Genomic DNA, 54187 nt, shown 5'->3' with positions numbered 1-54187 from the left:
GTCTGTTCTCGACCTGTTCCGACCAGCTCTGATCGAAATCCAGGCGCAGAAAGAATTCGACAGGAACAAGCGTCCGAAGAATTATCGGACTGTCGCGCGAGCCTCATACCAGAGCGGGACGCATTACGGAGGTCTTTGTCAACTGCGCACCGCACATGACGCGTTGGCGACTACTGTGAGTTGCCGTCGGACGACGCTGGGCCGAATTCTTCGACTCTCGCGACCGACATGCGGTGGCGCATGCCCAAGTCGCCCGGACGCGGCACCCCCCACGCCCCAGACGGACCAGTACGAGGACGCTGATGTCTCACCTTCGCGCACCGGCCGCACGCGCAGACCGCCGTGAAGGCGGGCGGCACGGGCGATCGGCCACCCGCACCGTCCCCTCGCTGCCCGAGATCCACATACGGCCACAGCTGGTGCGCCTCGCGGTCCTGCCCCCCACCGCGGTCGCCCTCAGCGCCTGCGCCGCAGTGCTCTTCACCTTCCGCGCCGGCGGCGCCCGCCCCAGCCTCACCCTGTGGGCGGTCCTCGCCGGAGCCGCCGCAGTGGCCCTCGTCGGCATCGCCATCGCCGCCGTGGCCGCCGGCCGCACCGCCAAGTGCGTACACGAACGCCTGGGCGCCCTGCGCCAGGTCAGCACCAAGAGCGAGGACGACCTGCGCGCCCTCGTCGACGCGCTCCGGCGCGGCGACCAGCCGCCCGCGCGCGGGCCCCGCGCCAAGCCCGCCGCGGACGCCGACGACTTCGAACTGCTCACCGACGACCTGGCCCGCGCCCACGACAGCGCCGTCACCGCCGTCGTCCAGGCCTCCCAGCTCTCCAGCCACGCGGGCAGCGAACAGAAGCTCGAAGTCTTCGTGAACCTGGCGCGCCGGCTGCAGTCGCTGGTGCAGCGCGAGATCTCCATCCTGGACGACCTGGAGAACGAGATCGAGGACCCCGACCTCCTCAAGGGCCTCTTCCACGTCGACCACCTCGCCACCCGCATCCGCCGCCACGCCGAGAACCTCGCCGTCCTCGGCGGCGCCGTCTCCCGCCGTCAGTGGAGCAACCCCGTCTCCATGACCGAGGTGTTGCGCTCCGCGATCGCCGAGGTCGAGCAGTACTCCCGGGTCAAGCTGGTCCCCCCGGTCGACGGCACCCTGCGCGGGCACGCCGTCGCCGACGTCATCCACCTCCTCGCCGAACTCGTCGAGAACGCCACGGTGTTCTCCGCCCCGCACACCCAGGTCCTGCTCCGCGCCGACCTCGTCACCTCCGGGCTCGCCGTCGAGGTCGAGGACCGGGGCCTCGGCATGCCCGTCGCCGAGCAGAACAAGATGAACGCCCTGCTCGCCGACCCCGACCAGGTCAACGTCGCCAGCCTCCTCCAGGACGGACGCATCGGCCTCTTCGTCGTCTCCCAACTGGCCCGGCGCCACGGCATCCAGGTCCGCCTCCAGGCCAACATCTACGGCGGCGTCCAGGCCGCGTTCGTCATCCCCCAGGGCCTGCTCGGCAGCGACCCGGGCGACCTGCCGCAGACCCGGCCCCACACCGAGCAGAACACCGGCGTACGCCGCCCCGACGGGCCCCGCCACGCACAGCCCGCCGCTCCTCAGGGAGCGTTCGCACCCGGCCCCGCAGACCGTCCGGCGACCGACAGGCCCGGCCGGCCCGCAACCGGCCGGACCGGCCGCCCGGCACCCGCGCAGCCCGCGCGCCCCGAGCCCGGCCACCGCTCCGCCCCGAGCCCGCCCCGTGCCTCCGTGCCCCGGCAGCAGGGCCCCGGCCGGGGCAGCGGCCGGCAGGGGCCGGGCAGAGGCAGCGGCGGCCCGCCCCCGCTGCCGGTGCGCGGTGCCCGGGACGAGCGGCCCAACCCGGCCGAGGCCGCGCCCGGCGTCCGTCCCGACGACCGGCGGACCGTCGCCGAGAACAGCGGCACACCTCCGACCCCACGCGTCGGCGGCGCCGTACGCGGCACCATGGGCAAGCCGCAACTGCCCCGCCGCCGCGCCCAGCAGCACATCGTGCCCCAGCTCCGCGGCGGCCCCGCACCCGCGCCCCGCCAGGACCCCGGCCACTACATCGGCCACGACCCCGGGCTGATGGCCGCCTTCCAGCGCGGCATCGGACTCGCCGAGGCCCGCCAGATGGAGAGCTCCGACTGGGACACCTCCACGCTGGACACGGCCGCCGCGGACCTGACGCCCCCCGCCCCCGACGCCGCGTCCCGCATCGACACGGGACAGCTGAACACGGGCTACCCGGCCCCGACTTCACACGGCGCCACGGGCCGTACGGACGCACTCCACATGGAGCCGGCCCCCATGGACGCGCCGCACAAGGACGCCACCCAGCCCCTGGGCGGACAGCCCAGGGGCATCGCCCCCACAGCCGTACCGCCGTCGGCCCTCGACGCGGCACACGACCTCACGCCCCGGCAGGACGGGAGCACACCGGCCGGATGACCACGCCCCTCACCACCCCCACCACGGTCCCCACCCCCTGCGCTCCCGCAGACCAACGCACCCCAAGGAGTCGATCCACCATGGCGAGCGATGCGCCGACCGGCCATGTATCCGATCTCGACTGGCTGATGAGCGGCCTCGTCCAGCGCGTACCGCACACCACGAGCGCGGTGCTGCTCTCCTGCGACGGGCTCGTGAAGTCGGTCCACGGCCTCGATCCGGACAGTGCCGACCACATGGCGGCCCTGGCCTCCGGCCTGTACTCCCTCGGACGCAGCGCGGGCGTCCGCTTCGGCGACGGCGGCGACGTCCGCCAGGTCGTCGTCGAACTCGACTCGACCCTGCTGTTCGTCTCCACCGCGGGCTCCGGCACCTGCCTCGCCGTGCTCGCCGGACGCGAGGCCGACGCGGCGGTCCTCGGCTACGAGATGGCGATGCTCGTCAAGAGCGTCCGCCCGTATCTGGTCACCCAGCCCCGTCAAGCCGTCGGACCCTCCGCGATGAGGCCTTGAACGTGCCCGCGGCCGGCGACGGACCTCTGTACGACGACGCCGCCGGGCGTCTGGTACGCCCCTACACCGTCATCAACGGCCGGACCCGGCCGACCACCGCGCTCGATCTCCTCTCACAGGTGATGGCCACCGGGGCGACCCCCCTCGGCTATCTCGGCCCCGAGCACGCAACTGCACTCGACCTGTGCCGGGCACCCGTCTCGGTCGCCGAGGTCGCCGCTCACCTCACGCTGCCGGCGGCGGTCACCAAGGTGCTGCTGTCCGACCTCGTCGACTGCGGGGCCCTCACCACCAAGCCCCCGGTTTTCCACCACAACCCGACAGACCGGTCTCTTCTGGAGGCAGTGCTCGATGGACTACGACGACAGCTCTGACCCCTTCCCCACCGCACTGAAGATCTTGGTGGCGGGAGGGTTCGGGGTCGGCAAGACGACCTTCGTCGGCGCGGTGAGTGAGATCGCGCCGCTGAGCACGGAGGAACTCCTCACCACAGTGAGCGCCGCCACCGACAATCTCGACGGCATCGAGAACAAGGTCGAGACGACCGTCGCGATGGACTTCGGCCGCATCACACTCGATCCGCGACATGTGCTCTATCTGTTCGGCACCCCCGGACAGCAGCGGTTCTGGTTCATGTGGGACGAACTCTCCGAAGGGGCCCTCGGCGCGGTCATCCTCGCCGACACCCGCCGCCTGGAGGACTGCTTCGCCGCCGTCGACTTCTTCGAGCAGCGAGGCCTCGGCTTCATCGTCGCCATCAACGAGTTCGACGGCTCCTTCCGCTACGACGCCGACGAGGTGCGCGCCGCCCTCGACCTCGACCCGGAGATCCCCGTCGTCTGCTGCGACGCCCGCATCTCCAGCTCGGGCGTCCAGACCCTGCTCACCCTCGTACGGCATCTCCTCGCCCACACCCCGGCCCAGCTCCCGAGCCACGGAGCCCACACGTGACGTACGACCCGCCGCGTCCGGTCGGCCGGCTGCTGCTCACCCCCGAGGACCGGGACGCCCCCGAGCGGGTGGAGCGGCTGCGGCTGCTGGGGCTCGGCGAGTACGCCGAACCGGCCTTCGACGCCTTCGCGGACTGCCTCGCCGAGGTCGCCTCGGTGCCGTACGCGATGGTCAACTTCATCGACGAGAACCGGCAGTTCTTCGCCGGTCTGCATGTGTCGGCGGAGCCCACCGCGGACACCACGGTGCTCGGGGTGGATCGTCACCTCGCCCGTGACCACGGCTTCTGCCCCTATGTGGTGGTCCGCCGCAAGGGTCTCGTCCTCGAAGACGTGCGCGAATACCCGAAGTTCGCCGGGAACCCCGTCGTCGACGACCACGGCATCCGCTCCTACCTCGGCGCCCCGCTGCTCGACCGCACGGGCGTCGCCCTCGGCACGGTCTGCGTCCTCGACGTCCAGCCGCGCCCCTGGGGCAGGGCCGGCCTGGAGACCATCAAGTCGATGGCCGCGGAACTGGCCGCCCGGATCGAGGCGCGGGAGGCCTTCCCGTGACACGGGAAGCGGCCGGCACATCATGGCGGATCGTGGCCCGGCGGGGTGTGAAGGAAAGCTGCGGCGGAGGTTAAGAAAACCTCGATGGACCCGGGGCGCCGCCGTACGGCAGATTGATCGGCGATCCCACCCCTCTCCCCGGTACGGGTCTGTTCGCCATGCCCGGCGCCGGGGGCGCACCCACAGGAGCCGTAGCGTTGAAGGCGCTGGTCAAGGAGAAGGCGGAACCCGGGCTGTGGCTCGTCGACGTCCCGGAGCCCGAGTTCGGCCCCGGCGACGTACTGATCAAGGTCCTGCGGACCGGGATCTGCGGCACCGACCTGCACATCCGGTCCTGGGACGGCTGGGCCCAACAGGCCATCCGTACACCGCTCGTGGCCGGCCACGAGTTCGTCGGCGAGGTCGTGGAGACCGGCCGTGACGTCACCGACATCCAGGCCGGCGACCGGGTCAGCGGCGAGGGCCACCTCGTGTGCGGCAAGTGCCGCAACTGTCTCGCCGGCCGCCGTCACCTGTGCCGCGCCACCGTCGGTCTCGGGGTCGGACGCGACGGCGCCTTCGCGGAGTACGTGGCCCTGCCCGCGACCAACGTCTGGGTGCACCGCGTCCCCGTCGATCTGGACGTCGCGGCCATCTTCGACCCGTTCGGCAACGCCGTGCACACCGCATTGTCCTTCCCGCTGATCGGCGAGGACGTCCTGATCACCGGCGCGGGCCCCATCGGCCTGATGGCCGCCGCCGTCGCCAAGCACGCCGGTGCCCGCCACGTCGTGGTCACGGACGTCAGCGAGGACCGACTGGAACTGGCCCGCAAGATCGGGGTCAGCCTCGCGCTCGACGTGGGGGAGTCGGCCATCGCCGACGGGCAGCGGATCCTCGGCCTGCGCGAGGGCTTCGACATCGGCCTGGAGATGTCCGGCAACCCCTTGGCGATGCGGGACATGATCGCCAACATGACACACGGCGGCCGGATCGCCATGCTCGGGCTGCCGTCCGAGGAGTTCGCCGTCGACTGGTCCCGGATCGTCACCTCCATGATCACCATCAAGGGCATCTACGGCCGCGAGATGTACGAGACCTGGTACGCGATGTCGGTCCTCCTGGAAGGCGGCCTCGACCTCGCCCCCGTGATCACCGGCCGCTACGGCTACCGCGACCACGAGGCGGCGTTCGCGGATGCCGCGAGCGGCACGGGCGGCAAGGTCATCCTGGACTGGACCGCGTAACCGGCCGAGCGACCAGCGCAACTCCCCTTCCGCGTATGCCCTTTAGGAGCTTCCTGATGTTCGACTCCGTGCGCGACGACCTCCGCACCACCCTCGACGAGATCCGCGCCGCCGGCCTGCACAAGCCCGAGCGGGTCATCGGCACCCCGCAGTCCGCGACCGTCGCCGTCACCGCCGGCGGCCGCCCCGGCGAGGTCCTCAACTTCTGCGCGAACAACTACCTCGGCCTCGCCGACCACCCCGAGGTGATCGCCGCCGCCCACGAGGCCCTCGACCGCTGGGGCTACGGCATGGCCTCCGTCCGCTTCATCTGCGGCACGCAGGAGGTGCACAAGGAGCTGGAGGCGCGGCTGTCGGCGTTCCTCGGCCAGGAGGACACGATCCTGTACTCCTCCTGCTTCGACGCCAACGGCGGCGTCTTCGAGACCCTGCTCGGCCCCGAGGACGCGGTGATCTCCGACGCCCTCAACCACGCCTCGATCATCGACGGCATCCGCCTGTGCAAGGCCCGCCGCTTCCGGTACGCCAACCGCGATCTGGCCGACCTGGAACGGCAGTTGAAGGAAGCCACGGAGGGCGGCGCCCGCCGGAAGCTGATCGTGACCGACGGCGTCTTCTCCATGGACGGCTATCTGGCCCCGCTCCGTGAGATCTGCGACCTCGCCGACCGCCACGACGCCATGGTCATGGTCGACGACTCCCACGCCGTCGGCTTCACCGGCCCCGGCGGCCGTGGCACCCCCGAGCTGCACGGCGTCATGGACCGCGTCGACATCATCACCGGCACCCTCGGCAAGGCCCTCGGCGGCGCTTCCGGCGGTTACGTGGCCGCCCGCGCCGAGATCGTCGCCCTGCTGCGCCAGCGCTCCCGCCCGTACCTCTTCTCGAACACGCTCGCCCCGGTGATCGCGGCGGCCTCCCTGAAGGTGCTCGACCTCCTGGAGTCGGCCGACGACCTGCGCGTCCGCCTCGCCGAGAACACCGTGCTGTTCCGCAGCCGGATGACCGAGGAGGGCTTCGACATCCTCCCCGGCGACCACCCCATCGCCCCCGTCATGATCGGCGACGCGGCGAAGGCGGGCCGCCTGGCGGAGCTGCTCCTGGAGCGCGGTGTGTACGTGATCGGCTTCTCCTACCCGGTCGTCCCGCAGGGCCAGGCACGCATCCGCGTCCAGCTCTCCGCCGCGCACTCGACGGCGGACGTCAACCGGGCGGTGGACGCGTTCGTGGCGGCGCGGGCCGTGCTGGAGGCCTGAGCGGAGCGGTTCAGGGGGAAAGCGCGCATTTGAGAGAATCGGTCTCATGATCGAAGCGCGGCGGCTCCACATCCTTCGTGCGGTGGCCGACCACCGCACGGTGACGGCGGCTGCCGCCGCGCTGTACCTCACCCCGTCCGCCGTCTCCCAGCAGCTGACCGCACTGGAACAGGAGACGGGCCACCGCCTGGTCGAGCGCGGCGCGAAGGGCGTACGGCTGACCCCGGCCGGCGAGATCCTGCTCGGCCACACCAACGCGGTCCTCGCCCAGCTGGAGCAGGCGGCGGCGGAACTGGCCGCGTACAGCTCGGGCGCGGCCGGCACCGTCACGGTCGCCTCCTTCGCCACCGGCATCGCCCAGGTCGTCGCGCCCGCGCTGGCCCGCCTCGCCGAGTCCGCGCCCGGCATCCGCATCCGCGTCCAGGACGCCGAGGGCGACGCCAGCCTCCCGATGGTCCTGGACCGCCAGGTCGACATCGCCGTCGCCGTCGAGTACCGGGGCGCCCCGGCCGCGGACGACCCCCGCCTCACCCATGTCGCCCTGTACGCCGAGCCCTTCGACGCGGTCGTGCCCGTCAGCCACCGCCTCGCCGGCACGGCCGAGGTGCCGCTCGCCGACCTGGCCAAGGACCCCTGGATCGGCCCCTACCCCGGCAACCCCTGCCACGACGTGGTCGTCCTCGCCTGCGAGAACGCCGGCTTCCAGCCCCGCCTCGAACACTCCTCCGACGACTTCCGCGCTGTCGTCGCCCTCGCCTCCGCCGACGCGGGCGTCGCCCTCGTACCCCGCTCGGCGCTGCGCGGCATGGACCTCACGGGCGTGGTCGTGCGCCCCGTCGACGGAGTGGCCCCCACGCGTCGCGTCTTCGCCGCCGTACGCCGTGGCGCGGAGGGGCATCCGCTGATCCGGCCGGTGCTGGAGGCGCTGGGAGAGGCGGCGGAGTGAGACGGCGCACAGCGTAGGGAGCGTGTGTCGTATGCGGTTGTCTCGCATTCGGGATATTATCCCGAATATGGGAAGCGTCGAGGAAGTGACGGTACTTGACCCCGTAGACCTCCGTCTGGCCGCTCGTCTGGCCGAGCTGCGGGCCGAACACGCTTGGTCCCTGGGGGAGTTGGCGGACCGTAGCGGTGTGAGCCGCTCGACCCTCTCCCGGGCCGAGCGCGCGGAGACCAGCCCCACGGCGGCGCTCCTGAACCGCCTCTGTCATGTGTACGGCCGGACGATGTCCCAGCTGCTCAGTGAGGTCGAGTCCGAGCCCGTCTCCGTCGTGCGCGCGGGGGAGCAGGCCGTATGGAAGGACAGGGCCGCCGGATTCGTACGGCGTTCCGTGTCGCCGTCGGCGGACGGGTTGCGCGGTGAACTCGTCGAGGGACGGCTCGCGGCGGGCGCGGACATCGCCTACGACGGGCCGTCCGTGCCCGGCCTCGAACAGCACATCTGGGTCCTGGACGGCACCCTCCATGTCACCGACCGGGACGTCGAGCACCGGTTGACCGCCGGGGACTGTCTGCGGATGCGGGTGTGGGGGGCGACGCGGTTCCGGTGCCCGGGACCCGAGGGCGTGCGGTACGCGCTGGTGGTGGTGAAGCCGTGAGTGAGCCGGTGACTGATCCCGCGTTCGACTTCGAGTCCGTGACCGGGTCCTCGCCTGCGTCCGGGCCTGTGATCTTCCGGCCCGACGGCCCACAACTCCGTTCCTCAATAGAGGAGTTGGCGGATCTGTTGGTCGACACCGTGAACGGCGGTGCCTCGATCGGATTCCTCGCGCCGCTCGACCGGGCGGCGGCCGTCGCCTGGTGGCAGGAACGCGTCGAGGCGGCGTCGGCCGGCGGGCTGGCCGTGTGGGTCGCCTGTGACGGTGACCGGGTGGTCGGCACGGTCGGTCTCGTCTTCCCGGACAAGCCCAACAGCCGCCACCGGGCGGAGCTCGTCAAGCTGATGGTCCACCGGCAGGGCCGTGGACAGGGCCTGGGCCGGGCGCTCCTCGCGACAGCCGAACGGGCCGCCGTCGACGCGGGCGCCACCCTGCTCCACCTGGACACCGAGACGGACAGCCCGGCCGAGCGCCTCTACGACAGGGCGGGCTGGACCCGGATCGGAACGATCCCGGACTACGCGGCGGACCCGCGCGGGACGCTGCGGCCGACGTCGATCTACTACAAGCAGGTGGGGGCCGGCGCCTCCGCATAGACGTGTCGCTCGGCGTCGTCGGCATGGTTAGGCACCGGCTCCCACCGGGTGATTGTCAGTGGTGACCGCTACGGTGCGTCTCATGCCGGATGCCGAAGACGTACGACGTGCCGCCCTCTCCCTGCCGGACACCACGGAGAAGGTCGCCTGGAACATGCCCACCTTCCGGGTGGCGGGGAAGATGTTCGCGACCTTGCCGGAGGACGAGACGTCCATGGCCGTGCGCTGCCCGAAGGAGGAGCGCGACGAGTTGGTCCTCGCCGAGCCCGACAAGTTCTGGATCGCCGACCACGAGGCAGGGTTCGCGTGGGTGAGGGTGCGGCTCTCCGCCCTGGAGGACGAGCCCGAGCTGCGCGACATCCTCGCCGACTCCTGGCGCCAGGCGGCCCCGACCGGACTCCTCGGCGCCCACCCGGAGTTGGGGCTCCCAGCGGCCGACTGACGCGCCGGTCGGCCGCCTTGGGGGCACGGTCGGCTACCACAGGAACCCGGCGATCCGCTCCTGCAGCGAGGCCGCATCCAACCCGTGCGCGGCCACATGCTCCTCGATCTGCCCGTACCGCCGCAGCTCCCCCCGTCCCACCCCCAGTCCGAGCACCCGGTGCGGCACATGGGCGAGGGCGTCGCTCGCGGCGGCCGTCGAGGTACCCGCCAGGTACGGCTCGACGAGAACGACATCCGTGCCCGCCGATTCGGTGGCCCGGCGCAGCGCGGCCGAGTCGAAGGGGCGGACGGTGGTCGCGTACAGCACGGTCACGTCGAGCCCGTCCGTGGCCGCGAGGACGGAGTCGAGCATCGGCCCGACGGCGACGACGACCCCGCGGTGCCCCTCGCGCACGGTGCTGAACCGCTGCCCGTCCACGGCCAGCGCCCGCCCGTTGGACTGCGCGGACAGCCGTACGTAGACCTTGTCGTCCTTGCCCTCGCCGACGCCGACCGCGTGCCGGAGCAGGGTCTCGGCCTCGTCGGGATGCCCCGGCACGTGCACCGTCCAGCCGTCGAGCGTGTCGAGCAGGGCCACGTCACCGGGTGCCATGTGGGTGTAGCCGCCTGCGGGCCAGTCGAAGGAGGCGGCGGCGCTGACCAGCACCGCGCCCACGTCCTGGTGCCCCAGATCCAGCTTCACCTGCTCGAAGGGCCGCTCCACCAGGAAGCTTGCGAAGGTGTGCAGCACGGGCCGCATTCCGGCCAGCGCCAGGCCCGCACCCGCGCCGACCAGCAACTGCTCCCGGATGCCGACGTTGATCACCCGGTCCGGATGCCTGCGCATCGCTTCCGCGAAGCCGTCCTTGCCGATCTCGGCGAGGACCACCGCGACCCGGGGATCCTCGTCGAGCAGCCGGGAGACGACGGGGGCGAGACGGTCACGCATGGTGTCCATGAAGTCTCTGTCCTTTCAGCGGGGTTGAGGGAACTCGGGGCTCAGGCGTTCTTCGGCTCGACACGGGCCACCACGACACGCGGCCGGCCCGGATGCGGCGCGGTGAAGGCGGCGTACAGCGCCTCGTGATTCCGCCCGTCCACGGTCTCGGCGGACCAGCCCGCCGCCTCGAACCGCGTGGCGATCCCGCCCGGCAGGGCATGGCTGGCGGAGGAGTTGTCGATCACGACGGTGTGCAGCCGGTCGAGCCCGGCCGGTCCGGCGTACGCGATCGCCTCGTGGTTGCTGCCCTCGTCCAGCTCCGCGTCCCCGATCAGCACCCACACCGCCGGGTCGAAGCGCCGCCGGGCCCGCAGCCCGAGCGCCGTCCCGACCGCGATCGGCAGCCCGTGCCCGAGCGACCCGCTGCCGATCTCCGCGCCCGGCACCAGCACCCGGTCCGGGTGGTGGCCGAGCGGCGAGTCGTACGAGCCGAAGCCGGGCAGCCAGTCGGCCGGCACGAACCCCTTCGCCGCGAGGACCGCGTAGTACGCCATGGGTCCGTGCCCTTTCGACAACAGGAACCGGTCCCGCTCCAGGTCGTCCATCCGTCCCGGCGCCACCCGCAGCACCCGGTCGTAGAGCACCCACAACACGTCCAGCGTGGACGTGGCCGCCGGCCCGTGCTTCTCGGCCCCCGTCATCAGCCCCATCAGGCCGGGCAGATCCTCGAACCCGTATGTACGTTCCGCTGTCGCCGTCACACCGACGAGCCTGCAACCTCAACCAGACTTCAGGTCAAGCGGCAGCGGCGGAGACCCTCCCCCCTCGATAAACGAGTGCGCGACCACCGGCCCGAGTGCGGTATTGTTTCCGTGCACGTTCAGCCAGGGGAAACCCCAGGTCAGACGGGCAACGGGACGTGGCGCAGCTTGGTAGCGCACTTGACTGGGGGTCAAGGGGTCGCAGGTTCAAATCCTGTCGTCCCGACTTGCGAAGTAGCAGGTCGGAGGTCATTTCCGGTTGATCGGAAGTGGCCTCTTGGTCGTTCTGGGGGACCAGATGGAGACCGAGCGCCATGGCGCGGTTGTGTAACGCACCTTGACTCGGTCGGGTGCGTTACCGGGGCGATGGTCAAGCGTTCTGACTTGCGCGAACGTTTCCCTTGATGCCGCGTCTGGGCCGACATGCATGGCAGCGCCCAACTGGCGCCCCCATCGGGGTCGGTGGACTCTTCCATCCGTTCCACCAGCGGCGCGGGCCGGGCCACCGCCGGTCACCTGAGTGACACCCCGCGACCCACCGCCGGCCGCAGAGCAGTAGGGAGCAGCCGAAGACAACCGTCCCCCCTTCCGGGCCCACAGGTTCGCCCGGTCGATCCTTTATCGGGCTTTAAGGGGATATGTGCTTGATCTTGCTTTATGCGGTCTTTAGTGTTCGTCGGGAGGGAAACGCTGCGAGGTCCGAGTCCCGTGCCACCGTCCGGAAGCGAGGTGTGGAGCGCGTGCACGCGAGGTGCGGCTGCCGGCCCGTTTCGGGTCAGAAGGGACGTCCCGGAGGGACGCGATGGCTGCGGGCGTTCGCCGTACTGCCGTTGCTGGCGTCGGTGCTCGCCGCTTGTGGCAGTGACGAGGGTTCCGGTAGGCCCACCCTCAACTGGTACAACTTCCCGGACGACTCCGGTGCGCTCCAGAAGGCGGCCGACCGGTGCAGCCAGGCGTCGGGCGGCCGCTACAGGATCAGCTACAACAAGCTCCCGCGTGCCGCGGACGGCCAGCGCCAGCAGCTCGTCCGCAGGCTCGCCGCCGAGGACGACTCGCTCGACATCCTGGGCCTGGACGTCACCTGGGCGGCGGAGTTCGCCGAGGCACGCTGGATCCGGGAATGGACGGGGACGGCGAAGCGGCAGGCCGTCGAGGGGACCCTGCGCGTACCGCTGCAGACCTCGACCTGGAAAGGCAAGCTGTACGCCGTCCCGTACAACACCAACACCCAGCTCCTGTGGTACCGCAAGGACCTGGTGCCCACCCCACCCAGGACCTGGGCCGAGATGCTGGACATGGCCGAAGCCCTCGCCCGGCAGGGCAAACCGCACTTCGTGGAGATCCAGGGAGCCCAGTACGAGGGCCTGACCGTCTGGTTCAACACGCTGATCAACAGTGCGGGCGGCTCCATCCTCAACGCGAGCGCGACCGAGCCCTCCCTCGGTCCTCCTGCCGTGCGGGCCGCCGAAATCATGCGCGATCTGGCGAAGTCCCCGGCCGCGGACCCCTCCCTGCCCAACCAGATGGAGGACCAGAACCGCCTCTCCATGGAGTCGGGGGTGGCCGCGTTCGAGCTCAACTACCCGTTCGTCTATCCGTCGATGAAGGCGAACAACCCCGAGCTGTTCAAGGACTTCCGCTGGGCGCCGTACCCTCGCGTCGACGCGAACCGCCCCGCACGGCCCACCATCGGCGGCATCGATCTGGCGGTGAGCGCCTACTCGCGCCACCCCGACCTGGCCTTCGAGGCGGCGCTGTGCCTGCGCAACCGGGACAACCAGCTCACCGCCGCGCTCGAGGGCGGTCTGCCCCCCACCCTGCGCGCCCTGTACGACGAGCCCGCGTTCATGAAGGAGTACCCCTTTTCCAAGGAGGTGCTGGCGGCCCTGGAATCGGCGAGCGTGCGCCCGCTCACTCCGGCCTACCAGAACGTGTCGATCGCGGTCTCCCACACGCTGTCTCCACCGTCCGGGATCGAACCGGAAAGCTCCGTCGACACCATCAGGGAGCAGATCGACGATGCCCTGCGATCCGAGGGTGTGATCCCGTGAACCACCTCCTCCCGCACCACTTGGTCAGCCGACGCCGCAGCGCGCGGGCCTCGTCCTCGGACGGCCCCAGATGAGCACGCGGGCGCAACCGGCCGGAACCCCGCCGCCCCCCGAGGCGGAGACGGAGCAGGCGGGGCCGGACCGGGCGGCGCTCTCGGCGGGCGCCAGGCAGGAGCGGCGGCTCGGCTGGCTGCTCTGCGCGCCCGCGGTCGTCGTCATGATCGCCGTGACGGCCTACCCCATCGGGTACGCCGTCTATCTGTCCCTCCAGCGGTACGACCTGCGTTTTCCCGGACGGGCGGAGTTCGTGGGCCTGAGCAACTACGGGGCGGTGCTGTCCTCCCCGTTCTGGTGGGACGCCTTCTGGGTCACGCTGTTCATCACCGCCGTGTCCGTGGCGATCGAACTGGTCCTCGGAATGGGGCTCGCCCTGGTGATGCACCGCACGATCTTCTGGCGCGGCGTCGTCCGCACGTCGGTCCTCGTTCCGTACGGGATCGTCACCGTGGTCGCCGCCTTCTCCTGGCAGTACGCCTGGACCCCGGACCTCGGATACCTCGCCGAGTTGTTGCCCAGCGGAGAGGCCCCGCTGACCGAACAGTGGCCCGCCCTCTGGCTGATCATCCTCGCCGAGGTGTGGAAGACGACGCCGTTCATGGCCCTGCTGCTGCTCGCGGGCCTCGCGCTGGTCCCCGAGGAGACCCTGAAGGCGGCCATGGTGGACGGTGCCACCGGCTGGCAGCGTTTCACCAAGATCATGGTGCCGCTGATGAAGCCGGCGATCCTGGTGGCACTGCTCTTCCGCACGCTGGACGCGTTCCGGATCTTCGACAACATCTACGTCCTGACCGCGGGCGCCCAGGGGACCGGCTCTCTGTCGATCCTCGGGTACGACAACCTGTTCACCGCGCTGAACCTGGGCATCGGGTCGGCGATCTCGGTCCTGATCTTCATCTGCGTCGGGATCATCGCCTTCACCTTCGTCAAACTGTTCGGCACCGCCGCACCCGGCGCGGAGGTGAAGCGCTGATGGCCGAGGTAGGAAAGACGCACGCCGCCCGATGGGGCGTCATCAACGTGGTGGTGGTGCTGTATGCCCTGTTCCCCGTGTGGTGGATCGCCGCGCTGTCGTTCAAGGACCCCACCACCCTGACGGACGGCAACTACATCCCCACGGACTGGACCTGGGAGAACTACCGGGGCATCTTCGAGACCGCCGAGTTCACCCGTGCGCTGATCAACTCGATCGGTATCGCCCTGATCGCCACGGTGATCGCGGTGGCGCTGGGCACCATGGCCGCCTACGCGGTGGCCAGGCTGCGCTTCCCCGGCAAGCGGGTGCTCATCGGCATGTCACTGCTGATCGCCATGTTCCCCCCGATCTCCCTGGTGTCACCGCTGTTCAACATCGAGCGGATCATCGGGATCTTCGACACCTGGGTCGGGCTGATCATCCCGTACATGACCTTCTCCCTGCCGCTCGCGATCTACACCCTGTCGGCCTTCTTCCGGGAGATCCCCTGGGATCTGGAGAAGGCCGCCAAGGTCGACGGGGCGACGCCCGCGCAGGCCTTCCGGATGGTCATCGTGCCGCTGGCCGCGCCGGGCGTGTTCACCACGGCCATTCTCGTGTTCATCTTCTGCTGGAACGACTTCCTGTTCGCGATCTCGCTGACGTCCACCGAGTCCGCGCGCACAGTGCCGGCCGCGATCGCGTTCTTCACCGGGAGCTCCCAGTTCCAGCAGCCCACAGGGTCGATCGCCGCCGCCGCTGTGGTCATCACCATCCCGATCATCGTTTTCGTCCTGTTCTTCCAGCGGCGGATCGTCGCCGGACTGACCTCCGGGGCGGTCAAGGGGTGAACGGGCCGACCGCGCCGGACAGGCCACCGGTCCGTGACACCGACCGCGGTACCCGGACCCGGAAGGCATGAAGGCATGAAGGCATGAAGGCAAGGAGGCACCATCCATGGCCGAGATCATCCTCGAGGGAGTCACCAAGCGCTTTCCCGACGGGGCCCTCGCCGTGAAGGACGTGGACCTCGAGATCGCCGACGGCGAGTTCGTGATCCTTGTCGGTCCGTCGGGATGCGGCAAGTCCACCACCCTGAACATGATCGCCGGACTCGAGGACATCACCGAGGGCACCCTCCGCATCGGAGACCGAGTCGTCAACGACCTCGCTCCCAAGGAACGCGACGTCGCCATGGTGTTCCAGAGCTATGCCCTGTACCCGCACATGAACGTCCGGGAGAACATGGGCTTCCCGCTGCGCCTGGCCAAGGTGGACAAGGACACCATCGACGCCAAGGTGACGGAAGCCGCCCGGATCCTCGACCTCACCGAGCACCTGGACCGCAAGCCCGCCAACCTCTCGGGCGGTCAGCGCCAGCGGGTGGCCATGGGGCGGGCGATCGTCCGTGATCCCAAGGCGTTCCTGATGGACGAGCCGTTGTCCAACCTGGACGCCAAGCTCCGGGTACAGATGCGCACTCAGATCTCCCGGCTGCAGCGGCGTCTCGGCACGACCACCGTGTACGTCACCCACGACCAGACCGAGGCGATGACGCTCGGCGACCGGGTCGTCGTCATGAGACAGGGCCTGGTCCAGCAGATCGGCACACCTGCCGAGCTGTACGACCTGCCGCGCAACATCTTCGTCGCGGGCTTCATCGGCTCCCCGGCGATGAACTTCCTGAACGCCACTCTGGAGGACGGTGCCCTGCGCTCGCCCCTGGGCGACCTGACCCTGGACGACCGTACGAGGCAGGCGCTGGAAAGGCAGAACGCGCCTCGCGAGGTCATCGTCGGGCTGCGACCGGAGGCGTTCGAGGACGTGGCCCTGTCACACGACCGGGACCGGACGGGCCCGGTCTTCACCGCCACCGTGGAGGTACTGGAGTCACTGGGCTCCGATGTGTATGTCTACTTCACCGCGGAGGGCGGGCCCGCGACGACCGCCGAACTGGAGGAGCTCGCCAAGGACTCGGGTTTGCGCGACACCGGCGCCGACACCCATCACATCGTGGCCCGTCTGGACGCCGCCACGCGTGCCCGCGAGGGCGAACCGGTAGAGCTGCAGGTCGACATGGCCAAGGCTCACGTGTTCGACCCGGCGACCGGAGCGAACCTTACGCATCCAGTGAGGGCGGAATGACGTGCACCACACCGGCCACGATCCGCATCCATGTACCCGGCGACTCAAGAGACGGCTGGTGTGGGCGGCCTCCTGCCGTCATGTCGTCGGTGCATGGCGGATGCCTGCTGTGGGAGTGCGCCGGGTGGCGCTGTACCTTCGTCCAGATGGAAGGGCGGGCGGCTGTCGGGCCCTGCCCGTACGAGAGGGGATCGTGGAGACGAGCACGCAGGCGGGCTCCGCCGCGCAGCCGCGCGCGCCCTTGAGCAGGGGGGCCGGGTTCTGGGCGCTGCCGTCGCCCTGGCCGACGAAGGTGGAGTCGAGGCGTTGAGCATGCGCAAGATCGCGCAGGCGCTCGGCGTCGTGCCCATGGCCCTGTACAAGCACGTGGCCAACAAGAACGAGTTGCTGGACGGCATGATCGACGTCCTCGTCGGTGAGATCGACCCGCCGGCCGGCGACACCGACTGGAAGGCCGCCATTGGCAGGCGGGTGCTGTCGGCCCGCCGCATGCTGCTGCGCCACCCGTGGGCGCCCGAGGTCATCGAGTCGCGGATCAAGGCGCGGGCCACCCCGACGCCTGCGGTCATGGGGTACCTGGACTCGATGATCGGGATCTTCCGGGCCGGGGGGAGGGAGGGGCGCTTTCCGGCGGTGTCGGGGTGCTCGGTGGACTGGGCGGAGTGTCGTCGCTTTGATGGGGACGGTGCGGTGATCCGTGCCGTCACGGGTCGGCGCACACGGGCCGACGCCACTCGCTACGCGCCGGAGATGAACTGCCATGGTGACCGACCGGTACGGCAACCGCCTGTACGAGTGCACCGCCGAAGGGGCGGAGCACCTGGACCGGGCGGTGGAGGGGCTGTTGTTCTTCCGGCCCGAGTTCCCGACCGCCGTCGCCGACGCGGTGGCCGCGTGCCCGGGGGCGCCGCTGGCCCAGGCGTTCGCGGCGTATCTGGGAGTGCTGGGGACCGAGTCGCGGGACGCCGCCGAGGCGGGCCGTCGGTTCGCGGATTTCAGCGCCGGGCTGGACCATGCGGCGCTGCCCCGGCGGGAGCGTATGCACATGGTGGCGGCGGAGGCCTGGCTCGGGGGTGATCTGGGGCGGGCCGGGCAGGTCCTGGAAGAGCTGGTCGTGGAGTGCCCGCGTGATCCGCTCGCCCTGGCGGTCGGCCATCAGCTCGACTTCTTCACGGGGGACGCGACGCGGCTGCGCGACCGGATCGGCGGGGCCCTGCCCGCGTGGGACGCGGACGACCCCCACCGCGGGCCGCTGCTGGGCATGTACGCGTTCGGTCTGGAGGAGTCGGGGCACTACGGCCGGGCCCAGGAGGTGGCCCGGGCCGCCGTGGAGCGGAACTCCCGTGACATCTGGGCCATCCACGCGGTCGTCCACGTGCATGAGATGCAGGGGCGGTTCGTCGAGGGGCTCGACTTTCTCGACGCGCGCCTCGACGACTGGGCGAGCGGCAGTCTGCTGACGGTGCACAGCTGGTGGCACTACGCCCTGTACGCGCTGGAGGCGGGCGACACCGGGACCGCTCTGCGGATCTACGACGCCGTACTGCACCACAAGGACTCGACCGGGTTCGTCATGGAACTCCTCGACGCCGCCTCGCTGTTGTGGCGGTTCCTCCTGGCCGACCTGGACGAGGGCCCCCGTTGGGGGACTCTGGCCGACGCGTGGGCCGCGCGCGAGGACCCGCCGTTCTACGCCTTCAACGACGTGCACGCCGTCATGGCCTTCGCGGGAGCGGGCCGGCTGGAGACGGCGGACGAGTTCGTCGCCGACCGGCGGCGCTGGCTGCGGGCGGCCCGGCAGGGCGGGCGGCCCGACACCAACCGTGTGATGACCGGCGAGATCGGCCTGCCCGTGTGCGAGGCGCTGGTGGCGTACGCCCGTGAGGACTACCGGGCGGTGGTGGAGCTGCTCTGGCCCATCCGCCGCCGACTGCAGACCTTCGGTGGCAGCCACGCCCAGCGGGACGCGATCCAGCGGACCCTTCTGGAGGCGGCCATCCGCGCGCGACGGGACGACCTGGCCCGGCTCCTGCTCGGCGAACGAACCGGCCTCAGCCCGCACAGCCCCTACAACTGGCTCGGCCAGGCCCGTCTCGCCGACGCCCTCGGCGAAGCGGGCCGCGCCGCCGTCGCCCGCGACACGGCGACCGAACTGGCGGCGCCCGCCGCACAGAGGCTGAGCCGGATCGCGCACGACACGTATCTCGAACCAAGGCCCTGAGCCCCGGCCGGCACGACCCGTTCTCGGCTAGGACAGGCAGCCCACGTGTGCCAGGGCCTGCTTCAGCAGGACTCCCTGGCCGCCCGGCATCTCGCTCTGGACGGAGGCCGACGCCGCCTCCTGGGGGCTGAACCACACCAGGTCGAGCGCGTCCTGCCGGGGGCGGCAGTCACCGGACACCGGGACGATGTAGGCGAGGGAGACCGCGTGCTGGCGCGGGTCGTGGAACGGGGTGATGCCCTGCGTCGGGAAGTACTCGGCGACGGTGAAGGGCTGCAGGGCGGACGGGACGCGGGGCAGTGCCACGGGCCCGAGGTCCTTTTCCAGGTGACGCAGGAGCGCGTCACGCACCCGCTCGTGGTGCATCACGCGGCCGGAGACCAGATTGCGGCTGACCGTCCCGTCCGGGCCGATGCGCAGCAGCAGCCCGATGCTGGTGACTTCGCCGCTGTCGTCGACGCGCACGGGCACGGCCTCGACGTACAGGATCGGCATCCGGGCGCGCGCCGATTCGAGCTCGTCGGACGGCAGCCAGCCGGGCGTGGTTTCGGTCATGTCAGACATTGGCTGATCATACTTTCAACGTCAGCCGGAGCGCGCGTCGCTCCGATCACACCTGTCAGAGATGCCCCCGTCGTCCCGCTCGCATGCGCGGCGTGGGTGATCAGTCGTCTCGCTCGCTCGCACGCGGCGCCGGTGATCAGCCGTCCCGCTCCTGTGGCCGTGTTGTCGGATCAGTCGTGCGCGGCCCACATTCCCCGCACATGACCGAGGTGGCGGGTCATCACCGCGCTTACGGCGGCCTCGTCGCGGTCGAGGAGGGCGTCCAGGAGTTCCAGGTGCTCCTGCGCCGAGGACAGCAGCCGGCCCGACTCGGCGAGCGCGGTCAGGCCGTAGAGCCGGGCGCGTTTGCGCAGGTCGCCGACCACCTCGACGAGGTGGGCGTTGCCCGCGAGGGCGAGCAGACCGAGATGGAAGCGGGTGTCGGCCTCGACGTACGCGATGAGATCCCCGGCGGCCGCCGCGGCGACGATCTCCCGGGCGGCGGGCCTCAGCGCCTCCAGGGAGACCGGGTCGGCGGTCCGGGCCAGGCCGACAGTGGTCGGGATCTCGATGAGCGAGCGGACGTGGGTGTACTCGTCGAGCTGCTTCTCGGTGACGGCGGTGACCCGGAACCCCTTGTTGGGCACGGTGTCGACCAGGCCCTCCTTGGCCAGATCCAGCATGGCCTCGCGCACCGGCGTCGCTGAGACACCGAAGCGGGCGGCGAGCGCGGGCGCGGAGTACACCTCGCCCGGCCGCAGCTCACCGGCGATCAGCGCGGCCCGCAACGCGTCGGCGACCCGCTCGCGGTAGCTGCTCTTCTTGCCGCCGAGCACCGGCAGGGCGGGGGCCGGGGGAGCGGTGGCGGCAGTGGCGGAGGCGGACGGGGCGCCGGTGCGCTGCGAGGCCATGGGAGGCATGCGGTCTCTCCTGGAGTCCTGAAGTCCCGGAATCCTAGAGGACGAATCCGGACGGGAACGGGTCGGACGGGTCGAGCAGATACTGGGCGGTGCCGGTGATCCAGGCGCGGCCGGTGAAGCTGGGCAGCACGGCCGGGACACCGGCCACCTCGGTCTCGCCGAGCAGCCGCCCCGTGAACCGGGTGCCGATGAAGGACTCGTTCACGAACTCGGTGTGCAGCGGGAGTTCGCCCCGCGCGTGCAGCTGCGCCATGCGCGCGCTGGTGCCCGTTCCGCAGGGCGAGCGGTCGAACCAGCCGGGGTGGATGGCCATCGCGTGGCGTGAGTGCCGGGCGGTGGCGCCGGGGGCGTACAGGTGGACGTGGTGCAGGCCGTGGATCGACGGGTCCTCCGGGTGGACCGGCTCCCCCTCGGTGTTGACGGCCTCCATCAGGGCGAGGCCCGCCCGCAGGATGTCGTCCTTGCGGTCGCGGTCGAAGGGCAGTCCGAACTGCTCCAGCGGCACGATGGCGTAGAAGTTGCCGCCGTACGCGAGGTCATATGTCACCGTCCGCCCGTCGGCGAGTGCGATTTTACGGTCGAGGCCGACGGAGAACGACGGCACGTTCTGCAGGGTGACCGCCTTGGCCGCGCCGTCCTCCACCGCCACCTCGGCCACGACGAGGCCCGCCGGGGTGTCGAGTCGGATGGTGGTGACCGGCTCGACGACCTCGACCATGCCGGTCTCGACGAGCACGGTCGCGACCCCGATCGTGCCGTGGCCGCACATGGGCAGATAGCCGGAGACCTCGATGTAGACGACGCCGTAGTCGCAGTCGGGGCGGGTCGGCGGCTGGAGGATCGCGCCGCTCATCGCCGCGTGGCCGCGCGGCTCGTTCATCAGCAACTGCTTGACGTCGTCGCGGTGTTCACGGAACCACAGTCGGCGTTCGTTCATGGTCGCGCCGGGGATCGTGCCGATCCCGCCGGTGATCACCCGGGTGGGCATGCCCTCGGTGTGCGAGTCGACGGCGTGCAGGACGAGTTTGCTGCGCATGATCCGGTCTCCTTCCGTCTCCTTTTCGCGCGGGTTACGCGAGCCCCGCCGCGACGGCCTTCTCGGTGGCCGCCCGGATCACGGCCTCCTGCTCCGGCAGCAGCTCCACCCGAGGCGGACGGCAGCGTCCCCCGTGCCGGCCCACGATGTCCATCGACAACTTGATGGCCTGCACGAACTCGACCTTCGAGTCCCAGCGCAGCAGCGGGTGCAACTGCGCGTACAACCCCTTCGCCGTCGCGAGGTCGCCGTCCACCGCCGCGTGGTACAGCTCGACCGTCGCGGCGGGCAGCGCGTTCGGATAGCCGGCCACCCAGCCCTTCGCGCCCGCCAGCGCCAGCTCCAGCAGCACGTCGTCCGCGCCGATCAACAGATCGAGTTCCGGGGCGAGTTCGGCGAGCCGGTACGCCCGGCGGACATCGCCGGAGAACTCCTTCACGGCCCGGATGCATCCCTCGCCGTGCAGCTTGGCGAGCAGTTCGGGGACGAGGTCGACCTTGGTGTCGATCGGGTTGTTGTACGCCACGACCGGGACGCCCGCCTTCGCGACCTCCGCGTAGTGCGCGAGCACCGACCGCTCGTCGGCGCGGTACGCGTTCGGCGGCAGCAGCATCACCGAGGCGCAGCCCGCGTCCCGCGCCTGCTCGGCCCAGCGCCGGGACTCGGCGGACCCGTACGCGGCGACCCCGGGCATCACCCGTGCGCCGCCGATCGCGGCGACGGCCGTCTCGACGACCTTGGCGCGCTCCTCGGGCGTCAGCACCTGGTACTCGCCGAGGGAGCCGTTCGGCACGACACCGTCACAGCCGTTCTCGACCAGCCAGGCGCAGTGCTCGGCGTACTTGTCGTGGTCTACGGAGAGATCGTCGCGGAGGGGGAGCGCGGTGGCGACGAGGACGCCGCGCCAGGGACGGTTCTCGGTGGTGGTCATCTCGGATTCCCTCTCAATGGGGTGTGACATATTACTGGCGGCGAAGGGTCTTTCGAGTGCGGGTTGGTGCCTTGCGAGTGCCGTGCATGGGTCTACGAGTGCCGTGCATGGGTCTTATGGGGCTTACGGCGTGGCGTCATCGTCGTCCTCGGTCCTTCCTGCCTCTCCCGCCCGGGCCAGCACGCCCAGCGGCACCGGTCGCGCGAACGGCCGCCGGGCCACGGTCTCCGCGCAACCGGCGATCCCAGCGACCGCCGGCCCGCACATCCGACCCTGACACCAGCCCATCCCGGCACGGGTGAGCAGCTTCACCGTCCGGACGTCCCCGGCGCCCAGTTCCCCGACGGCCTGGCGGACGGCTCCGGCGGTGACCTCCTCGCACCGGCAGACGACGGTGTCATCGGTGACCTGCTCGGTCCAGTGCGTCGGCGGAACGTACACGGCGTCGAGTACGGCGAAGAACCCCCGTAGTTCTTCACGGGACTTGGCGGCCTCCGCCCACTCGCCCGGGTCCGGAACCCGGCCCTGGAGGCAGGCGGCCGCCGACCGGCCGGCGATGTGCCCCTCGGCGAGGGAGAGGGACGCGCCGCCGATCCCGGTGGTCTCGCCCGCCGCCCAGACACCCGGCACATCGGTGCGCTGCTCGTCGTCGACCCACACGCGCATCCCGGCGGACTCGACGCGGCAGCCGAGTGCCTCGGCGAGGTCGGTGTGCGGAAGCATGCCGTGCCCGACGGCGAGCGTGTCGCAGGGGATACGCCGCTCGGTGCCGGGCCGGACGCGCCCCTCGGCGTCGAGCGCGGCGACGGTCACGGCCACCAACCGGTCGCTACCGTGCGCCTCGACGACGGTATGGCGCATGAGGGTGCGCACCCTGCGGCGCAGCAACTCCACCGCGTATCCGGCTCCTTCGGCGAGCTTGTCCGCCCGGCCCACCAGCGCTCCGGCCCGCCGAGTCAAGGCCTTGGGGTCCGCGGACTCGACCAGTGCGGCCACCGTGACGCCCGCCGCCGCGAGCCCGGTCGCCACCGGCAGCAGCAGCGGACCGGTCCCGGAGACGACCGCCGTACCGCCGGACACCACGAGCCCGCCCTTCAGCATGGCCTGCGCGCCCCCGGCGGTGACCACACCCGGCAGGGTCCAGCCGGGGAAGGGCAGTACCTTCTCGTAGCCGCCGGTCGCGAGGAGGACGGCGTCCGCGCGCACCTCGACGGGTGCCTCCTGGTCGGGGCCGAGCAGGGCGTGGACGGTGAAGCGCCGGGGGTCGTCGGACCGCCGCTCCACGCACCACACATGGTGGTCCGGGAGGTGGGTGACGCGCCCGGCGGAGACATGCCGTTCCAGGCCGTCGCGCAGCCGCTGCCAGGTACGCCACTGGTGGTGCAGGGACTGCGGGCGTCGCGCGCCGAGCCCGGCCGCGGGCTGCCGGTAGAACTGGCCGCCGGGTTCCTGCGCGGCATCGATCACAGTGACCCGTACGCCCTGTTCGGCCGCCACCAGTGCCGCGGCGAGGCCGGCCGGGCCCGCGCCGACGACCGCGAGGTGGGGGAGGCCGGAGCGTGGGGCGTCGGTGCCCTCCGCAACGTGCGGGCTCGCCGCCCGTGTCGGGCGGTCAGTGCTCATGGCCCGTCCCCTCCTGGGTGCGGATCGCGTCGCCCGGTCGGACCGGAACCAGACAAGCCCGCTGGTTGGGGCGGTCGTTGACGGTGACCAGGCAGTCGAAGCACACGCCGATGCCGCAGAAGATCCCGCGTGGCCGGCCCTCGCCCCGGGTGGTGCGCCAGGACGTGACCCCGACGGCCCAGAGGGCGGCCGCGACCGTCTGGCCGGGCAGTGCCTCCATTTCACGGCCGTCGAGGGTGACGGTGAAGGCGGGCCCCGGTTCTGCCCGCGCCAGCTCCAGCGGGTTCACGTCGCGTCCCCCTCGTACTCTTCGAACCGGTCCGGGCGGAACGGCGTGAGGTCCAGATCGGGCGTCCTGCCGCCGAGTGCCTGGGCGATCAGCTGCCCGGTGCCGGTGGCGAGCCCGATCCCGGCGCCCTCGTGGCCGCAGGCGTGGAACAGGCCCGGGACCCGCGGGTCCGGACCGATCGCCGGCAGATGGTCGGGCATGTACGGCCGGAAGCCGACGTACGTCCGCATCGCGCGCACTCCCTCCAGGAACGGGAACAGCCGGGTCGCGCCCGCCGCCAGCGCCCGTACGACCGGCAGCGAGAACGACCGGTCGAAGCCGACCCGTTCGCGGCTCGCGCCGATCAGCACGGGCCCGGCGGCCGTGCCCTCGACGACCGGGGAGGTCTGGAGCACCGCCGAGTCGCTGGCCACGTCGGCCACGTAGTCGGCGGCGTACACCTTGTGCCGCACCATCGGCGGCAGCGGTTCGGTGACGAGGACGAAGCCGCGCCGGGGGAGGACGGGGAGGGTGACTCCGGCGAGCGCGGCCAGATCGCCGCCCCAGGTCCCGGCGGCGTTCACGACAGCCGGGGTGTGGATGTCGCCCCGGTCGGTCCGTACGCCGCGTACGGCACCGTCCGGTGTGCGCAGCACCTCGATCACGGTCCGGCCGGTGAGCAGTCGGGCGCCGGAGGCCCGTACGAGATGGGCGGCGGCCAGGGTGGGCATGACCTGGGCGTCCTGCGGGTAGTGCACGCCGCCCACGAGATGGGGCGCCAAGTGTGGTTCGAGGTCCGGGAGTCGGTGTGCGGGGACGGTCACCGCCTCGACCCCGGCGGCGCGTTGCCCTGCCGCGAACCGTTCGAGCGCGGCGAGTCCTTCCGGCGCGGAGGCGACGACGACCCCGCCCTTCTGCTCGTACTCGAACGCAGCGCCCAGGCCCGGCTCTGCCGCCAGCTCCGCCCACAAGCGGTTGGACAGCAGGGCGAGTTCGAGCTCGGGGCCAGGCTCCTTGTCGGAGACCAGGAGGTTGCCCTCACCGGCGCCGGTCGTGCCGCCGGCCACCGGGCCACGGTCCACCACGGCGACGCTCAGACCCGCCCGGGCCGCGTACAGGGCGCACGCCGCGCCCACCATTCCCGCTCCGACAACCACGACGTCGCAGGTCAGTCGCTCGGTCACGCCAGTACTATGTCACATGGTGCTGGTATCTGGAATGCCTCGGCCGGGCGTTGGGGGCGAGCCTCGGGCTACTCTGCAGGCCGCGCCCCAAACCAACGACGCCACCACACCAGCGACACCACCACACCACCCTTCCTTCCTGAGGACAGCGCGATGTCACACGACAGGCCTTGCTGCGCTCCCGGCCGCGAGCCGGTGGCCGGGCCGCTCGGTGGCCCGGCCGATGTTCCGGTCGATGTTCCGTCGGGCGTGGCTCCGGCGGCGCCGACGCAGGGCGGCGAGCGGTTGCTGTCGCTGCCCGGCGGGGCGTTCCTGATGGGCACCGAGGACGAGGTCGGTTACCCGGCGGACGGTGAGGGCCGGGTCCGTGAGGTCGAGTTGCGCCCGTTCCGTATCGCTGCGAAGACCGTCACCAACGAACAGTTCGCGACCTTCGTGGACGCGACCGGGTACGTGACCGAGTCCGAACACTTCGACTTCTCCTTCGTCTTCGAGGGGTTCCTCCCCGCCGACCTGCGCGCAGTCTCCCCGCGCGTCCCCGGAACCCCGTGGTGGCGCGGCGTCCGGGGCGCCACCTGGCGGCAGCCGGAGGGGCCCGGTTCCTCCGTCGACGCGATCCTCGACCACCCGGTGGTGCACGTCTCCTGGAACGACGCGCAGGCCTACTGCGCCTGGTCGGGCACCCGGCTGCCCACCGAGGCCGAGTGGGAGTACGCGGCCCGCGGTGGCCTGCGGCAAAAGCGCTACCCGTGGGGCGACGAACTCGCCCCCGACGGCCGCCATGCCTGCAACATCTGGCGCGGCACCTTCCCGACCGACAACACCGCCGCCGACGGCTACCGTTCCACGGCCCCGGTCGACGCTTTCGAGCCCAACGGCTTCGGCCTGTACAACACCGTCGGCAATGTGTGGGAGTGGTGCGCCGATCGGTTCAGCCCGGCCTTCCACCTCACCGGCCCGCGCACGGACCCGACGGGGCCTCCCGACGGCCCGGCCCGGGTGATGCGCGGCGGCTCCCACATGTGCCACGCCTCCTACTGCAACCGCTACCGCGTGGCCGCCCGCTCCTCCAACACACCCGACAGCGCCGCCGGGAACATCGGCTTCCGGGTGGCGGCGGCCTGACCTTCGGCGCCGATCAGGTACCCGTCGTCGACCGCTGAACCGCCCTGACCCGGCGGTCGAACTCACGGTTGAGCAGCGGCATGAGCACACTGCCGAAGCGTGCCAGCGCCCGGGTGCCCGTGTCCGGGCAGATCGTGAAGCGCCGCCGATCGATGCCCTTCACGATCGCCGCGGCGACCTTCTCCGCCGTGAGGGGCTTGATCGTGCCGCCGACCACACGGGTCTCCTGCGGCTTCCACCGGTTCTCCTCGGCGAGCTGCGGGGTGTCCACGTCCGGCGGGAACACGACCCCGACATGCACCCCGCGCGGGGTCAGCTCGGCCCGTACCGACTCCATGAGCCCGCGTACGGCGAACTTGGCCGGCCCGTACGCGCTGTAGCCGAAGATGCCGAGCAGCCCGGCGGCGGACGACACCGCGACCACGCTGCCGTGCCCGCGCTCCACCATGCCGGGGGCGACCGCACGTATGGCGTGGAGCGTGCCGAAGTAGTCGACCTCGATCATCTGCCGGAAGACGTCGTCGGGCAGTTCGAGGAAGTGTCCTGGGCGGGCGAGCCCCGCCGAGGTGATCAGGATGTCGCAGGGCTGCGCCTGTTCGCCCTCCAACTCGGCGATGGCGCGGGTGAGGGCCGTCCGATCGGCCACGTCGGCGGCCCGCGCGGCGACCGGCGCGGCGACCGGCGCCTGCTGTCCGGTATCCGACATCCGTTGTGCGGCGGCCGACGTCCCCTTCGGCGAGGCCGGCACGTCCGTCGCAGCGGCCGACACCTCCTTCGCCGCCGTCTCCAGGCGGTCCGCGCCCCGCGCGATGAGCGAGAGCTTCGCGCCGCGTGCCGCCAGCAGCCGGGCCGTGGCCAGGCCGATGCCGCTCGACCCGCCGGTGACGACGACGTGGGCCGAACTGATGTCCATGGGGCGGGTGTTCCGCAGTTTCATGGCGGGGAGGGTAGCGGTCGTCATCGCAGGAGAAGAGGCCTTGGGCCCGGTCAATCAGAGCCCGAGCCCCTGCACCATCTCGTCGACGACCACCCGGCACCGGGGCAACGGGCGCCGGTCCGCCCGCGGAGGAGCCGTGTCGTCGGCCGCGCGGGCCGCCCGGTCCGTCGGCGCGGCCACCGGGATCTCCCGCAGCCACTGCTGGACGACCCGCACCGGGAGGTCGTGGCGGCGCGCGGCGTCCCTCGCCGTGAGCCTGCCGGAGAGGATGTCCGCGAGGATGCGGATCCGCTCGGTCGGGGAAATCTCCGAGGCTTTCAAGGGCCGGTCCTTTCCGTGGGCGTTCACCGTTGTCGCAGTTGAGCCGTCGGAACTCGGAACTTGGATCTTGGAACTCGGAACTCGGAACAAGGCCGTCGTCCCGCTCCCGGATGACCGTGCGCCGTGAGCAGCTTCGGACCGTGCGAGAGAGCGGCCCTTACCGTGGCGTTGCCCGCGACCGTCGGGAAGATGAAGAACCGCGGCCTCCGCCTTCCCCGACCACCCGGTCACCCTCTCGGCCGAGTAGCCGGGGTGGCCCCTGGGTAGTCCTCCCGCGCACGGGTGTGATGGGCCCATGACCGGCTCCGCCGCCCATCACCCCGAGCTGCCGCAGGCCCTCGACCCACCCTCGCCACGGAGAACACAGCCGACGGCCGCACAGCCCTGACCTGCCTCGTCCCCCGCCACCCGTAGCGCACCGCCCTCGGCCGCCTCCTGCACAGGGGCAGCATTGAACACCTGGTCCGCGCCCTGGAGGCTCTCCCTTCGGAGCCCGTGGCCGACAGACGACTGACGCTCCCACGGCGGCAACTCGAACGACCCACCCCACATGCCCCCAACCCGCAACCCCCCGAAACTGACCCCATGCCAGGACCCGCCCCCGACCCCCGCACCAAACCCAGCCGCGCCAAACCCAGCCGCATCGAGGACTACGCCCTCATCGGCGACCTCCTCTCCGCCGCCCTCGTCGGCAAGGACGGCAGCGTCGACTGGCTCTGCCTCCCCCGCTTCGACTCACCCGCCTGCTTCGCCGCCCTCCTCGGCGACGAGGACAACGGCCGCTGGCGCATCGCCCCGGCGGACGAGGACGGCCCGTACGCCCGCCGCCGCTACCGGGACGACACGCTGATCCTGGAGACGGAGTGGGAGACGGCCGGCGGCCAGGTCCTGGTCACCGACTTCATGCCGTGCCGGAAGACCGGTGCCCCCAGCGTCGTACGCATCGTCGAAGGCCTCTCCGGCACGGTCGACATGCGCATGGACCTGCGGCTCCGCTTCGACTACGGCCGGGTCCTGCCCTGGATGCGCCGCCGGAACGGACACCTGACGGGAACCGCGGGGCCCGAGTCGGTGTGGCTGCGCACCCCCGTGCGGCCGGTCGCCCACGGCACCGTCCACACCGCCGTCTTCCCGGTCACGGCAGGCGAACGGATCCCCTTCGTGCTGACCTGGCACCCCTCCCATCTGCCCGCACCGGAAGCGGTGGACGCGTTCGAGGCGCTGCGCACCACGGAGGCGTACTGGCGTCGCTGGCTGCGCAGACTGACGTACAACGGGCCGTACCGCGACGCCGTCGCCCGCTCCCTGATCACCCTCAAGGCCCTGACGTACCAGCCGACCGGCGGCATCGTCGCCGCCCCGACCACCTCCCTGCCCGAGGAGATCGGGGGCGTCCGGAACTGGGACTACCGCTTCTGCTGGCTGCGGGACGCGGGAATGACGCTGGAGGCGTTGCTGCGCAGCGGCTTCAAGGCCGAGGCGGACGCCTGGCGGGGCTGGCTGGAGCGGGCGGTGGCGGGGCGGCCCGAGGACGTGCAGATCATGTACGGCATCGCGGGGGAGCGGCGGCTCACCGAGTGGGAGGCCGACTGGCTGCCGGGCTACGAGGGGTCGCGCCCGGTGAGGATCGGCAACGCGGCCGCCGGGCAGCGGCAGCTCGACGTACCCGGCGAGGTGATGGACGCCGTTCATCTGGCCATCGGCTGCGGACTGCGCCCGCGCCAGCACCTGATCTCCCTGCAGGCGGTCTTCCTGGAACACCTGGAGCAGGTCTGGTCCGAGCCCGACCAGGGGCTGTGGGAGATGCGCGGCGCCCCGCGCCACTACACGCACTCCAAGGTGATGTGCTGGGTCGCCTTCGACCGGGCGGTCCGGCTGGCCGAGGCACATTCCCGCCCCGGTCCGGTGGAGAAATGGCGTGCGGTCCGCGACCGTATCCACCGCGAGGTCTGCGAGAGGGCCTTCGACCCGGAACGGGGTACCTTCACCCAGTCGTACGGCTCCCGCGAACTCGACGCCGCGCTGCTGCAGATCCCGCAGACCGGGTTCCTGCCGCCGGACGACCCGCGGGTGATCGGCACCATCGAGGCCGTACAGGGCGAACTCCTCTCCGACGGGCTCGTGGCACGCTACTCGGCGGGCGTCGCCGACTCGCCGGACGGCCTCGTCGGCGGCGAGGGTGCCTTCCTCGCCTGCTCCTTCTGGCTCGCGGACGCCCTGCGGCTGATCGGCCGCGAGGACGAGGCCCGCGCCCTGTACGAGCGACTGCTGGACCTGCGCAACGACGTCGGGCTGCTCGCCGAGGAGTACGACCCCCGCGCCCGCCGTCAACTGGGCAACTTCCCGCAGGCGTTCACGCACGTCCCGCTGATCCGGGTCGCCTACGAGCTCGACCGGCACGCCCTCCACGCCCGCCGCGAAGACCCGAAGGCGCCGCCCGGGGCGCCCCCCGGCTCGAAGGAGGGGTGAGGCGTGCTGCCCGGATTCCTCAGCAGGGCAGTCGAACTGCTGCTCGGCCGGGAAGGCCGGGGCCGCCCCCTCCATCTGAAGGCGGCGGGCGGCGCAACCACCGTGCTCGTCGTGGTGATGCTCCTCGGCTCCTGGGCTGTGATCGCCGCCGAACACGGCGCGCCGCGCGCCAACCTGACCTCGTACCCGAAGGCCCTGTGGTGGTCCGTCGAGACGGCCACGACCGTCGGCTACGGCGACTTCTACCCGGTGACGTTCTGGGGCCGCGTCGTCGGCGCGGTCGTCATGGTCGTCGGCATCACCACGTACGGCATGGTCACCGCCGCCATCGCCACCTGGTTCGTGGGCCGGGAGCAGAAGCGTCACCAACTCACGCACAAGACCCATGAGTTGTGCGACGAGACCGCGCACGCCCTGCACGAGCGGTTCGACCGGCTGGAGCGGATGCTCGGCGCCAAGGGCGACGGCGACTGACCACCGGCTGCTCGGTGCCTGGGGGACGCCGGCCCGACCGTCGGCCCCCGATGTCCATCCCTCGGACGCCGCTCCCAATCCTCGGACACCCTCTTGACGCGTGGCGTGGTCGGCTCGACACTCCAGGTGGGGTATTTCCTAGTGAACAGGTAGGGAATGATGGGGCGCCTGGAGCCGGTGGTCACTCGTGTGCCGCGCACGCGCCGGCAGTCCCTCCTTCTGACCTCCCGCCGTCACATCGATCTGCTGCGCGTCTGCAGCGCGAGAAGCCCCCTGAGCTGACCCGGCCCGAGCCGCCGACGTGGCACGCGACAGCGCTCGCGCGTCCGTGTACTCGCGTAACCACCGTTCCACCGCGTAACGCGCCACCGCGCGATCGCGCACCAGAACCCCCGGGGAGACACATGTCCGCCATGCCCGTCCACGCGCTGAACGCCGTCCCGTCGCCGCGGCCCCTGCCCTCCTTCCGGGGCCGGATCGGCTGCGACGCGCGCAGCGGCCACTACGCCGTGCCGCGCCGCTACCGGCTCCATCTGTCGCTGTCCTGTCCGGGCGCCCTGCGCATCGCCGTCGTCCACAGCCTCCTCGGCCTGGCGGACGTCTGCCCCGTGACCCTCCTGCCCGCCGTGCCCGACGGCCCGAACGGTGAGCACTCCGCGCTGCGCCCGCTGTACGAGGCGAGCGCGCACCGCTATCCCGGAGCGGCCGTGGCGCCGGTGCTCAGCGACGACTGGTCCGGACGCATCGTCAGCACCCACGCCCCCGACATCATGCGCGACCTCGCCCGGCGCTTCGGCGGCGGCCGCCCCGAGCTGTACCCGGAGGGCGCGGAGGCCGAGATCGAAGGTGTCGCGCGCCTCTGCGAGCAGGGCATAGACGGCACCGCGCAGCGCACCGGACGCGCCGACGCCGACGACCTGGAACGCCGCGACGCGCTCGGCTCTCTGCTGCGCACCCTGCGCTCGCTGGACGCCCGGCTCGCCGGACAGGAGTACGTCCTCGGCGACGAACTCACCGCCGCAGACGTCGAGTTGTGGGTCGCCCTGGTACGGCTCGACACCGTGCACCGCTGGCACCTGGACGCCTCCGCCGTACACCGCGTCGCCGACCACCCGCACCTGTGGGCGTACGCGCGCCGCCTGGCCGCCCACCCCGCCTTCGGCCCCCATCTCGACCTCGACGGCATCGCCCGCCGCCACCACGCGCATTGTCAGGGTCTGGAGGCGGCCGGCGCGGCCGTACAGATCCTGGACTGGGCCTCCCACGTCCCGGACCAGGCCGTATCGACAGACGGACAGGCGTCCCATGTACTGGACTGACGTTGACAGCGGCCCGCCGGGCCTGCGTTACTTACGGCCACCCGAAGAGCACGAGGCCCACCGGGCCGGAAGAACGATGGTGACGGACATGTACGCAACCCCGAGGCCGGCCGCATGGCGCCGCCACGGTTGCGTGCCGCTCTGCGCCGACCGCGCCGTCGATCTGCTCCGGGTCAACAGCGCACTGTGTAGCGCGCGTTAGCGCGCGGCCCGGGCCCGATCCGGCGCCGCGTTCCCGTCGAGGCTGACGGTTCCCTGAACCCCTGAGGCACCGCACCAGCGGTCCGCCCTCTCTCCGCCAGCCCCGGTGTCGTGCGCATCCGTGTGTCTTCCGTGCCCTCTGAACGGCGAGCGGTCCCCGTCCGCCGTACGGCCGAAGTCGCCTGCGTCGCCTGGGGTTTCGACACTCTTCCGGAGCCCTTGATGAGTGAACCCCCAGGCGCCGCCGTGTCCCTGACCGAGGCACCGCCGCCCGCCGACACCCCGTCGAAGCAGCTCACCGCCCAGCGGGTGCTGCCGCTGCGCCGCCCCGGCCGCTGGATCGCCACCGCGGTCGTGCTGGTCCTCGCGGCCCAGTTCGTCCACGGACTGATCACCAACCCCTTCTACCAGTGGGACCGCTTCGCCTACTGGTTCCTGCGGCCGACCATCCTCGACGGACTCCTCATCACCCTCGAAGTCGCCGCATACAGCGCGGTGTTGGGCCTCCTCGGCGGCGTGCTGCTCGCCCTCGCCAGGCTCTCGAAAAGTCCGGTCCTGCGCTCGGTCAGCTGGGTCTACATCTGGGCCCTGCGCTCGATCCCGCTGATCGTCGTCCTGCTGTTCCTCTACAACTTCAGTGCCCTGTACCAGACGCTCAGCCTGGGCGTCCCCTTCGGCCCGGCGTTCTTCACCTTCGACGAGTCGCGCCTCGCCACCGACATGGCCGTCGCCGTCATCGGCCTCAGCCTCAACGAGGCGGCCTACGCGGCGGAGGTCGTCCGCGGCGGCATCCTCTCCGTCGACCAGGGCCAGCACGAGGCGGCCTCCGCACTCGGGCTGCCGAAGAGCTACCAGTTCCGCAAAATCGTTTTCCCGCAGGCGCTGCGCTCGATCACCCCGAACTACGTCAACCAGTTGATCGGCCTGATCAAGAGCACCTCGCTGGTTTTCTACGTGTCGCTGCTCGACCTCTTCGGCACCGCGCAGACCATGGGCGCCACCTACCCCGGTGACATAGTGCCGCTGCTGCTGACCGTCACCGTCTGGTACCTGATCCTCACCAGTGTCGTCTCCGTCATCCAGTTCTACGTCGAGCGGTACTACGCTCGGGGCGCCACCCGCACCCTGCCGCCGACGCCGTTGCAGAAGCTGCGGAGCGGCCTGACCGACCTGCGCGCCCGCATCCGCAGGGAGGCCGCCGTATGACCACCGAGACGTTTCCGGCCACGCCCGCCGCCGTCGAGGTGCACGACGTGCACAAGTGGTACGGCGCCCACCGGGTCCTGGACGGCGTCGACCTGACCGTGCGACCTGGCGAGGTCACCGTGATCCTCGGCCCGTCCGGCTCCGGCAAGTCCACGCTGCTCAGAGTCATCAACCACCTGGAGAAGCCCGAGATCGGGCACGTCAGCGTCAACGGCGAGCTGATCGGCGTACGACGCCATGGCGAGCGCCTGAAGGAGCTGAGCGAGCGGGCCATCCTCACCCAGCGGGGCCGCATCGGCTTCGTCTTCCAGAACTTCAACCTCTTCCCGCACCTGACCGTGCTGGAGAACGTTGCTGCGGCCCCGGTGGCGACCGGCAGGCTCGGCAGGGCTCAGGCCGACGAACTCGCCCGCGAACTCCTGGACCGGGTCGGCCTGGCCGACAAGGCGGCCGCCTATCCACGGCAGTTGTCGGGCGGACAGCAGCAGCGCGTGGCCATCGCCCGTGCTCTCGCCCTGCGCCCCGGCGTCATCCTCTTCGACGAGCCGACCTCCGCCCTCGACCCCGAACTCGTCGGCGAAGTCCTGGCCGTCATCAAGGACTTGGCACGCAGCGGCACCACGCTGGTGATCGTCACCCACGAGATCGGCTTCGCCCGGGAGATCGCCGACCGGGTCGTCTTCATCGACGACGGCCGGATCGTCGAACAGGGCCCGCCCGCGGAGGTCCTGGACAAGCCGCGGCACGAGCGGACCAGGGACTTCCTCAGCAAAGTCCTCTGAACTTCCCCCACGCCCCTCTCCACACCCGATTCGAACGACAAGGACAGCCATGCCCTCCCAGTTCTCCCGCCGCGGTCTGCTGCGCGGCATCACCGCGGCGACCGCCGTCGTCACCCTCGCCACCGGCCTCACCGCCTGCGGGGGCGAGACCGAGGCCGCCACCAAGACCACCGACACCGCAGGAACGGTGACCGTGGGCCGGCTGTCCAACGACGCGGCCAAGGAGACCGAGATCAAGGTCTCAGAGGTGAAGTCCATCAGCGCCGAACTGCCCTCCGACATCAAGAAGAGCGGCAAACTCGTCATCGGAATCGGCTTCCTGCCCTCCGGCAGCCCGCCGCTCGGCTACATCGGCAGCGACCAGAAGACGGCCACCGGCTCCGAGCCCGACTTCGGCCGGCTGATCGCCGCCGTCCTCGGCCTCGAACCCGAGGTGCGCAACTCCACCTGGGAGAACCTGTTCATCGGGCTCGACAGCGGAAAGGTCGACGTGGCCATCTCCAACGTCACCGACACCGAGGAGCGTAAGAAAAAGTACGAGTTCGCCTCCTACCGCAAGGACGATCTCGCCTTCGAGACCAAGAAGGACGACACCTGGACCTTCGACGGGAACTACGAGAGCCTCGCCGGAAAAACGGTCTCCGTCGGCAATGGCACCAACCAGGAGAAGATCCTCCTGGAGTGGAAGGCCAAGCTGGCCAAGGAGGGCAAGAAGCCTCTCACCGTGAAGTACTTCCAGGAGAGCAACAGCCTCTACCTGGCGCTGAACAGCGGCAAGATCGACGCCTACTTCGGCCCCAACCCGAGCCTCGCCTACCACGTGACGAAGACCGCCGACACGCCCCAGGCGACCCGTATCGCGGGCCAGTTCTCCGGCGCCGGCGACTCGCTCCAGGGCCTGATCGCCGCGACCGCCAAGAAGGACAGCGGTCTCGCCAAGCCGCTCGCCGACGCGATCAACCACCTGATCGAGAACGGCCAGTACGCCGAGTGGCTGAAGGCCTGGAACCTCTCCAACGAAGCCGTGGAGAAGTCCGAGGTCAACCCGCCGGGTCTGCCGCTCACCAACTCCTGATGACGAGTCATGTCACCTGCGCCACATGCCCGTTGAACTAGGACCGTTCGCATCAGGAAGGGATTCCGTCTCCGTGGCCCAGCAGACCGACCTCCACGGAGGCGGAGCCCCGCCCGCACCCGCCGCCGTACCCGACATCCCCGTCCTCGACAACGCCGTCTGGACCTCCCTCGACGGCCCGCACGCCCGCTTCGCCGAACGGGTCGGCAGCGCCGCCCGCTATCCGGCCGACGTCTACGCCTTCGCCGCCCTCGCCGACCCTGCGGACCCGGCCGCCTGGGCCGACCTGCGTACGCTCGTCGGCGCGGGGGCCGTCGTACGGATCAAACCGGTCCACAAGGTGCCGGACGGCTGGGAGGTGGTCGGCGGTGGACAGGGCGTCCAGCTGGTGGACACCTCGCTACGGGCCGAGCCCGCACCCGAAGCGGTACGGCTCGGACTGGACGACGTCCCCGAGATCCTGGACCTCGTCGCCCGCACCGGACCGGGTCCCTTCCTGAAGCGGACCGTCGAACTGGGCACGTATCTCGGGATCCGGGACCGGGGGCGGCTGATCGCCATGGCCGGGGAGCGCATCCACCCGCCCGGCTGGACGGAGATCAGCGCGGTCTGCACCGACCCGGCCCATCGCGGCCGGGGCCTCGCCACCCGGCTGGTCCGCGCGGTCGCCGCGGGCATCCGCGCACGCGGCGACACACCCTTCCTGCACGCCGCCGCGGACAACCTCCCCGCCATCCGGCTCTACGAGTCCATCGGCTTCACCCTGCGCCGCCGCTCCACGATCCTGGCCGTCCGAAGCCCGGGAACGCCTCGCGAGACGGTCGTACGAACTTCCTAGGAAGGCACCCCGCCTGTGTCCGCATCCGCGTCTTTCCCCTCTTCTTCGCCCTCTGTCTCCGCTCCTCCTTCCTCCTCGCCCTTCTCCGCCCTGCACCTCGCCGTCGCCCTCGACGGCACCGGGTGGCACCCCGCCTCCTGGCGCGAGCCGGCCGCCCGCCCCCGCGAGGTGTTCACCGCCGGATACTGGGCCGACCTCGTCGCCGAGGCCGAGCGCGGACTGCTCGACTTCGTGACCATCGAGGACGGCCTCGGCCCGCAGTCCTCGCACTTCCTGGACCCGGACGAGCGCACCGACCAGGTCCGCGGCCGACTGGACGCCGTCCTCGTCGCGGCCCGGATCGCCCCTCTCACCCGGCACATCGGAATCGTGCCGACCGTCGTGGCCACCCACACCGAGCCCTTCCACATCTCCAAGGCGATCGCCACCCTCGACTACGTGAGCTCCGGTCGCGCCGGTCTCCGGGTGCAGATCACCGCCCGGCCGAACGAGGCCGCCCACTTCGGCCGCCGTACGATCCCGCGCATCCAGGCCTACGACAGCCCGGACACGGAGGAATTGGTGACCGAACTGTTCGACGAGGCCGCCGACCACGTCGAGGTCGTGCGCCGCCTCTGGGACAGCTGGGAGGACGACGCGGAGATCCGGGACGTGGCCACCGGCCGGTTCATCGACCGCGACAAGCTGCACTACATCGACTTCGAGGGCCGCCACTTCAGCGTCAAGGGCCCCTCCATCACACCCCGCCCGCCGCAGGGCCAGCCCGTCGTGAGCGCCCTCGCCCATGACACCGTCCCGTACCGGCTGGTGGCCCGCCAGGCCGACATCGGCTACGTCACCCCGCACGACACCGACCAGGCACGCCTGATCGTCGCCGAGATCCGCGCGGAGCAACGGGCCGCCGGGCGCGCCGACGAGCCGCTGCACGTCTTCGGCGACCTGGTGGTCTTCCTCGACGACGACCCGGCCGAGGCGGCGGCCCGACGGGAGCGCCTCGACACGCTCGCGGGTGAGCCGTACACGAGTGACGCCCGGATCTTCACCGGTACCCCAACCCAACTGGCCGATCTCCTCCAGGAGTTGGCGCAAGCCGGTCTGACGGGCTTTCGGCTGCGGCCCGCCGTCGTGGGCCACGACCTCCCGGCGATCACCCGCGGCCTCGTGCCCGAACTGCAACGCCGCGACGCCTTCCGCCGCGCCTACGAGGCCGAAACCCTGCGCGGCCTGCTGGGCCTGCCCCGCCCCGCCGACCGCTACGCCGCCGCAGCGACCATGACCGTCTGAGCCGTAGGGAGACCGACCACCATGAGCAAGCCCCTGAAGCAGATTCACCTGGCCGCCCACTTCCCCGGCGTCAACAACACCACCGTATGGAGCGACCCCGAGGCCGGCAGCCACATCGAGTTCAGCTCCTTCGCGCACTTCGCGCGGACCGCCGAGCGCGCCAAGTTCGACTTCCTGTTCCTCGCTGAGGGGCTGCGGCTGCGCGAACAGGGCGGAAAGATATACGACTTGGACGTCGTCGGCCGCCCCGACACCTTCACCGTCCTCGCCGCGCTCGCCGCCGTCACCGAACATCTCGGACTGACCGGCACCATCAACTCCACCTTCAACGAGCCGTACGAGGTGGCCCGCCAGTTCGCGAGCCTCGACCACCTCTCCGGCGGGCGCGCCGCGTGGAACGTCGTCACCTCCTGGGACGCGTTCACCGGCGAGAACTTCCGCCGGAGCGGCTACCTGCCGCAGGAGGAGCGCTACTCCCGCGCCAAGGAGTTCCTGGCCACGGCGAACGAACTCTTCGACTCCTGGAACGGGGACGAGATCGTCGCAGACCAGGAGACGGGCGTCTTCCTGCGGGACGCCAAGGCAGGCGCCTTCGTCCATACCGGGCAGCACTTCGACATCGAGGGTCGGTTCAACGTGCCGCGCTCACCGCAGGGCCGCCCGGTCGTCTTCCAGGCGGGCGACTCCGACGAGGGCCGCGAGTTCGCCGCGTCGAGCGCCGACGCCATCTTCAGCCGGTACGCCGGCCTGGACACGGGCCGCGCCTTCTATACCGACGTCAAGAGCCGACTCGCCAAGTACGGCCGCCGCCACGACCAGTTGCTCATCCTGCCCGCCGCGAGCTTCATTCTCGGCGACACCGACGAGGAGGCGGAGGAGCTCGCCCACGACGTCCGCCGGCAGCAGGTCAGTGGCGCCACAGCCATCAAGCACCTGGAGTTCGTCTGGAACCGGGACCTGTCCTCCTACGACCCGGAAGGCCCGCTCCCCGACATCGACCCGGACATCAGCGACACCCACATTTCCAGGGGCCGCGCCCAAGTGCGCATGTACCGCGACCCGCTGGCCACCGCCCGCGAATGGCGGGAGCTCGCCGCCGCCAACAACTGGTCCATCCGCGACCTCGTCATCGAGACCGGCAACCGCCAGAACTTCATCGGCACCCCGGCCACCGTCGCGCGGACCATCAACGACTACGTCCAGTCCGACGCCGCCGACGGCTTCATCCTCGTCCCCCACATCACCCCCACCGGCCTCGACCCCTTCGCCGACAAGGTCGTACCGCTGCTGCAGGAACAGGGAGTCTTCCGCACGGACTACGAGGGCACGACGCTCCGCGACCACCTGGGGTTGGAAGCACTGTCGTAGCTGCGGGCAGTCGTGCCGCTGGGCGGCTGGGCGGCACGGGTGGGCGCGGTGGTACCCGGCGAGCGCCGGTGAGCGAAACCGACTCCCGCCCAGCGCCAGGTCCGGGTGCCCTACCGTGACGGAGCTGGACACCGGCCGATCCCGACCGCAGAGAGAGCATCCGTGCCCCCAGCCGCCGCGCCGCCCGTCGGAGCACGCATCCGGCAGGCCCGCCTGGCGCGCGGGATGAGTCTGCGGGCACCGACGACCCGGTGGTCTTCTTCGAGCACAAGGGGCTCCTCGCCACGAAGGGCTTGCCCCCGGCGCCGGACCACGTCGTAGAGCTGTGCCGCGCCCGGGTCGTACGCGCGGGCGACGACGTCACCCTCGGCACCGCGCGGGCGGCGACGCGAGGTGGTCCTCACCGGCCGGGACGCGGGCCGCGCCGCCACCGTCGCCAAGGAGGTCGGTGCGGCACGGGGCCTCGCCCTGCCCCGGCCAGGCGAGATCGCCGGAGCCCTGACGGACGTCGGACCTGTCGACCACCTGGTCCTCGTCGACATCTCCCGCGACCACAACCGCGTCGCCGAGTACGACATCGACGCCGCCCTGCACTTCGTGACCCGCGAACTCCTCGGCACACGGAGGTCGGCCACGCCCTGCGGACGCGACTCCACGACGACAGCGCGGTCGTCCTCTTCGGCGGCCAGGCCAAGGAACGGCCCTACCCCGGCGCGACCACGCTCGCCACCGTCAACGCGGGCGTCACCGGCCTGGTCCACACCCGCGCCACCGAACTCGCGCAAACCCGTCGGCGCCCTGATCGACAGGACGCCGACGGGGCGGCTCGCGACCATGCGGGACGTGGTCGACGCAGTGGACTTCCTTTTCGGCAACCGCTCGGTCAACGCGGTGAACCTGAACGTCGACGGGGGTGGCTGCTGCGCTGCAGCACCATGCCTACCGCGCTGACGCAGCGCCTCCTGCGTACCGTCAGTCCTCGCGCGGCCAGTCCTCCGCGTCGAACATCCAGCGCTGCTTCTCCAACTCGTAGGTGATGGAGATCAGCAGGTCCTGCGTGACCTTGTCGGCCTCCTCCGTGGCGTCGATACGCTCGCGCAGCCGCCCGATCGCCGTCTCCAGTGCCTCCACCACCAGCCGTACGACCTCGGTGTCCCGCAGCCAGCCCTCCTTCGGCCCCTGCAGGTCGAACCGCGCCGCCACGGTCTCGGGCCGGCCGTCCGGGGCGACTCCGAGCGCCGCCGCACGTTCGGCGACCTGATCGGCGAACGTCCGTGCCGTGGACACCACCTCGTCGAGCTGGAGGTGGATCGAACGGAACCTCGGTCCCACGATGTTCCAGTGGGCCTGCTTCCCGATCAGCGAAAGTCCCAGCAGATCCACCAGGCTCTCCTGCAGCGCGTCGCCCGCGATCCGGCGGGCGGGCTCGGGAAGGGTGCTCCTCACCATCGTCATTACGTAGTACTCCTCATCGCATCGTGCCGGCGAAGGCTTCGTGCCGGGCGGCGTCGGCGCTCCCGGCCCTGCGGAGCAGGTCGGTGCGCTCCTCCTCGCCCATGCCGCCCCAAACGCCGGCCGTCTGCCCGTTGCCGAGCGCCCAGTTGAGGCACTCGCGGCGCACCGGGCAGCGGGCGCAGACACGCTTGGCGGCGACGACGTCGTCGAGCGCCGGTCCTGTGGTGCCCACGGGGAAGAACAGTTCGGGGTCCTCTCCCACGCAGGCCGCTCTCCGCAACCACTCCATGCGAGACCGGGTGCCCAGGACGGATGGGGGAAAACGCGGCATCCCGAGCCCGTGGAAGCAAACCCTCCGCAGTCTCGGCGAGCGAGGGATCCTGACGAACCAGGGGCTCAGCGCCCCAGCACGTCGTCCACGAACTCCTTGACGTCCGCCAGCACTTCGCCCTTGTTCGTCTCGTTGAACACCTCGTGCCGGGCGCCCGCATAGACGCGCTCGGTCCACACAGCGCCGCGGAACTCCTCGATCCCCGTACGGCTGCCGGGCAGCGGCACGATCCGGTCGTCGTCGCCGTGCAGCCACAGCAACGGGAGCGCACCGACGGACCCGCCCTTCGAGATCGTCTCCAGGGCGCGGTCGAAGGCCTCCAGCGTCGGCCGCTTGAACGGGCCGTGCCACACCAGCGGATCGTTCGCGTACGCGGCACCGACCGCCATGTCCCGCGACAGCAGCTTCGGGTCGAGGGGGACGTCCGGCACCTCCGGCGGCGCGAGCAGCACCCGCAGCGGCTCCCATATACCGATCACGGGCCCGGACAGCACGACCGCCGTGAGCCCGACGCCGTACCGCTGGGCGTACCGCGCGGCGATCAGACCGCCCATGGAGTGGCCGATCAGCACCACCGGCAGACCCGGATACGCGGCCCGGGCCAGCACCTCAACGGCGTGCACATCGGTGACCACGTCCTCGAAGTCCTCGATCAGCACCCGCTCGCCCGCAGACCTGCCGTGCCCCATGTGATCGGGACCGAACACCGCCGCGCCGTGCCGCACCAGGGCGTCGGCCACGTGTTCGTACCGGCCGATGTGCTCCCCGTAGCCGTGCACCAGGAGCACGACACAGCGCGCCCCCTCGCACGGCCATTCCCGCGCGGTGACACCGCCCCGCGTACCGGCGAAGTTGTGCTCGCGCGAGTCGGCCATGACTCCTCCAACTACGTCGGGGACGGTACCCCGGGGATCTTGCCAGCCCGTCGGACGATGGTCCATGGGCCGTTCGGGGCGAAAGCCGAACCGGGCAGTGGCGAGGGCGAGGAGGATCGAACCGGGCACAGTCGGGGCCACCGGAGTCAGGACCGGACGGTGGCAGGTCATCTGGCGAGACGGTCCTGTCGCGCGCCGATAGGTGCGCATAGCATCGGACCCCGCATGAACACGATGACTCTCTGGCACCTGTCCACGGCCGAGTTCGCGGCCCTCGCCTTCGCCGCCCTGCTCGTCGGCTTCTCGAAGACCGCCGTGAGCGGTGCCAACACGGTCAGCCTCGCGATCTTCGCGGCCGTCCTGCCCGCCCGCGCCTCGACCGGCGTCCTGCTCCCCATCCTCATCGTCGGGGACGTCCTCGCCGTCCTGACCTATCGCAGGCACGCCCACTGGCCCACCCTGTGGAAACTCTTTCCGGCGGTCGGCGCCGGCGTCGTCTTCGGCACGTTGTTCCTGATCTGGGCCGACGACCAGATCGTCCGTACGTCGATCGGCGCGATCCTGCTGCTGATGACGGCGGTCACGATCTGGCGCCGCCGCACGGTCGACAAGGACGACGAACCCGACGCGATCACCACCCGCGCCGGCCGCGTGAAGGCCCGCTCGTACGGCGTCCTCGGCGGCTTCACCACCATGGTCGCCAACGCCGGCGGCCCCGTGATGTCGATGTACCTGCTCTCGGCAGGCTTCCGGAAGCTCGGCTTCCTGGGCACGTCGGCCTTCTTCTTCCTCATCGTCAACGTCTCCAAGGTCCCTTTCAGCGTGGGCCTCGGCCTCATCGACGCGCACTCCCTGCTGCTGGACGCCGCCCTCGCCCTGTTCGTCGTGCCGGGCGCCTTCCTCGGCAAGTGGGCCGTGAACCGCATCGACCAGAAGGTGTTCGAGCAACTGGTGATCGCGGCGACGATCGTGGGCGGCCTGCAGCTACTGCTCCGCTGACGCCCCCGCCCCGGACGACGCCAACTCCGGTGTCCGCCCGAACAGGTCGCCGAACTTCCCCACCAGGGCCGTGGACACCGTCTCCGCCGGCAGATCCGCCGTCACGACCCACGACACGTGCTCCGCACCGTCCAGGTCCGACACGATCGTCGGCAGCGCCGTCCCCCCCGATCGTCGGTCGAGGGCCGCCAGCAGCCCCCAGCATGATCGTCACGAAGACGACATTGCGTTGCCGCCTGCTCAGCACGGGCGCCTGCGCGGCGGGCGGGGCGGCTTCTTGGGTGGTCGTCACACGGTCACGATCACCCCGGGACGCCGACCCTGCATGCGGAGCCGAGCCGGGAGGGTGTGAACGGGCGCGCTCACTCTCGAGCCCACCGAAGCCCACCGAAGCCCACCGAAGCCCACCGAAGCACGCCGAAGCCCACCGAATCTGCCGCGTACCACTGACAGCTCACGCACCGCGTGTGGCGACGGGAGCCGAAGCCGGAATGTCAGGGGCGAGCCGTCGTGGGCCCGCCCTCGTCCCCGCGCAACCGAGGCGCCCAAGCCCCCGCGTCCACGGCGCGTCCCCCCTGCTCCACGACGCCGGCCAGCCGCCGCGCCCAGGCTCCCACCCCGGCCAGATCGACACCGTAGGGGCGCCGCCGTCCACTCCCGTCCCCCCACTCCTCGACGGCCCCGGCCCCGCGCCGCAGCAGCAGCGCCCCGCCCTTGACGTTCCCGCGTGCCGAGTGCGTGAGGCCCACCGCGAGCTGGGCGAGGCCCCGCCACAGGGCGCGCTCCTCGTCCGGCCCGGACTTCCAGGCGTCCTCGAAGACCTCGTGCGCATGGAACGGCTTACCCGCGTCCAGCAGCGCCTGCGCCTCGACGACCGTCTCCTCGGGGTCCCGCGCCACCCCCTCGGGCTGCCGTTCCACACCCGCCGCCCCGTGCGGCAGCGGGCGCCCCAGCCCGTCCCGGGGCCGCGCGCTCCGCGCCCGCCCCTCCTCGTCCCGGTCCCGCCCTCGCGTCGTCCCGTCATCCGATGTCCCGCTCATGCCTCGATTGTCCCCCGCCTCTCACCGGCTGCGGAGCAGGGGCCGACATACGGTAAAGTTCGCAGTGCGCGATCACGCGGTTCACCGCGGACAGCGCACCGGGACGTGGCGCAGCTTGGTAGCGCACTTGACTGGGGGTCAAGGGGTCGCAGGTTCAAATCCTGTCGTCCCGACTCGAAGGAGTCGCAGCTCAGGGGCTGTTTCGGAGCAATCCGAAGCGGCCCCTTCGCCGTGTGCGCTCACACAGGTTGCGGGGCGAAGGAACGCAGCACGTCCGCTCCGGGCCGGACGACGCCGTAACTGCTCTCGGGAACCTCGTTCCAGGCGCCGGGCAGATCGCCCAGGGGCTCGGAGACGATGAGACGGGTCTCGTCGGAGACCTCTCGCAGGAACGTCAGGTCGGGGTGGAGTGCGCGCAACGTCTCCACGCGGGTGCTGTAGAACAGCGAGCGGGACGTCTTCTGGCTGGAGTAGCGGAAGGCCCACAGCGCCTCTCCGTCCGTCACGGCGACCGTCATCTGCAGCGGGAACTCCACCCCGTGCTCGTGACCGGTGCGTTCCACCAGACCCGCCATCCGCGCCACGGCGCCGGGAGGGTCCTCTTCCAGGCCGAACGTGAGCGCCAGGTAGAACATCAGCTCGGAGTCCGTCTGTCCTTCGATGTCGGCGAAGAGCTCCGGGTCGACGGCCAGGGAAAGGTCCCGCCGGATCAGGTGGAAGTCGGTGATCGCGCCGTTGTGCATCCACATCCAGCGGCCGTGGCGGAAGGGGTGGCTGTTGGTCTGCTGCACCGCCGAACCGGTCGACGCCCGGATGTGGGCGAAGAACAGCGGGGAGCGGACGTGGTAGGCGATTTCCCGCAGATTGCGGTTGCTCCATGCCGGACCGATGTCGCGGAAGATCGCGGGGGTCTCCAGGTCCGGCGAGTACCAGCCGACGCCGAACCCGTCACCGTTGGTGGTCTCGACGCCCAGCCGGGAGTGCAGACTCTGGTCGATCAAAGAGTGCGCCGGCCGGTAGAGGATCGTGTCGAGCAGGACGGGCGTTCCCGAGTAGGCGAGCCACCGGCACATCGGCTACCACCTTCCTGGCAAACGGGCCGTACGGGTGAACCGGCATTCCCATGGTCGTGCGGCCGCCCGTTGATCGCCACATGACGGGCCCTGATCGCCCCACGACCAGCCCTCCAGTCGGCATCCACGCAGGCGCGCACGTCGGTGTTCGAACGGTCAGCCCTGATAGCCCCGCAGTTTCCGGTACAGCGTGGCGCGGGCGATGCCCAGGGACGCCGCCGTGCGGGCCTTGTTGCCTCCGTTGCGGCGGAGGGCCTCCAGGATGGCGGAGCGTTCGGCGTGCTCCATGGGGCTGAGGCGCCGGGCAGCGGGACCCTCGCGGACGGCGTCCGGCAGTTCGGCGCGTCGCACGGGACCGGACACTCGCCGCTGCTCTGCCAACGCCCGTACGACATGGGCGAGTTCGGTGACGTTGCCGGGCCACGGATGCTGTTCCAGGGCACGCAGGGCGTCCAGTGTCCAGGTGAGCGGGGGTTGTCCGGGGGCCGGCTTCGGAGCCAGCGCCGTCAACAACTCCCGTACGTCTTCCGGACGTTCACGCAGGGCGGGGAGGGTGACCGAGCGGGCGGCCAGGCTGTCCAGGAGCCGCTGGAGGCAGGGGCCCGGCGGTGTTCCGGGAGTGTAGGTGACCAGCAGGGGCGCGCTCGGATGCGTTTCGAGGAGTGAGTTGAGGGCCGCGGTGTCCGGTTGCGTGAGCCGCTCGACATGGCGGATGAGGAGCGCGTGGTCTTCCGCCAACTCGTCGATCAGAGAGCCTGGTTCGCCCTTCGCCGCGTCGACCACCAGCAGCTCGGGGGCCAGTTCGTGTGCGAGCGCGGTCTTTCCGGTGCCCCGTTCACCGACGAGCAGCAGCGGCTCCGGCGACCGTGCCAACTCCGTCGCGCGCCCGACGGCGTGTCGCCACGGCACCGATCGCCCGGCCAGGGCCACGACACCCCGCCCGACCGGCGCGGCGGTGTTGGCCCCCAGCGGCTCCAGTACAGCCACCGCGCCGATGACCGACCCCCGGTGCGACACCGGGGTGACCGTCGCGGAACACCTCACACCGTCCGGGAGCCGGATACGGTACGAGTTCGAGGCCACGTCGGTCACGGACACCGCTCGGGTCACCGCTGCGGGCGTCGGTTCGGGGTCAGGCCCGGTCGTGCTCGGGACGGGTTGGGTCGGCGTTGTGGGCGTCGGTTCGGGGTCGGGCCCGGTCGTACCCGGGACGGCCTCGGACACCGCTCCGGGTGCCGACTCGGGATCGCACTCCGTCGGGCCCGGGAAACCCACGCCCCCTGCCCTCCTCCCGCCGTCCGCGTCCCGCAGCAGCGCGACCACGCCTCGTTCCAGCGCTTCCAGCCCCTCCGGTGACAACAGCCGCCCCGCGGCCTCGCTCACCAGGCGGTTGCGGCCGTCGAGGGCGAGGACCGCCTGCCCCTGCTCCCGTGCGGCCCGCAGATACGCGTCCAGCAGGACCCGTTCGGCCGGCTGCGACCGCGCCAGGAGCTCCGCTTCGACGGCACCGGCCGCGGCCTCGGCGAGGGAGGCCCACGGATGCGGAGCGCACTCGGCGCAGAGCCCGGAGGTGACCGTCACCGTGCCCAGGGTCCGCCCGGTCTCCGGCGCGAGCACGGGCACGCTGACCGCGGACACGTCCTGCCACAGGTCGAGGAAGTGCTCCGGCCCGTGCACCTCGGCGCGACGGCGGGTGCGGAGCGCGAGCACCGCGCTGTTGTTGCCGACCAGCTGCTCGGAGAGGTCCTCGCAACGGGGATCGCCCGGCGCGCACCCGGTCGCCCACAGCACCCGCAGCCGCTCGTCGGTCAGCAGGAGCGCCGTCCGTCCGGTGCCCACGGCGGGGGCGAGCCGTTCGAGTACCGGCCGGGCCGCGGCCAACAGGGCGGATTCGTCCGGTCGTACGGCATTCCGTGGCGTGTCGGCGGCCTCGCGGGGCGCGTCGGTCGCGGAGTCCTGCAGGTCGCGTCGTACGCCGAAAAACCGGGCACGCCTCCAGGCGGCGACGATCTCCTCCGGTACACCGTCCGGCAGTTGGCGCCCTTCGAGGAACAACTCACGGGCCCTGCGCAGCGACGCCAGGGCAGGGTGGGCGGGGAGGTGCTCCGCGGTGGTCACGACACCACTCACCGTACCCGGCGAGGTTGAACAGGCAACAACCACCCCGGACCCCGGCGGCGGGCGGTGCGCCCGTACCCTCCGGTCCGCCTGAACGGGCGCGGCCCCGGCCCCGTATCCCGGACGACTCCCGTCCGGCAAACCGCACGCACTGTCTCTTATTGAGACACCCACGCTCCTGCGCCGCCCTCCATGATCTTGAACGGCCGGTGCCTGTTCTCATTCCCTGGAGCGTCTCCCGTGCACACCGTCGAGCCGGATGTCGTGACCGACGTACTGATCGTGGGCAGTGGCCCCGCGGGCGCCTCCGCCGCGCTCGCCCTGAGTACGTACGGCGTCCCGAACATCGTGGTCACCCGCTACGCGAGTCTCGCCGACACGCCCCGGGCACACATCACCAACCAGCGCACCATGGAGGTGCTGCGCGACCTCGGTGTCGAGGAGGAAATCGTCGCGAAGGCCACGCCGCAGCGGCTGATGGGCGACACGACCTTCTGCACCAGCCTCGCGGGGGAGGAGCTGGGCCGGGTCCGCTCCTGGGGCAACGACCCGCTCGTCCAGGCCGCGCACGAGCTGGCCAGCCCCACCCGTATGTGCGACATGCCGCAGCACCTAATGGAGCCCGTGCTCATCGACGCGGCCGTCGCCCGCGGCACCAACCTGCGCTTCAGCACCGTCTACAAGTCCTTCCTCCAGGACGACGAGGGCGTCACGGTCACCGTCGAGGACCGGCTGCGCGGCGACGAGTACACCATCCGCGCCAGGTACCTCATCGGCGCCGACGGCGGCCGCTCCCAGGTCGCCGAGGACGCCGGGCTGCCGATGGGCGGCCAGATGGGCGTGGCCGGCAGCATCAACATCGTCTTCGACATGGACCTGTCGAAGTACACCGCGCACCGCCCGTCCACCCTCTACTGGGTGCTGGCCCCCGGCGCCACCGTCGGCGGCATCGGGGCGGGCCTGGTGCGATGCGTGCGGCCCTGGAACGAGTGGCTGATCGTCTGGGGGTACGACGTCACCGCGGGCGCCCCCGACCTGACCACCGAGTACGCCGAGTCGATCGTCCGCAGGCTGGTCGGCGACGACGAGACCCCGTTGACCATCAAGTCGTCCGCGGCCTGGACCGTCAACGAGATGTACGCGGAGACCTACTCGAACGGGCGGGTCTTCTGCGCAGGTGACGCCACGCACCGCCACCCGCCGTCCAACGGCCTGGGCTCCAACACCTCGATCCAGGACGCCTACAACCTGGCCTGGAAGCTCAAGCTCGTCCTCGACGGCACGGCGTCCCCCCAACTGCTCGACACCTACACCGCCGAACGCGCCCCGATCGGCAGGCAGATCGTCACCCGCGCCAACAAGTCCATCGGCGAGACCGCTCCCGTCTTCGAGGCTCTGGACGGGCTCTCCCCGCAGACCCCCGAACAGCTGTGGGCCAACATCGCCGCCCGCAAGGACGACACCGAGGCGGCCGAGAAGCAGCGGGCCAAGCTCCGCGAGGCGATCGCGTTCAAGGTGTACGAGTTCAACGCGCACGGCGTCGACCTCAACCAGCGGTATCCCGCCGAAAGCTCTGCGGCGATCGTCCCCGACGGCACGGCGGACCCCGGTTTCGACCGCGACCCCGAGCTGTACCACCAGCCCACCTCCCGCCCCGGCGCCAAACTCCCGCACGCCTGGATCACCTCCGGCACCCGCACCCTCTCCACGCTCGACACCGTCGGCCGGGGCCGCTTCACCCTGCTCACCGGCATCGGCGGCGCCGACTGGATCCGGGCCGCCGCGGCCCAGGACCTGGAGATCGCCACCGCCGTCATCGGCCCCGGCCAGGAGTACGAGGACCCGTACGGCGACTGGGCGCGGCTCAGCGAGGTGGCCGACGCGGGAGCCCTCCTCGTACGGCCGGACGGGTACGTCGCCTTCCGCCACGCGACGGCGGCCGCGTCCCCGGAGGACGCCGAGCGGTTGCTGACGGAGGCGGTCCGGCGGATTCTCGGGCATGTCCGACTCGGGCGTGTCTGACTTGGGCGTGTCTGACTCGGGCGTGCCTGACTCGGGCGTGCCTGAAGAAAACAGCTGTGAGCTCAGCCGTGGCGGAGCCGCGTGAACAGTCGTAGGAGTGGGGCATGACCACCGAATTCACCACCCGGATCACCGAGGCGGTCGTCGGCAGCCTCGACGGCACTGCCGACCAGCGCCTGCGGGAGCTGCTCACCGCCCTCACCCGCCACCTCCACGCCTTCGTCCGCGAGGCGGAGCCGACGATGGCGGAGTGGGAGCAGGCGATCGCCTTCCTCACGGCGACCGGACAGGCCTGCACGGACACCCGGCAGGAGTTCGTCCTCCTGTCGGACGTCCTCGGCGTCTCCATGCTCGTCGAGACGATCAACAGCGACGACCGCGGAGGCGTGACGGAGTCGACGGTTCTCGGCCCGTTCCACATGACCGAGTCACCGGTCCGGGAACTCGGCGCGGACATCGACCTGGTCGGCGGCGGCGAGCCGTGCGTGATCAGCGGGCGCGTGCTGTCGAAGGACGGCACTCCGCTGCCCGGCGCGGTCCTCGACGTCTGGCAGGCGAACGCCGAGGGCTACTACGACGTCCAGCAGCCGGACGTCCAGCCGGCGGGCAACGGCCGCGGCCTGTTCACGGCGGACGCCGAGGGCCACTTCTGGTTCCGCACCTGCGTGCCGAGCCCGTACCCCATCCCCACGGACGGCCCCGTAGGAGACCTCCTCCGGGCGACGGCCCGGCACCCCTACCGCCCGGCCCACATCCACTTCATCGCCTCGGCCGAGGACCACGCCCCGGTCACCACCCACATCTTCGTGGCCGGCAGCGACCACCTCGACTCGGACGCGGTCTTCGCGGTGAAGGAGAGCCTCGTCCAAAACTTCACGGAGACTGACGACCCGTCCCTCGCCAGGCAGTTCGGTGTCCCGAACCCCTTCCGCCACGCCCGCTTCGACCTCGTACTCAACGCACTCGACGCACTCGATGCACGCGATGCAGTGGATCCAAGTGATGCACGTGATGAGGCGCGCAACTCGGAACGTCCGTAATGGAGTTCGTGTACGAGGCCCAGCCCATGCGGGTCGTCATGCGCCCAGGCGCGTCGGTGACGGCGGTGGCAGGGGAGGCCGAACGGCTGGGGCTGCGACGGCTGTTGGTGGTGTGCGGACCGAGGGGCGCCGAGACGGCTGGCGTTGTCGTGGATTCGCTGGGTGCGGCGTGTGCCGGACTGTTCGCGGAGGCGCGCCAGCACGTGCCGGTGGAGGTGGTCGACCGAGCGGTGCCGGCGGCGCGGGCCGCGGGCGCGGACGGATGCGTGGCGGTCGGCGGTGGCTCGGCGATCGGCCTGGGCAAGGCGATCGCGCTCCGCACCGAACTGCCGTTGATCGCCGTGCCGTCCACGTACTCCGGCTCCGAGATGACCCCGGTCTGGGGCCTGACCGAACACGGCGCAAAGCGCACCGGCCGCGCCCCGTCGGTCCTGCCGCGCAGCGTCGTCTACGACCCCGAACTCACCCTCTCCCTCCCGGTGCCCCTCTCCGTGACCAGCGGCATCAACGCGGTCGCCCACGCCGCCGAGGCCCTGTACGCGCCGGACGCCTCGCCGCTGGTGTCGCTGACGGCGGAGGAGGGCGCCCGGGCCATGGTGGGCGCACTCCCCGGCGTGGCGGCCGATCCCGAAGACCTGGAGGCGCGCGGCCGTGCCCTCTACGGCGCCTGGCTCTGCGGCGCCGCGCTCGGCGCGACCACCATGGGCCTGCACCACAAGCTGTGCCACGTCCTGGGCGGCACCTTCGGCCTCCCCCACGCCGAGACCCACACGGTCGTCCTCCCGTACGCCCTCGCCTACAACGCCCCGGCCGCGCGCGACGCCATGACGGCACTCGGCCGCGCCCTGACCACGGACGACGCCCCCCAGGCCCTGTGGTACCTGTCGGGCAGCCTCGGCGCGCCCCGCTCCCTGGCCGAACTGGGCCTGAGGAAAGTCGACTTGACGGCGGCTGCGGCCGAGGTGACGGGCCAGGCGTACCCCAACCCGCGCGAGATCACAGCGGCGGACGCCCTGGAGGTCCTGAGCGCGGCGTACGAGGGCCACCGGCCTCCGGCGTGGTCCTGACCCACGCGAACCGAAGCCGCGAACCGAAGCCGCGAACCGAAGACACGAACCGAAGACACGATAAAGAAGAAGACGAGAACCGAAAGGTGAACACCATGCCCCTCGGACTGCTCCGGCGGCGATTCAAGAGTGCCCCCGGAGGCGCCGCGGGCGCCACGTTCCCGGTCCCGGACGGCGCGGGGGCCGTCCTCCGCGAGGTACTGGACCCCGTGAACCAACCCATGGGCGCGGCCGACGTGACGGTGACGGAACTGCGCAGCCATCGCGTCGCCGCACGCGGCGCCACGGACCCGTACGGCTTCTTCATGGCCGTTCTGCCACCGGGCACCTACAGCATGCTGATCATGGCCGAGGGACTGGAACCGCACCGCGAGACGGTCGAGATCGTCGCGGACGCCGGTGTCTCCCGGGAGCGTGTGTGGCTCCAGTCGGCAAGGGCGCTCGAACTCCCAGCCCCCGGAACCTGGCTCTTCGACCCACCGCACACCGCGATCCGCTTCATCGCCAAGCACGTCGGGATGGCCCATGTGCACGGCCGATTCGAACGCTTCAGGGGCGGTCTCGCGATCGCCCAGGACATGACCCAGTCCCGCGTCGATGTGCGCATCGACGCGTCCAGCATCAACACCGGCAACAACATCCGCGACACGCACCTGCGTTCCGCCGACTTCCTCGACGTCGAACGCTTCCCGTACATCGACTTCACCAGCACCCGCTTCGCCTACCGTGGCGGCAGCAGGTGGACCCTCCAGGGCAGCCTCACCATGCACGGCGTCAGCCGTTCGGTGTCCCTGGACACCACCTACCTCGGCACCGTCAACGGCGGCTACGGCGAGGAACTCCGCTGCGCCGCCCTCGCCAAGTCCGAACTCCACCGCGAGGACTACACCCTCAACTGGCGCTCCATGCTCGCCCGCGGCATCGCGGTCGTCGGCCCGACCATCCAGCTGGAACTGGACGTCCAGGCGATGTACCGCACCCACGACACGCCTACGCCGCCGGAGTAGGCGTGGGCGTGTCGTTCGCGTGTCGGCAGGCCCGTGATTTGCGCGATATCTACTTCATGCGAGTACTGCTATGCGTATTTTACGGCCGACCAGAGTTGGCGTAGACGTCCAGGAGCGATGGCCCTCGAACCCGTGCGACAGACAGTGGACCGCAGGGCCTGCCCGAGCTGGACGTCAGAGGCGCGTAGGGTAGGGTTTACCTGCGCGTTCACACGAAACTTCGTGGACAGCGCGACGGGACGTGGCGCAGCTTGGTAGCGCACTTGACTGGGGGTCAAGGGGTCGCAGGTTCAAATCCTGTCGTCCCGACTTGCGGAACAGCAAGTTGGAAGCCGTATCGGTGAATGCCGATACGGCTTTTTTGGTGGCCGGTGCCGCTGGGAGTACGCCGGAGGAGCTTCGCGTTCAGGACCGGGTCGGGGACGGGCTCGTATCCGGTGAGGGGGAGCTGTTGTACGCGCGCTCGCAGTAGGGCCAGTCGTTGAAGTCGCCCGCGCGTTTCCACAGGCGGTGGGCCGCCTGGATGTTCCACTCCGGTTCCAGCGCCTTGCTCGGAGTCCCGCCGAGTTTGCGCAGACGGGCGTCGGAGATCTGGAAGACGCCCCAGTTCCTGGTGCCGTTGGTGTTCGGCAGGATGTGGAGGGGGTCGAGGAAGGACTGGCAGTCGGCGATCGCGACCGCGTGGTCGGGCTCCTCGGCGAACACCTGGCGGACGCGTTGCCTCACCTTCTCCGGCGACCAGCTCCGTATCCGCACCTTGGGGTCGTAGAGCGCCTTCTTGGTCTCCGCGCCGACCACCCCGTCGGCGTCGAGGCCGTGCAGCACCTGGAACGCGGTGACGCGACGCAGGGTCTGCGGCCCGAAGGAACTGTCCACGGAGATGTCCGCGCCGGCCTCGGCGAGCAGCCGCTGCACCTCCTGGACACAGGCGTCGTGCTGTCCCATGCCGACCGGTTCCGCGCACGCGGCGGAGAAGAGGAGGCGTCCGTCGTCCGTGTCCTCGGCTGCCGCCTGCTGACGCGTCGTCAGGGTCAGCCAGGTCCCGCCGACCACCAGGAGCAGGAAGCACACGCCGAGGATCGGCAGCACCCGTCCGCGCCAAGGGCTGCCGGCCGCCACGTCCCCCGCCCCGGCCGCTGTCACGGGACCCGCTTCGTCGGGCTTCGCGTCGGGCTTCGCCTCGGGCTTCGCGTCGGATTCCCGTCCGCTTCCCGGAGCTTCCTCCGGGCCTTGCGCCGGACTTGCTTCCGGCTCCGACACCGGTGCGGTCGGCGACCGTTCGGCCCCGCCGCCGACACCGCCGACACCGCCGACACCGCCGACACCGCCGACACCGCCGACACCGCCGACACCGCCGACACCGCCGACACCGCCGACACCGCCGTCGTCCCCGCCCCCGTCGCCCATCCGGCTCATGTCGGCCACGGCCCAGAGCCGGTGCAGTTGCCGCAATTCGTTCGGGGAAGCTCCGCAGATCAAGGCGAAGCGGTGTACGGGGCCGTAGTCCGGCGGGACGTACGAACCCGAGCAGTAGCGGTGGAGGCTGGACCTGCTGCTGCCGGTGCGCTGGGCGAGCGCCTCGTAACTGAGGCCCGACCGCTCCTTCAACGACCGCAGGAAGGCTGCGAATCTCTCCGAATCGGAGGCGGCTGTCACAGGTTACCCCTAGTAATCGGTCGGTCGGAGACGGGGACTTTAGACCATTTACGCCTCGTGCGCATCCCGTGTTCATGGGGTGTGTGCTTCGTGTACGACCCATGGGTGTCCGAGGGGTGTCCCACGGGCGTCCCAGGGGCGCGGGAACTTCCCAGGCTGTCGCGGGGACGGCGTCTCACTCTCCCGTGACCTGCGGTTTTCCTTGCCGGTCCGGATCTTCGTTGCCAGTGTCTGCGGTGTTCGCCGGGCACCGGCCCGGTGGCTCGAAGAGAGGACTCCCATGAGCTTGCGCAGCACGCGATTCAAGCTGGCCGCCTGCACGGTCGGCGCCGTGGCCGCGGCCACCCTCGCGCTGGCCACCACGCCGGCCGCCGCGAGCGGGACGTACAGCGGGCTCGCGTACGTCTACGGTGCCGACACCTACGTGGACGACTGGGGCAACGAGGGCATCCTGTCGACCGGTACCAACACCAACTCCAACGCCACGTGCCTGTGGCAGAAGATCCTGTGGGCGGACGGCTTCCTCAGCTCCGCCTCGGACATCGACGGGCAGTTCGGCTCGCAGACCAAGGCCGCGACCGAGGACCTGCAGGACTACTTCAACCTGGGTGTCGACGGGTCCGTCGGCCAGGAGACCTTCGGGCACATGGACCAGTGGCTGTACTTCGTGTCCGGCAGCACCGCCGACGGTTCCACCGCGAACCTGCGGTACGACGGGATCGCGCACGACTTCACCCTCAGCCGCAACACGTCCGGCTACTACAGCTTCCCCGACGGCGACGGCGTCACGAGGCTCGCCGGTTACAACTACCGGACCTGCAGCTGACGGTAGACGCCCGCGACCGCCGGCGCGCTGCAACCGGCCGCCGAACCGCGCATGCCTCCCCACAGGGAGGCATGC

General features: G+C 71.0%; 51 protein-coding genes, 3 tRNA genes and 2 pseudogenes. 37 read left to right on the top strand and 19 right to left on the bottom strand.

The genetic code is table 11. From position 1 onward, the window contains the following. Positions 1-302 precede the first annotated feature (302 nt). The 11 genes from ACFU53_RS15015 to ACFU53_RS14965 all read left to right on the top strand — a co-directional run bounded on the left by ACFU53_RS15015 (position 303) and on the right by ACFU53_RS14965 (position 9588). The gene (locus ACFU53_RS15015) at positions 303-2453 is read left to right on the top strand and encodes an ATP-binding protein (protein ID WP_383991127.1); all 2151 of its coding nucleotides are present in this window, start codon (positions 303-305) and stop codon (positions 2451-2453) included. Between the two features lie 80 nt (positions 2454-2533). Further along, a complete protein-coding gene (locus ACFU53_RS15010) occupies positions 2534-2965 on the top strand; it encodes a roadblock/LC7 domain-containing protein (protein ID WP_383991124.1) in 432 nt (143 codons plus the stop codon). A gap of 2 nt (positions 2966-2967) precedes the next feature. Further along, complete coding sequence (locus tag ACFU53_RS15005; protein WP_383991141.1) at positions 2968-3339, top strand: DUF742 domain-containing protein; 372 nt, start codon at positions 2968-2970, stop codon at positions 3337-3339. Continuing rightward, positions 3317-3916: an ATP/GTP-binding protein gene (locus tag ACFU53_RS15000; RefSeq protein ID WP_033529557.1), complete on the top strand. Its 600-nt coding sequence runs from the start codon at positions 3317-3319 to the stop codon at positions 3914-3916. The genes ACFU53_RS15005 and ACFU53_RS15000 overlap by 23 nt, the downstream gene beginning before the upstream one ends. After that, a complete protein-coding gene (locus ACFU53_RS14995) occupies positions 3913-4470 on the top strand; it encodes a GAF domain-containing protein (RefSeq protein WP_383991121.1) in 558 nt (185 codons plus the stop codon). Before ACFU53_RS15000 ends, ACFU53_RS14995 begins: the two co-directional genes overlap by 4 nt. Positions 4471-4667: 197 nt before the next feature. Beyond that, positions 4668-5696 (top strand): L-threonine 3-dehydrogenase, encoded by a 1029-nt coding sequence (gene tdh / locus ACFU53_RS14990; RefSeq protein ID WP_383991118.1) that lies wholly within the window; start codon positions 4668-4670, stop codon positions 5694-5696. Between the two features lie 56 nt (positions 5697-5752). Then, complete coding sequence (locus ACFU53_RS14985; RefSeq protein ID WP_383991115.1) at positions 5753-6952, top strand: glycine C-acetyltransferase; 1200 nt, start codon at positions 5753-5755, stop codon at positions 6950-6952. A 46-nt stretch (positions 6953-6998) separates the two neighbouring features. Next, on the top strand, positions 6999-7898 hold the full coding sequence (locus ACFU53_RS14980) for a LysR family transcriptional regulator (protein ID WP_383991112.1): 900 nt from the start codon (positions 6999-7001) through the stop codon (positions 7896-7898). Between the two features lie 67 nt (positions 7899-7965). Beyond that, a complete protein-coding gene (locus ACFU53_RS14975) occupies positions 7966-8550 on the top strand; it encodes a helix-turn-helix domain-containing protein (RefSeq protein ID WP_383991109.1) in 585 nt (194 codons plus the stop codon). Between the two features lie 68 nt (positions 8551-8618). After that, positions 8619-9146 (top strand): GNAT family N-acetyltransferase, encoded by a 528-nt coding sequence (locus ACFU53_RS14970; protein WP_383991138.1) that lies wholly within the window; start codon positions 8619-8621, stop codon positions 9144-9146. Between the two features lie 82 nt (positions 9147-9228). Next, complete coding sequence (locus ACFU53_RS14965) at positions 9229-9588, top strand: MmcQ/YjbR family DNA-binding protein (protein ID WP_383991107.1); 360 nt, start codon at positions 9229-9231, stop codon at positions 9586-9588. A gap of 33 nt (positions 9589-9621) precedes the next feature. On the opposite strand, the gene ACFU53_RS14960 is transcribed toward ACFU53_RS14965, so the two are convergent. Both ACFU53_RS14960 and ACFU53_RS14955 read right to left on the bottom strand, forming a co-directional pair. Next, on the bottom strand, positions 9622-10527 hold the full coding sequence (locus ACFU53_RS14960) for a transketolase family protein (RefSeq protein WP_383991104.1): 906 nt from the start codon (positions 10525-10527) through the stop codon (positions 9622-9624). A 41-nt stretch (positions 10528-10568) separates the two neighbouring features. After that, positions 10569-11219 (bottom strand): transketolase, encoded by a 651-nt coding sequence (locus ACFU53_RS14955; protein ID WP_383991136.1) that lies wholly within the window; start codon positions 11217-11219, stop codon positions 10569-10571. A 203-nt stretch (positions 11220-11422) separates the two neighbouring features. Between ACFU53_RS14955 and ACFU53_RS14950 the strand changes: the two genes are divergently transcribed. The 7 genes and pseudogenes from ACFU53_RS14950 (at position 11423) to ACFU53_RS14920 (ending at position 18699) form a co-directional block, all read left to right on the top strand. Beyond that, positions 11423-11496, top strand: a tRNA-Pro gene (locus ACFU53_RS14950). A gap of 514 nt (positions 11497-12010) precedes the next feature. Then, positions 12011-13321 carry an ABC transporter substrate-binding protein gene (locus ACFU53_RS14945; RefSeq protein ID WP_383991101.1) on the top strand — a complete coding sequence of 437 codons (1311 nt, stop codon included), beginning with the start codon at positions 12011-12013 and terminating at the stop codon, positions 13319-13321. A gap of 70 nt (positions 13322-13391) precedes the next feature. Next, a complete protein-coding gene (locus ACFU53_RS14940; RefSeq protein WP_383991098.1) occupies positions 13392-14351 on the top strand; it encodes a carbohydrate ABC transporter permease in 960 nt (319 codons plus the stop codon). Further along, positions 14351-15184, top strand: coding sequence for a carbohydrate ABC transporter permease (locus tag ACFU53_RS14935; protein ID WP_383991095.1), 834 nt, complete (start codon positions 14351-14353; stop codon positions 15182-15184). The genes ACFU53_RS14940 and ACFU53_RS14935 overlap by 1 nt, the downstream gene beginning before the upstream one ends. 106 nt (positions 15185-15290) lie before the next feature. Beyond that, on the top strand, positions 15291-16478 hold the full coding sequence (locus ACFU53_RS14930; protein ID WP_383991092.1) for an ABC transporter ATP-binding protein: 1188 nt from the start codon (positions 15291-15293) through the stop codon (positions 16476-16478). Between the two features lie 30 nt (positions 16479-16508). Continuing rightward, positions 16509-16811, top strand: a pseudogene (locus ACFU53_RS14925) (hypothetical protein); the annotation flags it as partial. A 427-nt stretch (positions 16812-17238) separates the two neighbouring features. Next, on the top strand, positions 17239-18699 hold the full coding sequence (locus ACFU53_RS14920; protein WP_383991089.1) for a tetratricopeptide repeat protein: 1461 nt from the start codon (positions 17239-17241) through the stop codon (positions 18697-18699). Positions 18700-18726: 27 nt separating this feature from the next. Here ACFU53_RS14920 and ACFU53_RS14915 read toward each other — a convergent pair whose 3' ends face one another. From ACFU53_RS14915 to ACFU53_RS14885, 7 genes are all read right to left on the bottom strand, one after another. Continuing rightward, the gene (locus tag ACFU53_RS14915; protein WP_383991133.1) at positions 18727-19254 is read right to left on the bottom strand and encodes an NUDIX hydrolase family protein; all 528 of its coding nucleotides are present in this window, start codon (positions 19252-19254) and stop codon (positions 18727-18729) included. Positions 19255-19433: 179 nt separating this feature from the next. After that, positions 19434-20153, bottom strand: a complete 720-nt coding sequence (locus ACFU53_RS14910) for a GntR family transcriptional regulator (RefSeq protein ID WP_383991130.1) — start codon at positions 20151-20153, stop codon at positions 19434-19436. A 43-nt stretch (positions 20154-20196) separates the two neighbouring features. Further along, entirely contained in the window at positions 20197-21198 is a 1002-nt protein-coding gene (locus ACFU53_RS14905) for a proline racemase family protein (protein ID WP_383991086.1), read from the bottom strand. 34 nt (positions 21199-21232) lie between these two features. Next, positions 21233-22129, bottom strand: coding sequence for a dihydrodipicolinate synthase family protein (locus ACFU53_RS14900; RefSeq protein WP_383991083.1), 897 nt, complete (start codon positions 22127-22129; stop codon positions 21233-21235). Positions 22130-22252: 123 nt separating this feature from the next. Beyond that, positions 22253-23752: an NAD(P)/FAD-dependent oxidoreductase gene (locus ACFU53_RS14895; RefSeq protein WP_383991080.1), complete on the bottom strand. Its 1500-nt coding sequence runs from the start codon at positions 23750-23752 to the stop codon at positions 22253-22255. Then, entirely contained in the window at positions 23742-24041 is a 300-nt protein-coding gene (locus tag ACFU53_RS14890) for a (2Fe-2S)-binding protein (RefSeq protein WP_383991077.1), read from the bottom strand. The genes ACFU53_RS14895 and ACFU53_RS14890 overlap by 11 nt, the downstream gene beginning before the upstream one ends. After that, entirely contained in the window at positions 24038-25204 is a 1167-nt protein-coding gene (locus tag ACFU53_RS14885; protein WP_383991074.1) for an NAD(P)/FAD-dependent oxidoreductase, read from the bottom strand. Before ACFU53_RS14885 ends, ACFU53_RS14890 begins: the two co-directional genes overlap by 4 nt. 153 nt (positions 25205-25357) lie before the next feature. On the opposite strand from ACFU53_RS14885, the gene ACFU53_RS14880 reads away from it, so the two are divergent. Then, a complete protein-coding gene (locus ACFU53_RS14880) occupies positions 25358-26329 on the top strand; it encodes a formylglycine-generating enzyme family protein (RefSeq protein ID WP_383991071.1) in 972 nt (323 codons plus the stop codon). A 13-nt stretch (positions 26330-26342) separates the two neighbouring features. On the opposite strand, the gene ACFU53_RS14875 is transcribed toward ACFU53_RS14880, so the two are convergent. Together ACFU53_RS14875 and ACFU53_RS14870 are read right to left on the bottom strand one after the other, a co-directional pair. After that, positions 26343-27266 carry an SDR family oxidoreductase gene (locus ACFU53_RS14875; protein WP_383991068.1) on the bottom strand — a complete coding sequence of 308 codons (924 nt, stop codon included), beginning with the start codon at positions 27264-27266 and terminating at the stop codon, positions 26343-26345. A 54-nt stretch (positions 27267-27320) separates the two neighbouring features. Continuing rightward, a complete protein-coding gene (locus ACFU53_RS14870; RefSeq protein ID WP_383991065.1) occupies positions 27321-27587 on the bottom strand; it encodes a hypothetical protein in 267 nt (88 codons plus the stop codon). 585 nt (positions 27588-28172) lie between these two features. Here ACFU53_RS14870 and ACFU53_RS14865 point away from each other — a divergent pair. The 10 genes from ACFU53_RS14865 (at position 28173) to ACFU53_RS14820 (ending at position 39554) form a co-directional block, all read left to right on the top strand. Then, entirely contained in the window at positions 28173-30056 is a 1884-nt protein-coding gene (locus tag ACFU53_RS14865; RefSeq protein WP_383991063.1) for a glycoside hydrolase family 15 protein, read from the top strand. 3 nt (positions 30057-30059) lie between these two features. Continuing rightward, complete coding sequence (locus ACFU53_RS14860; protein ID WP_383991060.1) at positions 30060-30530, top strand: potassium channel family protein; 471 nt, start codon at positions 30060-30062, stop codon at positions 30528-30530. 404 nt (positions 30531-30934) lie between these two features. Then, positions 30935-31849 carry a glutathione S-transferase C-terminal domain-containing protein gene (locus tag ACFU53_RS14855; RefSeq protein WP_383991057.1) on the top strand — a complete coding sequence of 305 codons (915 nt, stop codon included), beginning with the start codon at positions 30935-30937 and terminating at the stop codon, positions 31847-31849. Positions 31850-32272: 423 nt separating this feature from the next. Continuing rightward, positions 32273-33256, top strand: a complete 984-nt coding sequence (locus ACFU53_RS14850) for an amino acid ABC transporter permease (protein WP_383991055.1) — start codon at positions 32273-32275, stop codon at positions 33254-33256. Next, positions 33253-34038 (top strand): amino acid ABC transporter ATP-binding protein, encoded by a 786-nt coding sequence (locus ACFU53_RS14845; RefSeq protein WP_383991052.1) that lies wholly within the window; start codon positions 33253-33255, stop codon positions 34036-34038. The genes ACFU53_RS14850 and ACFU53_RS14845 overlap by 4 nt, the downstream gene beginning before the upstream one ends. A 49-nt stretch (positions 34039-34087) precedes the next feature. Further along, the gene (locus ACFU53_RS14840) at positions 34088-35113 is read left to right on the top strand and encodes a transporter substrate-binding domain-containing protein (protein WP_383991049.1); all 1026 of its coding nucleotides are present in this window, start codon (positions 34088-34090) and stop codon (positions 35111-35113) included. A 73-nt stretch (positions 35114-35186) separates the two neighbouring features. Next, on the top strand, positions 35187-35951 hold the full coding sequence (locus ACFU53_RS14835) for a GNAT family N-acetyltransferase (protein WP_383991046.1): 765 nt from the start codon (positions 35187-35189) through the stop codon (positions 35949-35951). Between the two features lie 15 nt (positions 35952-35966). Then, positions 35967-37235, top strand: a complete 1269-nt coding sequence (locus ACFU53_RS14830; RefSeq protein ID WP_383991043.1) for an LLM class flavin-dependent oxidoreductase — start codon at positions 35967-35969, stop codon at positions 37233-37235. A gap of 21 nt (positions 37236-37256) precedes the next feature. Then, on the top strand, positions 37257-38603 hold the full coding sequence (locus ACFU53_RS14825) for an NtaA/DmoA family FMN-dependent monooxygenase (RefSeq protein WP_383991040.1): 1347 nt from the start codon (positions 37257-37259) through the stop codon (positions 38601-38603). Positions 38604-38996: 393 nt separating this feature from the next. Further along, positions 38997-39554, top strand: coding sequence for a short-chain dehydrogenase (locus ACFU53_RS14820; protein ID WP_383991037.1), 558 nt, complete (start codon positions 38997-38999; stop codon positions 39552-39554). Positions 39555-39575: 21 nt separating this feature from the next. Here ACFU53_RS14820 and ACFU53_RS14815 read toward each other — a convergent pair whose 3' ends face one another. From ACFU53_RS14815 to ACFU53_RS14805, 3 genes are all read right to left on the bottom strand, one after another. Beyond that, the gene (locus ACFU53_RS14815; RefSeq protein ID WP_383991035.1) at positions 39576-40058 is read right to left on the bottom strand and encodes a Dps family protein; all 483 of its coding nucleotides are present in this window, start codon (positions 40056-40058) and stop codon (positions 39576-39578) included. A gap of 13 nt (positions 40059-40071) precedes the next feature. Continuing rightward, complete coding sequence (locus ACFU53_RS14810; RefSeq protein ID WP_383991032.1) at positions 40072-40347, bottom strand: WhiB family transcriptional regulator; 276 nt, start codon at positions 40345-40347, stop codon at positions 40072-40074. Positions 40348-40454: 107 nt separating this feature from the next. After that, positions 40455-41264, bottom strand: coding sequence for an alpha/beta hydrolase (locus ACFU53_RS14805; RefSeq protein WP_383991029.1), 810 nt, complete (start codon positions 41262-41264; stop codon positions 40455-40457). A gap of 225 nt (positions 41265-41489) precedes the next feature. Between ACFU53_RS14805 and ACFU53_RS14800 the strand changes: the two genes are divergently transcribed. After that, positions 41490-42263, top strand: a complete 774-nt coding sequence (locus ACFU53_RS14800; protein ID WP_383991026.1) for a sulfite exporter TauE/SafE family protein — start codon at positions 41490-41492, stop codon at positions 42261-42263. 33 nt (positions 42264-42296) lie between these two features. Here the strand turns inward: ACFU53_RS14800 and ACFU53_RS14795 are convergent. Together ACFU53_RS14795 and ACFU53_RS14790 are read right to left on the bottom strand one after the other, a co-directional pair. Further along, positions 42297-42555: pseudogene (locus ACFU53_RS14795) on the bottom strand (MFS transporter); the annotation flags it as partial. A gap of 202 nt (positions 42556-42757) precedes the next feature. Further along, on the bottom strand, positions 42758-43303 hold the full coding sequence (locus ACFU53_RS14790) for a DUF309 domain-containing protein (protein ID WP_383991024.1): 546 nt from the start codon (positions 43301-43303) through the stop codon (positions 42758-42760). Between the two features lie 99 nt (positions 43304-43402). Between ACFU53_RS14790 and ACFU53_RS14785 the strand changes: the two genes are divergently transcribed. Beyond that, positions 43403-43476 (top strand) — tRNA-Pro (locus ACFU53_RS14785). Positions 43477-43542: 66 nt separating this feature from the next. Here the strand turns inward: ACFU53_RS14785 and ACFU53_RS14780 are convergent. Together ACFU53_RS14780 and ACFU53_RS14775 are read right to left on the bottom strand one after the other, a co-directional pair. Next, positions 43543-44376 (bottom strand): class II glutamine amidotransferase, encoded by an 834-nt coding sequence (locus tag ACFU53_RS14780; protein ID WP_383991021.1) that lies wholly within the window; start codon positions 44374-44376, stop codon positions 43543-43545. Between the two features lie 156 nt (positions 44377-44532). Further along, a complete protein-coding gene (locus ACFU53_RS14775; protein WP_383991019.1) occupies positions 44533-46494 on the bottom strand; it encodes a helix-turn-helix domain-containing protein in 1962 nt (653 codons plus the stop codon). A 240-nt stretch (positions 46495-46734) separates the two neighbouring features. On the opposite strand from ACFU53_RS14775, the gene ACFU53_RS14770 reads away from it, so the two are divergent. From ACFU53_RS14770 to ACFU53_RS14750, 5 genes are all read left to right on the top strand, one after another. Continuing rightward, a complete protein-coding gene (locus tag ACFU53_RS14770; protein ID WP_383991016.1) occupies positions 46735-48516 on the top strand; it encodes an FAD-dependent oxidoreductase in 1782 nt (593 codons plus the stop codon). A gap of 104 nt (positions 48517-48620) precedes the next feature. Further along, positions 48621-49556 (top strand): dioxygenase, encoded by a 936-nt coding sequence (locus ACFU53_RS14765; RefSeq protein ID WP_383991013.1) that lies wholly within the window; start codon positions 48621-48623, stop codon positions 49554-49556. Next, a complete protein-coding gene (locus ACFU53_RS14760) occupies positions 49556-50623 on the top strand; it encodes a maleylacetate reductase (protein ID WP_383991010.1) in 1068 nt (355 codons plus the stop codon). Before ACFU53_RS14765 ends, ACFU53_RS14760 begins: the two co-directional genes overlap by 1 nt. A 95-nt stretch (positions 50624-50718) precedes the next feature. Next, positions 50719-51630 (top strand): YceI family protein, encoded by a 912-nt coding sequence (locus ACFU53_RS14755; protein WP_383991007.1) that lies wholly within the window; start codon positions 50719-50721, stop codon positions 51628-51630. A gap of 235 nt (positions 51631-51865) precedes the next feature. Continuing rightward, positions 51866-51939, top strand: a tRNA-Pro gene (locus ACFU53_RS14750). Positions 51940-52035: 96 nt separating this feature from the next. On the opposite strand, the gene ACFU53_RS14745 is transcribed toward ACFU53_RS14750, so the two are convergent. Beyond that, positions 52036-53286, bottom strand: a complete 1251-nt coding sequence (locus ACFU53_RS14745) for a helix-turn-helix domain-containing protein (RefSeq protein ID WP_383991004.1) — start codon at positions 53284-53286, stop codon at positions 52036-52038. Between the two features lie 280 nt (positions 53287-53566). Here ACFU53_RS14745 and ACFU53_RS14740 point away from each other — a divergent pair, with 280 nt between their 5' ends. Next, entirely contained in the window at positions 53567-54112 is a 546-nt protein-coding gene (locus tag ACFU53_RS14740; protein ID WP_383991002.1) for a peptidoglycan-binding protein, read from the top strand. Positions 54113-54187 lie beyond the last annotated feature (75 nt).

The organism is Streptomyces sp. NPDC057474 (assembly GCF_042802555.1).
GTDB lineage: Bacteria > Actinomycetota > Actinomycetes > Streptomycetales > Streptomycetaceae > Streptomyces.
Note: the sequence above shows the minus strand (reverse complement) of the source record. Positions and strands in the feature narration are given on the sequence as shown.

Coding starts and splice junctions, on each gene's coding strand:
- ACFU53_RS15015 (WP_383991127.1), top strand. CDS start 303: ATGTCTCACCTTCGCGCACCGGCCGCACGCGCAGACCGCCGTGAAGGC.
- ACFU53_RS15010 (WP_383991124.1), top strand. CDS start 2,534: ATGGCGAGCGATGCGCCGACCGGCCATGTATCCGATCTCGACTGGCTG.
- ACFU53_RS15000 (WP_033529557.1), top strand. CDS start 3,317: ATGGACTACGACGACAGCTCTGACCCCTTCCCCACCGCACTGAAGATC.
- ACFU53_RS14985 (WP_383991115.1), top strand. CDS start 5,753: ATGTTCGACTCCGTGCGCGACGACCTCCGCACCACCCTCGACGAGATC.
- ACFU53_RS14980 (WP_383991112.1), top strand. CDS start 6,999: ATGATCGAAGCGCGGCGGCTCCACATCCTTCGTGCGGTGGCCGACCAC.
- ACFU53_RS14975 (WP_383991109.1), top strand. CDS start 7,966: ATGGGAAGCGTCGAGGAAGTGACGGTACTTGACCCCGTAGACCTCCGT.
- ACFU53_RS14965 (WP_383991107.1), top strand. CDS start 9,229: ATGCCGGATGCCGAAGACGTACGACGTGCCGCCCTCTCCCTGCCGGAC.
- ACFU53_RS14960 (WP_383991104.1), bottom strand. CDS start 10,527: ATGGACACCATGCGTGACCGTCTCGCCCCCGTCGTCTCCCGGCTGCTC.
- ACFU53_RS14955 (WP_383991136.1), bottom strand. CDS start 11,219: ATGGGGCTGATGACGGGGGCCGAGAAGCACGGGCCGGCGGCCACGTCC.
- ACFU53_RS14940 (WP_383991098.1), top strand. CDS start 13,392: ATGAGCACGCGGGCGCAACCGGCCGGAACCCCGCCGCCCCCCGAGGCG.
- ACFU53_RS14935 (WP_383991095.1), top strand. CDS start 14,351: ATGGCCGAGGTAGGAAAGACGCACGCCGCCCGATGGGGCGTCATCAAC.
- ACFU53_RS14930 (WP_383991092.1), top strand. CDS start 15,291: ATGGCCGAGATCATCCTCGAGGGAGTCACCAAGCGCTTTCCCGACGGG.
- ACFU53_RS14920 (WP_383991089.1), top strand. CDS start 17,239: ATGGTGACCGACCGGTACGGCAACCGCCTGTACGAGTGCACCGCCGAA.
- ACFU53_RS14915 (WP_383991133.1), bottom strand. CDS start 19,254: ATGACCGAAACCACGCCCGGCTGGCTGCCGTCCGACGAGCTCGAATCG.
- ACFU53_RS14910 (WP_383991130.1), bottom strand. CDS start 20,153: ATGGCCTCGCAGCGCACCGGCGCCCCGTCCGCCTCCGCCACTGCCGCC.
- ACFU53_RS14905 (WP_383991086.1), bottom strand. CDS start 21,198: ATGCGCAGCAAACTCGTCCTGCACGCCGTCGACTCGCACACCGAGGGC.
- ACFU53_RS14900 (WP_383991083.1), bottom strand. CDS start 22,129: ATGACCACCACCGAGAACCGTCCCTGGCGCGGCGTCCTCGTCGCCACC.
- ACFU53_RS14895 (WP_383991080.1), bottom strand. CDS start 23,752: ATGAGCACTGACCGCCCGACACGGGCGGCGAGCCCGCACGTTGCGGAG.
- ACFU53_RS14880 (WP_383991071.1), top strand. CDS start 25,358: ATGTCACACGACAGGCCTTGCTGCGCTCCCGGCCGCGAGCCGGTGGCC.
- ACFU53_RS14875 (WP_383991068.1), bottom strand. CDS start 27,266: ATGAAACTGCGGAACACCCGCCCCATGGACATCAGTTCGGCCCACGTC.
- ACFU53_RS14865 (WP_383991063.1), top strand. CDS start 28,173: ATGCCAGGACCCGCCCCCGACCCCCGCACCAAACCCAGCCGCGCCAAA.
- ACFU53_RS14855 (WP_383991057.1), top strand. CDS start 30,935: ATGTCCGCCATGCCCGTCCACGCGCTGAACGCCGTCCCGTCGCCGCGG.
- ACFU53_RS14850 (WP_383991055.1), top strand. CDS start 32,273: ATGAGTGAACCCCCAGGCGCCGCCGTGTCCCTGACCGAGGCACCGCCG.
- ACFU53_RS14845 (WP_383991052.1), top strand. CDS start 33,253: ATGACCACCGAGACGTTTCCGGCCACGCCCGCCGCCGTCGAGGTGCAC.
- ACFU53_RS14840 (WP_383991049.1), top strand. CDS start 34,088: ATGCCCTCCCAGTTCTCCCGCCGCGGTCTGCTGCGCGGCATCACCGCG.
- ACFU53_RS14825 (WP_383991040.1), top strand. CDS start 37,257: ATGAGCAAGCCCCTGAAGCAGATTCACCTGGCCGCCCACTTCCCCGGC.
- ACFU53_RS14815 (WP_383991035.1), bottom strand. CDS start 40,058: ATGACGATGGTGAGGAGCACCCTTCCCGAGCCCGCCCGCCGGATCGCG.
- ACFU53_RS14810 (WP_383991032.1), bottom strand. CDS start 40,347: ATGGAGTGGTTGCGGAGAGCGGCCTGCGTGGGAGAGGACCCCGAACTG.
- ACFU53_RS14805 (WP_383991029.1), bottom strand. CDS start 41,264: ATGGCCGACTCGCGCGAGCACAACTTCGCCGGTACGCGGGGCGGTGTC.
- ACFU53_RS14800 (WP_383991026.1), top strand. CDS start 41,490: ATGAACACGATGACTCTCTGGCACCTGTCCACGGCCGAGTTCGCGGCC.
- ACFU53_RS14790 (WP_383991024.1), bottom strand. CDS start 43,303: ATGAGCGGGACATCGGATGACGGGACGACGCGAGGGCGGGACCGGGAC.
- ACFU53_RS14780 (WP_383991021.1), bottom strand. CDS start 44,376: ATGTGCCGGTGGCTCGCCTACTCGGGAACGCCCGTCCTGCTCGACACG.
- ACFU53_RS14765 (WP_383991013.1), top strand. CDS start 48,621: ATGACCACCGAATTCACCACCCGGATCACCGAGGCGGTCGTCGGCAGC.
- ACFU53_RS14760 (WP_383991010.1), top strand. CDS start 49,556: ATGGAGTTCGTGTACGAGGCCCAGCCCATGCGGGTCGTCATGCGCCCA.
- ACFU53_RS14755 (WP_383991007.1), top strand. CDS start 50,719: ATGCCCCTCGGACTGCTCCGGCGGCGATTCAAGAGTGCCCCCGGAGGC.
- ACFU53_RS14740 (WP_383991002.1), top strand. CDS start 53,567: ATGAGCTTGCGCAGCACGCGATTCAAGCTGGCCGCCTGCACGGTCGGC.